The 57,050-nt window shown below is 41.4% G+C and carries 63 protein-coding genes and 2 tRNA genes (2 of these 65 only partly in view); 39 read left to right on the top strand and 26 right to left on the bottom strand.

Annotation, left to right across the window (positions count from 1 at the left end):
- On the top strand, positions 1-438 hold the 3' end of the coding sequence (locus tag C9J12_RS02085) for a glutamate-5-semialdehyde dehydrogenase (RefSeq protein ID WP_107241186.1). 819 nt of this gene lie to the left of the window's left edge; 438 of the gene's 1,257 nt are visible here — the last part of the coding sequence; its start codon lies off the left edge, out of view; it ends in the stop codon at positions 436-438.
- Between the two features lie 905 nt (positions 439-1,343).
- Here C9J12_RS02085 and C9J12_RS02080 read toward each other — a convergent pair.
- The 8 genes from C9J12_RS02080 to C9J12_RS02045 form a co-directional block, all read right to left on the bottom strand.
- On the bottom strand, positions 1,344-1,706 hold the full coding sequence (locus tag C9J12_RS02080; RefSeq protein ID WP_107241185.1) for a hypothetical protein: 363 nt from the start codon (positions 1,704-1,706) through the stop codon (positions 1,344-1,346).
- Positions 1,706-2,041, bottom strand: a complete 336-nt coding sequence (locus C9J12_RS02075; protein ID WP_107241184.1) for a hypothetical protein — start codon at positions 2,039-2,041, stop codon at positions 1,706-1,708. Before C9J12_RS02075 ends, C9J12_RS02080 begins: the two co-directional genes overlap by 1 nt.
- Before the next feature lie 11 nt (positions 2,042-2,052).
- Entirely contained in the window at positions 2,053-2,406 is a 354-nt protein-coding gene (locus tag C9J12_RS02070; protein ID WP_107241183.1) for a hypothetical protein, read from the bottom strand.
- 427 nt (positions 2,407-2,833) lie between these two features.
- The gene (locus C9J12_RS02065) at positions 2,834-3,034 is read right to left on the bottom strand and encodes a DUF2897 family protein (protein ID WP_107241182.1); all 201 of its coding nucleotides are present in this window, start codon (positions 3,032-3,034) and stop codon (positions 2,834-2,836) included.
- Positions 3,035-3,727, bottom strand: a complete 693-nt coding sequence (locus C9J12_RS02060; protein ID WP_107241181.1) for a M15 family metallopeptidase — start codon at positions 3,725-3,727, stop codon at positions 3,035-3,037. It lies immediately after the preceding gene.
- Positions 3,724-4,857, bottom strand: coding sequence for a succinyl-diaminopimelate desuccinylase (dapE, locus tag C9J12_RS02055; RefSeq protein ID WP_107241180.1), 1,134 nt, complete (start codon positions 4,855-4,857; stop codon positions 3,724-3,726). Before dapE ends, C9J12_RS02060 begins: the two co-directional genes overlap by 4 nt.
- Before the next feature lie 14 nt (positions 4,858-4,871).
- Positions 4,872-5,234, bottom strand: a complete 363-nt coding sequence (locus tag C9J12_RS02050; protein WP_107241179.1) for an ArsC family reductase — start codon at positions 5,232-5,234, stop codon at positions 4,872-4,874.
- A gap of 98 nt (positions 5,235-5,332) precedes the next feature.
- A complete protein-coding gene (locus tag C9J12_RS02045; RefSeq protein WP_227876249.1) occupies positions 5,333-5,797 on the bottom strand; it encodes a hypothetical protein in 465 nt (154 codons plus the stop codon).
- Positions 5,798-6,186: 389 nt separating this feature from the next.
- Here C9J12_RS02045 and C9J12_RS02040 point away from each other — a divergent pair, with 389 nt between their 5' ends.
- Positions 6,187-6,468, top strand: a complete 282-nt coding sequence (locus C9J12_RS02040; RefSeq protein ID WP_006230906.1) for a winged helix-turn-helix domain-containing protein — start codon at positions 6,187-6,189, stop codon at positions 6,466-6,468.
- A 57-nt stretch (positions 6,469-6,525) separates the two neighbouring features.
- Here the strand turns inward: C9J12_RS02040 and C9J12_RS02035 are convergent, their stop codons facing one another.
- Genes C9J12_RS02035 through narQ form a run of 3 tightly spaced genes read right to left on the bottom strand, consistent with a single transcriptional unit; the run spans position 6,526 to position 9,191 of the window.
- Positions 6,526-6,858, bottom strand: coding sequence for a DUF4156 domain-containing protein (locus C9J12_RS02035; protein WP_107241177.1), 333 nt, complete (start codon positions 6,856-6,858; stop codon positions 6,526-6,528).
- Positions 6,858-7,484, bottom strand: a complete 627-nt coding sequence (locus tag C9J12_RS02030; RefSeq protein WP_107241176.1) for a response regulator — start codon at positions 7,482-7,484, stop codon at positions 6,858-6,860. Before C9J12_RS02030 ends, C9J12_RS02035 begins: the two co-directional genes overlap by 1 nt.
- A 9-nt stretch (positions 7,485-7,493) precedes the next feature.
- A complete protein-coding gene (gene narQ / locus C9J12_RS02025) occupies positions 7,494-9,191 on the bottom strand; it encodes a nitrate/nitrite two-component system sensor histidine kinase NarQ (RefSeq protein WP_107241175.1) in 1,698 nt (565 codons plus the stop codon).
- A gap of 316 nt (positions 9,192-9,507) precedes the next feature.
- On the opposite strand from narQ, the gene napF reads away from it, so the two are divergent.
- The 6 genes from napF to C9J12_RS01995 all read left to right on the top strand — a co-directional run bounded on the left by napF (position 9,508) and on the right by C9J12_RS01995 (position 14,117).
- A complete protein-coding gene (gene napF, locus C9J12_RS02020; protein ID WP_107241174.1) occupies positions 9,508-9,987 on the top strand; it encodes a ferredoxin-type protein NapF in 480 nt (159 codons plus the stop codon).
- A gap of 14 nt (positions 9,988-10,001) precedes the next feature.
- Positions 10,002-10,274, top strand: a complete 273-nt coding sequence (locus tag C9J12_RS02015) for a chaperone NapD (protein ID WP_011217602.1) — start codon at positions 10,002-10,004, stop codon at positions 10,272-10,274.
- A complete protein-coding gene (napA, locus tag C9J12_RS02010; protein WP_107241173.1) occupies positions 10,271-12,757 on the top strand; it encodes a periplasmic nitrate reductase subunit alpha in 2,487 nt (828 codons plus the stop codon). The genes C9J12_RS02015 and napA overlap by 4 nt, the downstream gene beginning before the upstream one ends.
- A gap of 90 nt (positions 12,758-12,847) precedes the next feature.
- Complete coding sequence (locus C9J12_RS02005) at positions 12,848-13,357, top strand: nitrate reductase cytochrome c-type subunit (protein WP_107241172.1); 510 nt, start codon at positions 12,848-12,850, stop codon at positions 13,355-13,357.
- 30 nt (positions 13,358-13,387) lie between these two features.
- Positions 13,388-13,963, top strand: a complete 576-nt coding sequence (locus C9J12_RS02000; RefSeq protein WP_107241171.1) for a NapC/NirT family cytochrome c — start codon at positions 13,388-13,390, stop codon at positions 13,961-13,963.
- A 19-nt stretch (positions 13,964-13,982) separates the two neighbouring features.
- Positions 13,983-14,117, top strand: coding sequence for a TIGR02808 family protein (locus C9J12_RS01995; RefSeq protein ID WP_107241170.1), 135 nt, complete (start codon positions 13,983-13,985; stop codon positions 14,115-14,117).
- An 81-nt stretch (positions 14,118-14,198) separates the two neighbouring features.
- Here the strand turns inward: C9J12_RS01995 and C9J12_RS01990 are convergent, their stop codons facing one another.
- From C9J12_RS01990 to C9J12_RS01980, 3 genes are all read right to left on the bottom strand, one after another.
- Complete coding sequence (locus tag C9J12_RS01990) at positions 14,199-14,402, bottom strand: hypothetical protein (protein ID WP_107241169.1); 204 nt, start codon at positions 14,400-14,402, stop codon at positions 14,199-14,201.
- A gap of 82 nt (positions 14,403-14,484) precedes the next feature.
- On the bottom strand, positions 14,485-14,934 hold the full coding sequence (locus tag C9J12_RS01985; protein WP_107241168.1) for a DUF1499 domain-containing protein: 450 nt from the start codon (positions 14,932-14,934) through the stop codon (positions 14,485-14,487).
- Between the two features lie 23 nt (positions 14,935-14,957).
- Positions 14,958-15,296 (bottom strand): DUF2956 domain-containing protein, encoded by a 339-nt coding sequence (locus C9J12_RS01980; protein WP_170111696.1) that lies wholly within the window; start codon positions 15,294-15,296, stop codon positions 14,958-14,960.
- A gap of 478 nt (positions 15,297-15,774) precedes the next feature.
- On the opposite strand from C9J12_RS01980, the gene C9J12_RS01975 reads away from it, so the two are divergent.
- From C9J12_RS01975 to C9J12_RS01965, 3 genes are all read left to right on the top strand, one after another.
- Positions 15,775-16,236 (top strand): DUF2919 domain-containing protein, encoded by a 462-nt coding sequence (locus tag C9J12_RS01975; protein ID WP_011217608.1) that lies wholly within the window; start codon positions 15,775-15,777, stop codon positions 16,234-16,236.
- 5 nt (positions 16,237-16,241) lie between these two features.
- Positions 16,242-16,649: a hypothetical protein gene (locus C9J12_RS01970; protein WP_107241166.1), complete on the top strand. Its 408-nt coding sequence runs from the start codon at positions 16,242-16,244 to the stop codon at positions 16,647-16,649.
- Between the two features lie 257 nt (positions 16,650-16,906).
- Positions 16,907-17,803: a Dyp-type peroxidase gene (locus tag C9J12_RS01965; protein ID WP_011217610.1), complete on the top strand. Its 897-nt coding sequence runs from the start codon at positions 16,907-16,909 to the stop codon at positions 17,801-17,803.
- Positions 17,804-17,960: 157 nt separating this feature from the next.
- Here the strand turns inward: C9J12_RS01965 and crr are convergent, their stop codons facing one another.
- The 5 genes from crr to cysZ all read right to left on the bottom strand — a co-directional run bounded on the left by crr (position 17,961) and on the right by cysZ (position 22,833).
- On the bottom strand, positions 17,961-18,470 hold the full coding sequence (gene crr / locus C9J12_RS01960) for a PTS glucose transporter subunit IIA (protein ID WP_107241165.1): 510 nt from the start codon (positions 18,468-18,470) through the stop codon (positions 17,961-17,963).
- A gap of 40 nt (positions 18,471-18,510) precedes the next feature.
- Positions 18,511-20,238, bottom strand: coding sequence for a phosphoenolpyruvate-protein phosphotransferase PtsI (gene ptsI, locus C9J12_RS01955; protein WP_107241164.1), 1,728 nt, complete (start codon positions 20,236-20,238; stop codon positions 18,511-18,513).
- Between the two features lie 53 nt (positions 20,239-20,291).
- Positions 20,292-20,549 carry an HPr family phosphocarrier protein gene (locus C9J12_RS01950; protein WP_107241163.1) on the bottom strand — a complete coding sequence of 86 codons (258 nt, stop codon included), beginning with the start codon at positions 20,547-20,549 and terminating at the stop codon, positions 20,292-20,294.
- A gap of 318 nt (positions 20,550-20,867) precedes the next feature.
- Complete coding sequence (gene cysK, locus C9J12_RS01945; protein WP_107241162.1) at positions 20,868-21,836, bottom strand: cysteine synthase A; 969 nt, start codon at positions 21,834-21,836, stop codon at positions 20,868-20,870.
- Positions 21,837-22,071: 235 nt separating this feature from the next.
- Positions 22,072-22,833 (bottom strand): sulfate transporter CysZ, encoded by a 762-nt coding sequence (cysZ, locus tag C9J12_RS01940; RefSeq protein ID WP_107241161.1) that lies wholly within the window; start codon positions 22,831-22,833, stop codon positions 22,072-22,074.
- A 348-nt stretch (positions 22,834-23,181) separates the two neighbouring features.
- Between cysZ and zipA the strand changes: the two genes are divergently transcribed.
- From zipA to C9J12_RS01925, 3 genes are all read left to right on the top strand, one after another.
- Complete coding sequence (gene zipA, locus C9J12_RS01935) at positions 23,182-24,267, top strand: cell division protein ZipA (RefSeq protein WP_107241160.1); 1,086 nt, start codon at positions 23,182-23,184, stop codon at positions 24,265-24,267.
- Between the two features lie 125 nt (positions 24,268-24,392).
- Entirely contained in the window at positions 24,393-26,408 is a 2,016-nt protein-coding gene (ligA, locus tag C9J12_RS01930; RefSeq protein ID WP_107241159.1) for an NAD-dependent DNA ligase LigA, read from the top strand.
- A 524-nt stretch (positions 26,409-26,932) separates the two neighbouring features.
- Positions 26,933-28,006 carry a porin gene (locus C9J12_RS01925; protein WP_107241158.1) on the top strand — a complete coding sequence of 358 codons (1,074 nt, stop codon included), beginning with the start codon at positions 26,933-26,935 and terminating at the stop codon, positions 28,004-28,006.
- A gap of 416 nt (positions 28,007-28,422) precedes the next feature.
- Here C9J12_RS01925 and C9J12_RS01920 read toward each other — a convergent pair whose 3' ends face one another.
- The gene (locus C9J12_RS01920; protein ID WP_107241157.1) at positions 28,423-29,085 is read right to left on the bottom strand and encodes a YccT family protein; all 663 of its coding nucleotides are present in this window, start codon (positions 29,083-29,085) and stop codon (positions 28,423-28,425) included.
- Between the two features lie 247 nt (positions 29,086-29,332).
- On the opposite strand from C9J12_RS01920, the gene gltX reads away from it, so the two are divergent.
- Positions 29,333-30,757, top strand: coding sequence for a glutamate--tRNA ligase (gene gltX / locus C9J12_RS01915; protein ID WP_107241156.1), 1,425 nt, complete (start codon positions 29,333-29,335; stop codon positions 30,755-30,757).
- A gap of 59 nt (positions 30,758-30,816) precedes the next feature.
- Here the strand turns inward: gltX and C9J12_RS01910 are convergent, their stop codons facing one another.
- Entirely contained in the window at positions 30,817-30,999 is a 183-nt protein-coding gene (locus C9J12_RS01910; protein WP_107241155.1) for a hypothetical protein, read from the bottom strand.
- A 311-nt stretch (positions 31,000-31,310) separates the two neighbouring features.
- Between C9J12_RS01910 and C9J12_RS01905 the strand changes: the two genes are divergently transcribed.
- A tRNA-Ala gene (locus tag C9J12_RS01905) sits at positions 31,311-31,386 on the top strand.
- A gap of 324 nt (positions 31,387-31,710) precedes the next feature.
- Entirely contained in the window at positions 31,711-32,799 is a 1,089-nt protein-coding gene (locus C9J12_RS01900) for a porin (protein WP_107241154.1), read from the top strand.
- Positions 32,800-32,934: 135 nt separating this feature from the next.
- On the opposite strand, the gene C9J12_RS01895 is transcribed toward C9J12_RS01900, so the two are convergent.
- Both C9J12_RS01895 and C9J12_RS01890 read right to left on the bottom strand, forming a co-directional pair.
- Positions 32,935-33,011: transfer RNA gene (locus tag C9J12_RS01895), tRNA-Arg, on the bottom strand.
- Between the two features lie 49 nt (positions 33,012-33,060).
- On the bottom strand, positions 33,061-34,197 hold the full coding sequence (locus tag C9J12_RS01890) for a flagellar assembly protein FlgT (RefSeq protein ID WP_107241153.1): 1,137 nt from the start codon (positions 34,195-34,197) through the stop codon (positions 33,061-33,063).
- 234 nt (positions 34,198-34,431) lie between these two features.
- Here C9J12_RS01890 and C9J12_RS01885 point away from each other — a divergent pair, with 234 nt between their 5' ends.
- Positions 34,432-35,067 (top strand): FlgO family outer membrane protein, encoded by a 636-nt coding sequence (locus C9J12_RS01885; RefSeq protein ID WP_107241152.1) that lies wholly within the window; start codon positions 34,432-34,434, stop codon positions 35,065-35,067.
- An 8-nt stretch (positions 35,068-35,075) separates the two neighbouring features.
- The gene (locus tag C9J12_RS01880) at positions 35,076-35,504 is read left to right on the top strand and encodes an LPP20 family lipoprotein (RefSeq protein WP_107241151.1); all 429 of its coding nucleotides are present in this window, start codon (positions 35,076-35,078) and stop codon (positions 35,502-35,504) included.
- 15 nt (positions 35,505-35,519) lie between these two features.
- Here C9J12_RS01880 and C9J12_RS01875 read toward each other — a convergent pair whose 3' ends face one another.
- The 3 genes from C9J12_RS01875 to flgA all read right to left on the bottom strand — a co-directional run bounded on the left by C9J12_RS01875 (position 35,520) and on the right by flgA (position 37,177).
- Positions 35,520-35,948 (bottom strand): flagella synthesis protein FlgN, encoded by a 429-nt coding sequence (locus tag C9J12_RS01875; RefSeq protein WP_107241150.1) that lies wholly within the window; start codon positions 35,946-35,948, stop codon positions 35,520-35,522.
- A 45-nt stretch (positions 35,949-35,993) separates the two neighbouring features.
- Positions 35,994-36,308 carry a flagellar biosynthesis anti-sigma factor FlgM gene (gene flgM / locus C9J12_RS01870; RefSeq protein ID WP_107241149.1) on the bottom strand — a complete coding sequence of 105 codons (315 nt, stop codon included), beginning with the start codon at positions 36,306-36,308 and terminating at the stop codon, positions 35,994-35,996.
- Positions 36,309-36,469: 161 nt separating this feature from the next.
- Positions 36,470-37,177, bottom strand: coding sequence for a flagellar basal body P-ring formation chaperone FlgA (gene flgA, locus C9J12_RS01865; protein ID WP_107241148.1), 708 nt, complete (start codon positions 37,175-37,177; stop codon positions 36,470-36,472).
- A gap of 129 nt (positions 37,178-37,306) precedes the next feature.
- Here flgA and C9J12_RS01860 point away from each other — a divergent pair, with 129 nt between their 5' ends.
- The 20 genes from C9J12_RS01860 to C9J12_RS01765 form a co-directional block, all read left to right on the top strand.
- Complete coding sequence (locus C9J12_RS01860; RefSeq protein WP_107241147.1) at positions 37,307-38,233, top strand: chemotaxis protein CheV; 927 nt, start codon at positions 37,307-37,309, stop codon at positions 38,231-38,233.
- A 45-nt stretch (positions 38,234-38,278) separates the two neighbouring features.
- Positions 38,279-39,109 carry a protein-glutamate O-methyltransferase gene (locus C9J12_RS01855; RefSeq protein WP_107241146.1) on the top strand — a complete coding sequence of 277 codons (831 nt, stop codon included), beginning with the start codon at positions 38,279-38,281 and terminating at the stop codon, positions 39,107-39,109.
- Positions 39,110-39,247: 138 nt separating this feature from the next.
- Positions 39,248-39,643 carry a flagellar basal body rod protein FlgB gene (gene flgB / locus C9J12_RS01850; protein ID WP_107241145.1) on the top strand — a complete coding sequence of 132 codons (396 nt, stop codon included), beginning with the start codon at positions 39,248-39,250 and terminating at the stop codon, positions 39,641-39,643.
- Between the two features lie 3 nt (positions 39,644-39,646).
- Positions 39,647-40,063 (top strand): flagellar basal body rod protein FlgC, encoded by a 417-nt coding sequence (gene flgC, locus C9J12_RS01845; RefSeq protein ID WP_006230948.1) that lies wholly within the window; start codon positions 39,647-39,649, stop codon positions 40,061-40,063.
- 17 nt (positions 40,064-40,080) lie between these two features.
- Positions 40,081-40,797, top strand: a complete 717-nt coding sequence (flgD, locus tag C9J12_RS01840; protein ID WP_107241144.1) for a flagellar hook assembly protein FlgD — start codon at positions 40,081-40,083, stop codon at positions 40,795-40,797.
- Positions 40,798-40,866: 69 nt separating this feature from the next.
- Positions 40,867-42,174, top strand: a complete 1,308-nt coding sequence (gene flgE, locus C9J12_RS01835; protein WP_107241143.1) for a flagellar hook protein FlgE — start codon at positions 40,867-40,869, stop codon at positions 42,172-42,174.
- A gap of 210 nt (positions 42,175-42,384) precedes the next feature.
- Positions 42,385-43,134, top strand: coding sequence for a flagellar basal-body rod protein FlgF (gene flgF / locus C9J12_RS01830; RefSeq protein ID WP_107241142.1), 750 nt, complete (start codon positions 42,385-42,387; stop codon positions 43,132-43,134).
- A gap of 20 nt (positions 43,135-43,154) precedes the next feature.
- The gene (gene flgG / locus C9J12_RS01825; RefSeq protein ID WP_107241141.1) at positions 43,155-43,943 is read left to right on the top strand and encodes a flagellar basal-body rod protein FlgG; all 789 of its coding nucleotides are present in this window, start codon (positions 43,155-43,157) and stop codon (positions 43,941-43,943) included.
- Positions 43,944-43,960: 17 nt separating this feature from the next.
- Entirely contained in the window at positions 43,961-44,731 is a 771-nt protein-coding gene (gene flgH / locus C9J12_RS01820; protein WP_107241140.1) for a flagellar basal body L-ring protein FlgH, read from the top strand.
- A gap of 97 nt (positions 44,732-44,828) precedes the next feature.
- The gene (locus C9J12_RS01815; RefSeq protein WP_265416134.1) at positions 44,829-45,890 is read left to right on the top strand and encodes a flagellar basal body P-ring protein FlgI; all 1,062 of its coding nucleotides are present in this window, start codon (positions 44,829-44,831) and stop codon (positions 45,888-45,890) included.
- Between the two features lie 85 nt (positions 45,891-45,975).
- Positions 45,976-46,929, top strand: a complete 954-nt coding sequence (gene flgJ, locus C9J12_RS01810) for a flagellar assembly peptidoglycan hydrolase FlgJ (RefSeq protein ID WP_107241138.1) — start codon at positions 45,976-45,978, stop codon at positions 46,927-46,929.
- 178 nt (positions 46,930-47,107) lie between these two features.
- On the top strand, positions 47,108-48,988 hold the full coding sequence (flgK, locus tag C9J12_RS01805; protein ID WP_107241137.1) for a flagellar hook-associated protein FlgK: 1,881 nt from the start codon (positions 47,108-47,110) through the stop codon (positions 48,986-48,988).
- Between the two features lie 12 nt (positions 48,989-49,000).
- Positions 49,001-50,191, top strand: a complete 1,191-nt coding sequence (flgL, locus tag C9J12_RS01800; RefSeq protein WP_107241136.1) for a flagellar hook-associated protein FlgL — start codon at positions 49,001-49,003, stop codon at positions 50,189-50,191.
- 233 nt (positions 50,192-50,424) lie between these two features.
- On the top strand, positions 50,425-51,594 hold the full coding sequence (locus C9J12_RS01795) for a flagellin (protein WP_107241135.1): 1,170 nt from the start codon (positions 50,425-50,427) through the stop codon (positions 51,592-51,594).
- Positions 51,595-51,852: 258 nt separating this feature from the next.
- Positions 51,853-53,019 carry a flagellin gene (locus tag C9J12_RS01790; protein ID WP_107241134.1) on the top strand — a complete coding sequence of 389 codons (1,167 nt, stop codon included), beginning with the start codon at positions 51,853-51,855 and terminating at the stop codon, positions 53,017-53,019.
- Positions 53,020-53,099: 80 nt separating this feature from the next.
- The gene (locus C9J12_RS01785; RefSeq protein ID WP_107241133.1) at positions 53,100-53,534 is read left to right on the top strand and encodes a flagellar protein FlaG; all 435 of its coding nucleotides are present in this window, start codon (positions 53,100-53,102) and stop codon (positions 53,532-53,534) included.
- Between the two features lie 24 nt (positions 53,535-53,558).
- A complete protein-coding gene (gene fliD / locus C9J12_RS01780) occupies positions 53,559-54,932 on the top strand; it encodes a flagellar filament capping protein FliD (protein ID WP_107241132.1) in 1,374 nt (457 codons plus the stop codon).
- A 43-nt stretch (positions 54,933-54,975) separates the two neighbouring features.
- Complete coding sequence (locus tag C9J12_RS01775) at positions 54,976-55,260, top strand: flagellar rod protein FlaI (RefSeq protein ID WP_107241131.1); 285 nt, start codon at positions 54,976-54,978, stop codon at positions 55,258-55,260.
- A gap of 15 nt (positions 55,261-55,275) precedes the next feature.
- Positions 55,276-55,680 (top strand): flagellar export chaperone FliS, encoded by a 405-nt coding sequence (gene fliS, locus C9J12_RS01770; protein ID WP_107241218.1) that lies wholly within the window; start codon positions 55,276-55,278, stop codon positions 55,678-55,680.
- Between the two features lie 341 nt (positions 55,681-56,021).
- Positions 56,022-57,050 carry the 5' portion of a sigma-54 dependent transcriptional regulator gene (locus C9J12_RS01765; RefSeq protein WP_107241130.1) on the top strand. Its footprint extends 429 nt past the window's final position, so the window shows 1,029 of its 1,458 coding nt (coding positions 1-1,029); it begins with the start codon at positions 56,022-56,024; the stop codon falls past the right edge of the window.

Here is a 57,050-nt window from a genome sequence, read left to right as displayed (position 1 = left end):
TTAGCAGAGCGTTTAAATAAAAGTAACGTTGAATTTGTTGCTGATGATGCGGCGTATTCTTTCCTTGAAGGAAAAGCGGCGACATTGCGCCATGTTGCAAACGGTGATTTTGATACTGAATGGCTAAGTTTCACGTTAGGCGTAAAAGTGGTTGCCGATGTTGCAGAAGCGATTGCTCATATGCGTAAACATAACGCGAGCCACTCTGATGCGATTCTTACCAACGATATTCAATCTGCTGAACGTTTCGTCAACGCGGCAGGCTCTGCTGCTGTGTATGTGAATGCATCTACACGCTTTACTGACGGTGCGCAGTTTGGTTTAGGTGCCGAGGTTGCAGTATCTACTCAGAAGCTGCATGCACGTGGCCCTATGGGCTTAGAAGAGCTAACAAGTTATAAGTGGGTAGGTCAGGCTGATTACTTAATACGCCCATAAGCGTATTATTTACTCGGTCAAAAAAGGTTGCCAATGGCCGACTGTCTCTTATACACAAATCCTCAGTTTTTAAACTGGGGATTTTTTTTGAGCTTCATATCAATATCACGATCAAATCCTTTGTGATTAAACCAAGGATGGTCATTGCTGGTGATTTAAGGCTTTGTTTATTAACATAAAAATTTACATTTATAAGATACACGCTAGTTATTGTTTTCTCAATCTGTCTTAGACAAAAAAAAGGTGACATACATCACAAATACCATATGCCAACTGTTTGATAATAACCCCCCCACGAACCAATACGACACGTGGGGATTGAAACCTAGCCCATTCTACAGCCAGCATGATATTTTTATTTGCTGGCTTTTTTCCCCTAAAACTGCCGATGAAAGGCTTTGTTGATATCTACTGATGATGTTAGGTATGAAGAAGCTTCAATGTCCTGATTTACGCTGCTATCAAAGTGGCTGAAGCAGCTCGATCTAACGGTGCTACGCATCAAAAAGAATGAAAAACCAGACGGAAAGATTGCAGCGATAGCCATTGATTCTACGAGACTCAAGCGGTTTGATATGGATGGGACTCACTTTATTCAAAGCGCAGTACTTATCGATAAGAATACCATGGATGATCAGGAGGTTATGTTCAATTAAAGTAAAATCATTTTAAATACTTGGTGTTGTTACCATCTAAAACGCATTCTCACCATATCTCAGAAAGAAATAAAGTGATCTAGAACATTACATAACCATTCTGGATAATCACAGATGAAAAAGCCGCAGTACAATTGTTCTGCGGCTTGACCTAGTCAACATTATTAATAAGCAGGCCCATTAACGATGTGCTTCTTTTATGCTAAACGGTAAGAATATATTGACTCTATAATTAATCGTAAATACTATTTAAACTGTATCATTAAAAACAAGCTTTTTAGCATTAACTTTAAAGGCTTTTTTTATAATTTCCTTAGGAAGGTTGGTGTTACTGATGGCTTTGTTTAAATTAATATCATTGCCAAAAAAAACAACCCCTTCTAATTCTGATAATGATATTTCCTGATTTTTTTTATTAAATATGTAATCAATAAATCTGAAATTAGCACTACCTTCTCTAACTGAAATTAATTTCTGACCATCACAACATACAATTTTTTTATCTCGATCAAATGTTAATTTTTTACTATGCTCAGTTAGGCATGAAAATAGACCTACAAGCGATATCATGTTTATGACACATATAATAAGAGTTGTAATCGTTATCCACATTAATAGTCCCCTTTAGGCACTAGAGCACATACTTTATCAACGTTGCTTTCATTTATAATACTTAACAGTCTATGTTTATCATTCTCACACAGTGTTGTTAGAGATCCTGTATGAGCGGACCATCCTTTGCTAATTGATATATTAACTTGATTTAACACATCCTCATCATTATTATTTCTCTGCAACATTTGAGATATAATATTGAATGACGTATCTAATCTCTCATCCATAAGATACCGATCATTTTCTATTGCTTGATAATAAAAAACAGCACCACTAATCCAGCCAGAAAGTGACAATATAAATAATAAAGTACTTACAATATATCTATTCATTTTTATTCTCGTTAAATTCGCAATCTACATATTGTTGTTATCGCACTATCTGACATTATTTTTTTAAATGCGTCTCTATTGTTGTCACAAATGGTTGTTACAGATCCTGTCTGAGCAGTCCATTCTTTGCTAAACCATACTTCCATCTGCTTAATTATTTCTTCATCAGATTTTTTATCTTGTAATGCTTGTGAGACTATATTAAAAGCATTTTCAGACACTTTTACTTTAATATATTCTCGGTCACTCCTAATTTCAGTTAGCATCAAAAATGAAGCAAATATCCATCCCATCACTGATACAAACGAAAATATAAGTATTTTGTTTTTACTATACATATCAAGTTTACCCATAAAAGCTAACATAAACAATATGATACCAAACTAATAATGTTGTTGTATAGCGCCAATCCTATTAATACCCTACTGCAATAGTGAAGCCTGATTTTGTACCTAAATTTGATGCCATATAAGCATTATGTTCAATTCTCTACAAATCAACGTAATCATGTAACGTCCAGATACAACAAAGTCCCTTCAATATCGGTAGGATATTGATTTGATTTAACTCATCGTTTTGTTCGTCTGGGTTGCCAAAAATTAACCAGCCCAAAAAGAGAATTCGCCCAATTTTGATAAGTAGAAATATACATAATGACCGTCCTTGGTTTAATAACAAAGGATCAAGTCGTGATATAAAGTTAAAAAAATCCCCAGTTTAAAAACGGGGGATTTGTGTATCATTGGCAATCTTTTTTATATGAGACTTTTGCTAGTTGCTAGTTGCTAGTTGCTAGTTGCTAGTCTTGTTACTGCTTTTCTTATTGTCTTCTTCTTGCAGTGCTTGTTCTTTGTCGTGTTTTTCTTTGAGGTATTTAATTTTGTCACGGTCACCAAACTTCATGTTGGCCGTGTATTTCAACGCCATAATGTTGCTAATAACGACACTCAGTATGATAACGGTAATGACCCAAGGGTTGAGTAACCATTCCATTTAGACCTCACAGACATTAGTGATGAACCTTATATACAGACTATCAAGGTTTTTAAGGATCTGCGACTTTCCTGCTACGTCATTTTCACTAAGTGTGTGGTAAAGCAGATCAAGCGTAAGCTGTTGCTGTAAGGTCTGGCTTATTGGGTGATAACTGATGTGCCAAGGCTCTAGGGCAACGCCACCTTTATCTTCAGCATAAGGTAAGTAAAACCCATACTCACCCATATGTGCACTTAGCCATTGATTAAATTCAGCTTGATGTCCGTTGGTTTGGTATTCCCATGGTTCTAGCTGTAGTGAGGTATTTGCAGGTAAACAATTTTTAGCATAGACATCGACATCGGTTCCCCAGTGGTGTCGGCTCGCACCAGGTAACGCAGACCAGCGTAAAATAGCTTCAATCTTTTCTAATTCAGATAACGTGCTCGCATTTAATGGCTGACTGTTGCTATCAAGCAAAGGTCTTAAACCGTTAAATTTATTATTCCATATGAGTAATTGGCGTTCGAAAGGGCGAAAAGCACTAGCAAGTTGTAAATCAAATCCAGCGATCTGTGCAGCCTGCTGCAAGGCAGCAAAAGCTGGCTGCATATCTCTATGCAGAAGGTGTTGTTGATGGCTCACTAAGTGATCAGTATTTTGACCAGTGAGTTGCCCAGCAGTTAGCTGCTGGGCGGATGTTGTTATCATACTAGTGATTTTTCTAAAACCTTTTGATACATATCCGTGAGCTTTTCCAGATCGGCTGCTTTCACACACTCGTTTACTTTATGAATTGTCGCGTTAACAGGACCCAGTTCGACAACCTGTGCGCCTGTTCTCGCAATAAAGCGACCATCAGAGGTTCCACCTGTCGTCAGCAGTGCTGGTTTGGTGTGATTTACTTCTTCAACCGCAGCAACGACAGCTTCAACCAATGTGCCTTCATCCGTTAAAAATGGATGACCGCTGAGCGTCCATTTTAGATCATAGTTTAGACCGTGTGCATCTAGAATAGAGTGAACGCGGCGTTTAATTTCACCGTCGGTTAATTCTGTGCTGAAACGAAAATTAAACTGCACATCAAATTCACCAGGAATCACATTAGATGCCCCAGTCCCTGATGCTAAGTTAGCAATTTGAAAGCTGGTGGCTGGGAAGTAAGTATTGCCGTTATCCCACGTGGTCGCAGCCAGTTCAGCTAATGCGGGTAACGCTTTGTGAACAGGGTTATCTGCAAGGTGTGGGTAAGCAACGTGACCTTGAATACCTTTAACCGTAAGATCGCCAGTGATTGAGCCACGACGACCATTTTTAACCACATCACCCACTGCATGCGTGCTTGAAGGCTCACCCACAATACACATATCGATTTTTTCATTACGTGCTTCAAGGGTATCAATAACACGGGTTGTGCCGTTGATGAATGGCCCTTCTTCATCCGACGTAATCAACAGGGCAATTGAACCTGCATGATCGGGGTGCTCGGCAAGAAAGCGCTCAATAGAAACAATGATGCAAGCCAATGATCCTTTCATGTCTGCTGCACCACGACCGTGTAAATAGCCATCAATGATCGTTGGTTCAAACGGTGGAGTGTGCCACTGTTCTAATGGACCAGCAGGAACTACATCTGTGTGACCTGCAAAGACAAACAGTGGTGCTTGTGTACCACGGCGTGCCCATAGATTAGTTGTATCATCGAACACCATCGTTTCAATGACAAAACCGAGTTTTTCTAGACGTGCAATCATCACGTCTTGGCAACCAGCATCTTCTGGTGTTACGGAATTGCGGCTCATAAGGTCTTTCGCTAATGCGATTACCGGGCTGTCTGACATCCTTGTTTCCTTTATTACTTAGAGAGTGGTTGCTGGAAAATTTCTAAATATTGTGCAGGTTTGAAACCGAGGTGATAGCTATCGTTATGAACAAGTAATGGGCGCTTGATCATTGCTGGTGATTCCAACATTAAGCTAATCGCGGTTTCTTGGTTTAGGTTAGCTTTTTGCTCGTCAGTTAACTGGCGGAAAGTCGTTCCACGTTTATTGACCATTGCCTCCCAGCCTAATTGAGATTCAAATTTTTCTAACATCGCTTGATCTAGACCATCAACGCGGTAGTCATGGAAGGTGTAATCAATACTTTCTGCTTCTAGCCATTTTTTCATTTTTTTAATGGTGTCGCAGTTTTTAATGCCGTAGGCGATTGTGCTCATAATGATGCTGACTTTATTTTGTTATTTGTTAGCTTTCCTTTATAGCGAGAATAGCGAACCTTCGCAATGGGTGATGGCGGTCACTTTTTAAAACAGGCTTATTTTGATTCGTTTAAGCATTCATCATTCGCATCTTGGCGAAACTCTTGATAAAAGCGCTCCACTTTTTTTGCTTCACCCTCTGCAAGTTTAAAAGGCGTAAAGTTATCCCCATTGATGACAGAATCCAGAGTGACTGGCTGAGCGATGATGGCATCATGTTCTATTGTGACGAGACAACGCGTTTCATCGAAATAGGTAAAAAGGCTGACAGCATTATTTTCGTTTTGCCATGCATAGACAGACAAAACGCCGTTTGTCAGTGCTAATTCATCTTCAATTAAGCGTTGTGGCGCTTGAAAAATAATTAATAACGATGCGGCATTAAGTTCTAGCGGTGTTCCATTGGTAAAGGCTTGATGAATGCTTTGTCTTTCTTTTTCTGTTAATACATCAAGTAATACGGGTTTCTGTTTGATCGCATCTTGTGTGGCTTTAAGTAACTTTTGTGCACCGCTCATCATATGACCTTATCTGTAGGCATAAAAAGCACAGATACTACTACTGATACTGTTTAGCTGCTACTTATCAACTTGGAAGGTTCATGGGGTTAGCTGCCAGTGCGGGGCTTGATTATATGATTAATGATGACGTGACCATTAAAACCGATATCGCCCTTGGGTATTTATGATGGTTATAAGTTTTAAACATCATTGAACATCGTTAAACAGGGACGATATTAAAAGAGTGGTATGTCTGGCGTGGCGATTTTTTACTTTTAATTATGTGTTAGTGAGATCTAAGTCCCACTTTTGACTTTGTATAGGGTGAAAACTAAATAGCTAATTGATCAAACTCAACATGCCAGTTGTGGATCTCGGAATAATGAAGCCTCTGTATTATGGAGGTCTCAATGGAACTGAATCCAGTTTTTGCTCGCCGTCTTTATTTGGCATTACTTGTTGAGCATACCGAACGCCCAAATGTACCAAGGTTGATTGAACAAACAGGTTGGCCACGCCGTACGATTCAAGATGTATTGAAAGCTTTGCCGGGTATTGGTATCGAACTTACGTTTATTCAAGATGGTAAACGACACAATGATGGCTATTATAAGCTAAGTGATTGGGGGCCTTTCGATCTGCAATGGGTTGAAAACCGAGAAAAGGATCTCATTACCTCTGTTGCTTGCTAAAAGAAAACCGCAGTTACTGCGGTTTTTCTTTAAAACGTATTGATAAAAATTTGAGCGTTACGCTTTAGGGCATAAGTAAGAATTTGCAGTCATCGTGACGGATGTGCCAAAGGTTTGTGGGGCGTATAAATGGATAGTATTTGCACCCAGTTGCCCAGCTTTATTTCTGAGGTTATTCAACACGGCTTCTGTCAAATCACCATCGTTCAATAACCAGTAGTTGTACCACGTACCTTGAGAGGCCACTATGGTGCCTTTGGGTTCACATTCACTCATATGCTGAGTGTCATTCCATGTCACCTGAACTGGCTTACCATCGTGGTGTAAGGCGGTTGTTTCGCAACCCACTAATAAAAAAGAAAGTAAGCCAATAAAGTATATTTCCTTCATTACTGCCCTTGTGCTTCTAAATACAAAACAGTGGCTGCTGTACGTGATTTTACTTGCAGTTTTTTCAGTAAACTTTTCATATGTACTTTAACTGTCGCTTCTGAAATAAACAGCGCATCTGCAATTTGTTTATTACGGTAGCCTTTAGCAACTTCTTGTAATATTTGAGTTTCTCTATCAGTAAGCAAGTTTAATAGGCAATCTTGCTCTGTATTACTTTCTAAGTGTTCTCGAACAATATCGCTGTAAGCTTTACCACCGCATAACGCTTTCTTCAGCAGGCTAATTAATTCATCGGGTTCAGTATCTTTCAATAAGTACCCATCAGCACCTGCAGCGACTAGCGCTTTCACATCAGAGCGACTATCTGAAACCGTTAGTACTACGATGCTGGCAAGAATACCTTCAGCACGCATTACATTTAGTGTATCAAGACCAGACATGCCTTTCATATTCAAATCAAGCAAAATAAGATCGGGATTTTTTTCATGTGCCATAGCAACAGCATCTGTTCCGTTGCTTGCTTCGCCAATCATTTCAAAATCTGGTTCAAAGCTTAATAATTGACCAATACCACGTCGCATAAGTGGATGATCGTCCACTATCATTATTTTCCAACACGTCATACTTTGTCCTCAAATTTCAAGCGAAAAGGTTAAGTTAACTTCACAACCATCGCCTAGCATTGTTGTAATCTTAATATTGCCATGTAAGCGCGAAGCCCTTTCAGCCATTATGGCTAAGCCGTAATGGTTCAGTTTTTCATTTTTAGGGTCGAAGCCTAATCCATCATCGGAAATTTTGATATCAACCTGTTCATCTTTTTGACTACAAGTGACAATTATCTCGTCAGCTTGAGCATGTTTTATCGCATTCAACACCGCTTCTCGAATGACTTGAAGAACATGTATTTGATGATGTGCATCTAGGCTCAACGATGACAAATGGTTATCAATAACCAGCATGGCATCGGTTTGATTATCGAGAGGTTCTAGCATTTCGACTAACGCTTCACCAAAATCCGCCTCTTTAATGGTTAAGCGGAACGTGCTCAATAATTCACGTAATTGAGTATAAGCACCGGATAAGCCGCTATCTATATCTGTCACAATGTTATTGGTATTATCACAGCCATTATCTTTTTCTTTTAACTGACGTTTCAATAGCGTCATTTGAATCTTAAGGTATGACAATGATTGAGCTAATGAATCATGTAACTCTCGTGCAATTGTTGCACGCTCTTCTAACAGTAGTAATTGCTCACTTTGCTTTTGCGCGCGGTTATAATAAATTCCTCGAGCCAAAATGTTTGAAATATTGTCTATAAGGGTTTGATCTGGGCAGGGTAGTGTATATTGCCAGCATAATTGCCCTAAATTTTTCCCATCAATGTTGAGATCTTGATAATGCCAACGTTGGTCTATTTCTGTTCCGACCACGATCTCAGTATTGCCAACCTTGGTTTCATCTATAATGAGTTTAGCAGCCGTAAGCCCTTCTATCGCAACCAATGTCTCAAGCATGGTTGAAAAATTTTGCGAGGTCAACCGGCTAACTGATAACTCTTGTGAGCAGTTATAGAGTACCTGTAATGATTCGTTAGCATGGCGTAATCGACGGGTTTTTTCATCGACTTTCTTTTCTAAACCACGGTATAACTTGCCTAATTCAGACGACATTTTACTGAAATTGTCGGCTAAAATACCAATTTCGTTATCACTTTTAATATCAATCTTTATATCAAAATGACCGCTTTGCACTTTTCCACTGGCGGCAACTAATTGGTTTAACGGCGACACAATTTTACGTTGCGTAAAGTGAATGGTAAATAGCGCCACTATTAAGATAAGACTTAAGCCGATCCCTCCTGCGACAGATAACACCTGTAGCTTGATCACCGAGAACTCTTGCAACTCAAAAACAAAACGATCGATGAGATGAACAAACTCAGCCACTTCTTGCAGGTATTGATCTTGTTCAGGGGTATGCATTAAAGGGTGTAAATTTTCCCAACGACCGATCAATCCGTAGTAATGCTTTTTGATATTAGTCGGAACGGTCCAATGCTCTAGTGCTGCCATAGAGGGAGAAAAGAGGGATTGTTCAAATTGGTCTAGATGGTGAGTTAATTCGGGAGAGTTCGTATTGATATCATAAGCTAATCGGTAGCTCTGCATACGCAATGAACCTGAAACATTAATGGCTTCTGCATCGTTTAAACTCGAGGCTAATGTCAAAAGCGCAAAGCTGGTCGTCGCGACGGATAATAGCAGTATAACCAGCATCGCACGGGCAATCGTGGATGTAACTGGTTTGAGTGGCCGGTTTTGCACAGTCTTTCCTTTTGAGTGAAAGGCAATGTAATCATTAAGAATAATTGGGTAATACTTTAGTATTACACCATACTTAGTGTTGTATCTCTAAAATGAATAGTGTGAGGGTTGGCGTTTTATTTTATTGATCCAAAACAATTAACCCTACAAATTAGCCCTAAGTGGGTATTTAAGCATTTGTTACTGTATCTACACTTACTGTGTAAAATAATGACGGATTATGAATGGTATTTTAAAGTGTTTACCGTCGATATACACATTTACAGTCCGTAGTATATATTTTTTATTCATATTACTTTACTTAAGGTATCAGCAAATGTTCGATCGTTCCCGCCGAAATCTACTTTCTCGGCGTCGTACTCCAGAATTGCCGCGAATGCCATGGGTTATAGATGAAGATACATTTGTAGACAGTTGTACCCGCTGCAACAAGTGTATAAATGCGTGTGAAACACAGATTATTGTAAAGGGCGATGGTGGGTTTCCCATTATCGACTTTAATCGTGGTGAATGTACGTTTTGTACACAATGTGCTGAAGCATGCCCTGAAAGGTTGTTCCGCCCTACAACGGAGCTGCCTTGGGATTTAAAAGCGCAGATTACTCCCAACTGTTTTGCTCATAACAAAATAGAGTGCAGGAGCTGCGGTGATATGTGTGAAGTGCAGGCGATTCGTTTCAAACTACAAGCTGGTGGTGTGGCATTACCAGAATTGGATTCGGACGTTTGTAACGGTTGTGGCGCTTGCTTATCAGTTTGCCCTGCATCTGCCATTAGTATGGCCACGAAAAATTAGAAGAGAAATAGCTTATGGCACAAGAAGAAGTACACATATCAAGCCTAGTTGTTCATGTAAAACCTGAATATTTAGAAGAAGTAAAAGCTCAGATACTTGAAATGCCAAATACTGAAATACCTGGCGAAAGCCCTGAGGGAAAGATTATTGTAGTATTGGAAACGGCAAATCAAGGGTATGTAACTGATACTATAGATAAAATAAATAATTTAGAACATGTTTTAATAACTTTTTTAGTGTATCACCAAATTGAACACTTTGATTCGCAATCTGAGGATGATTCATGAAAATGACAAGACGTGCGTTTGTGAAAGCAAACGCGGCAGCATCGGCAGCAGCTGTTGCGGGCATTACCCTGCCAGCGTCAGCTGCTAACTTAATTGTTAGCTCTGATGAAACAAAAATCAAGTGGGACAAGGCGCCTTGTCGTTTTTGTGGTACCGGTTGTTCAGTACTGGTTGGTACACAGAATGGTCGTGTAGTGGCAACGCAGGGTGATCCTGAAGCTCCGGTAAATAAAGGCCTTAACTGTATTAAAGGTTATTTCCTTTCTAAGATCATGTACGGCAAAGATCGCCTACAAACGCCAATGTTGCGTATGAAAGATGGCGAATATCATAAAGAAGGTGATTTCGCCCCTGTTTCTTGGGACCAAGCATTTGATGTGATGGCCGAGAAATTCAAAACAGCATTGAAAGAAAAGGGCCCAACAAGTGTTGGTATGTTCGGCTCTGGTCAGTGGACTGTTATGGAAGGCTACGCAGCATCAAAAATGATGAAAGCAGGTTTCCGTTCAAACAATATCGATCCTAACGCGCGTCACTGCATGGCTTCGGCTGTAGGTGGATTTATGCGTACTTTTGGTATTGATGAGCCTATGGGTTGTTATGATGACTTCGAGCACGCAGATTCATTCGTGCTGTGGGGATCTAACATGGCAGAAATGCACCCAGTATTGTGGACACGTATTACTGACCGTCGTTTAAGTCACCCTCATGTTAAAGTAAACGTGTTATCAACGTATTATCACCGTTCGTTTGAACTGGCTGATAACGGTATGATTTTCGAACCTCAGACCGATCTAGCGATTGCTAACTTTATCGCAAACTACATCATCCAAAACGATGCAGTAAACTGGGATTTCGTTACAAAGCATACCCACTTTAAACGTGCTGAAACAGACATCGGTTATGGTCTACGTGATGATAACCCTCTTCAGATGAAAGCAAAACACCCTAACTCAGGTGCGCTTCACCCAATGGATTTCGAACAATACAAAGCATCTGTTGCTGAGTACACTGTTGAGAAAGCATCGCAGATGTCGGGTGTATCTGAAGAAAAACTAATAGAGATGGCGAAGCAATACGCAGATCCAAAAGTGAAAGTAATGTCACTTTGGACAATGGGTATGAACCAACATACTCGTGGCGTTTGGATGAACAGCCTGGTTTATAACATTCACTTGTTAACTGGCAAGATTTCTCAGCCTGGTAATAGCCCGTTCTCATTAACTGGTCAGCCATCAGCTTGTGGTACAGCACGTGAAGTGGGTACATTCTCACACCGTCTGCCTGCCGATATGGTTGTCGCAAACCCTAAGCACCGTGCTATTGCAGAGAAAATCTGGAAACTGCCTGACGGTACGATTCCACCAAAACCTGGTTACCACGCAGTACTGCAAGATCGCATGTTGAAAGACGGCAAGCTAAACGCTTACTGGGTAATGTGTAATAACAACATGCAGGCTGGTCCTAACATTAACGAAGAACGTTTACCGGGTTACCGTAACCCAGAGAACTTCATCGTATGTTCAGACCCGTACCCAACAGTGACTGCACAAGCATCTGATTTGATTTTACCTACAGCAATGTGGGTAGAAAAAGAAGGTGCTTACGGTAACGCAGAGCGTCGTACTCAAGCATGGTATCAGCAAGTCGAATCACAAGGTGATTCAAAGTCTGATTTATGGCAGTTAATGGAATTCTCTAAGCGCTTCAAGATTGAAGAAGTATGGGGTGAAGACTTATTAGCACAGATGCCTGAGTACCGTGGTAAAACCATGTACGAAGTATTATTCCGTAATGGTCAGGTTGATAAGTTCCCGCTTTCAGAAGCACAAGAACTTAACGATGATGCGAAAGCACAAGGCTTCTACTTACAGAAAGGTTTGTTTGAAGAGTACGCAGAATTTGGTCGTGGCCATGGTCACGATTTAGCACCGTACGATGTTTACCACCAAGTACGTGGTTTACGTTGGCCGGTTGTTGATGGTAAAGAAACACTTTGGCGCTTCGTTGAAGGTTCTGACCCATATGTACCGGAAGGCGAAGGTTTCCGTTTCTACGGTAAGCCAGATGGTAAAGCAAACATCATTTTTGCACCGTTTGAACCAGCACCAGAAGAACCTGATCAAGAATATGATATGTGGCTATGTACAGGTCGTGTACTTGAACATTGGCACACAGGTACAATGACGCGTCGTGTTCCTGAGTTGTATAAAGCAGTGCCTGATGCACTTTGCTTTATCCACCCAGATGATGCGCAAAAACGCGGTTTGCGCCGTGGTGATGAAGTGCTATTGGAATCTCGCCGTGGTGAAGTTCGTTGTCGAGTAGAAACGCGAGGTCGTAACCGTCCACCCGTTGGATTGGTCTTTGTACCGTTCTTCGATGCTCGTGTTTTGGTTAATAAACTGATTTTGGATGCTACTGACCCACTGTCGAAACAGACAGACTACAAGAAGTGCCCAATTAAAATCACCAAAGTTTAAATAATCGGATGATATTAGTAGTTGATTGCCTGTAACCAATATAGGTAATCACCTGCTTGACTCGAATTTAGCCATTAGGCGGAGAAAGCAATGAAACGATTAGTTTTAGCAGTTATGACTGTTGGCATGTTGTTAGCTGGAGCGGTGCAAAGTGCTGAAGAAACTAGCGCACCAACAACAGACAGCCACAAAGTTTTAGACCAAATAACGATGAACCCAGGCGGTATTGGTGGCGTTGAATCATTACGTGGTGCAAGTGAGCTAGAAACAACGCGTCCGGCAGATGCATTTAAACGTTACCCTCGTGACCAAGGTACGATTGATAGCGATTACGTTTATCAGCCACCTTTGATTCCGCACACTATTCGTAATTACGAAGTGTCATTAAACGCCAATAAATGTTTAGCTTGCCACAGCTGGAAAAATGCGAAAGAAATGGGCGCAACCAAAATCAGTGTAACGCACTATGAAACACGTGAAGGCCAAGTGCTTTCAGATGTATCACCACGCCGTTACTTCTGTCAGCAATGTCACGTACCTCAGGCCGATGCTAAACCATTAGTAGGTAATGATTTCCAACGTGTTGATGCGCTGCGCTAGTTATAGCCGCAATCATAAGAGAGGCTATATATGAACATTATAAAAGCGTTCTGGAGAAGGTTGAGATCACCAAGTAAAGTGGCCGTTGGCGTTGTTTTACTTATGGGGTTCATGGGCGGCTTATTATTCTGGGGTGCATTTAACACCGGGATGGAAGCAACCAATACAGAGGAATTCTGTTCTGGTTGTCACGCACCTATCGTTAAAGAGATCCGTGAAACCGTTCACTTCTCTAACCGTTCTGGTGTACGAGCTATTTGTTCAGATTGTCACGTACCTCATAATTGGACAGATAAAATTGTACGTAAAGTTCAAGCATCAAAAGAATTGTTTGCGCATTATGTAACGAAGACGATTGATACAGAAGAGAAGTTCAAAGAGCGTCGAAGTCATTTAGCAGAACGAGAATGGCATCGAATGAAAGAGAATAATTCTCAAGAATGTCGTAATTGCCATAACTTCGATTACATGGATTTCTCTGAGCAAGGTCCACGTAGTGTGAAGCAGCACTCAACGGCATTAGCATCGGGTGAGAAAACCTGTGTGGATTGTCATAAAGGTATTGCCCACAAACTGCCTGACATGCAAGGTATAGAAGGCTGGTAATAACAAAGGTAAGTAGAGTATGAGTACATTAGAATCAGTGATTTGGCATGTATTAGGTTATGCCGCAATGCCCGTTATTATCTTTTCTGGCTTTGCTGTTGTAGCTGTCGTTTCAATTTGGCTTTTATCGTTAGGTAAAGACAAAAACGTATAACAGAGCAATCGTTGTTCAATAACGGATAGATTCAAATATTAAGTACATAACTCAAAGCCACGTCGATAAGACGTGGCTTTTTTAATGCGTATTGTTCACATGAGAGGTGCGTTGAAATAAGCCGATTAACATCATTACTGTCCAGGCTATATAGAGTGGTAACCATTCAATAAAGAAAGAGACGCCTGTAAGTGTCTTGTCATCTAGCCACACTTCACCAAGGTGGAGTAATACCATACTGATTAAACCAATAAAGCTGATGACTAAAAAAGAAGGTCTATTCATCTGATTGCTCCTTATTCGTTAATGAATAAGTTAATCTAAATGATAATTATTATCAAGTGTGTTTTTGGATAAACCTTACTTTTTATTCTGATGCAAGGTAATGACTTTCCGATAACAAAGCGCGGAATGCTTCTGCACGGTCACGGTTTACACCAAAATCGGAATAGCCTGTTCGTGATTCAGATCGAACAATGATTTCATTGCCTTGAAGGCGCAATTCAAAATCATCCACAAAACCAAAGAAAGCGCTACGGCATTCAATATGAAGGTAATTAGGCGCTTTTTTAGCAAGACTCGCACCAGATAAAGAAAGAGCGAGCTGCTCTATATCAGCCCAATGGGAGAGACCGGTTTCATTGAGTGTGAATTTAGCCAGCTGGAAGCTATCACGTTTGTCACGTGTTGATACACAGTTGGGTTTGTCACCACACATTTGTAGTGACCGGTCGGTAACAGCGGCATTTACACCGTCAGCATTTGAACAGCCAGTCATGATAATAATTATTGTGAGTAGTAATAAACGAGGGGTCATGCTCAATCCTTTGTTTATGCTAATTATGATACCGCAATATACGCAGCAAAACCTACCCATGATGCAATAAGTAATCCCCAAGGTAACCAATGCTGCTTGTGTTCAACAATCTTCTCTGGAAGCGTTTCAGACGGTTCTACTGGTTGTTGTTTTTCTTTAAGGTCTTTTTTTCTAAGCTTGTCACGCTCACGTGATTTTACTTTTTGCTGCTTTTTATATAACTCAATCCCTTTTTGGATCCCTTGTGCCACTACACGAGTTTGCTCTTTAGTTTGACCGGGTTTTTGAGTTGCTTTAGCTATTTGCATTGCTTCAGCTTGTGTTTCTGCTGATGGAGCGTTACTTGTTTTTTGAATATTCATTCTCATTCCACCTAAAGGTCAATCGTTTGGTACCTTGATTGTTTAAACGACATTATACCTCGTCTGTATCTTGTGCGTGAGTGTATCTGAACGATCAGAATGAATAGATATGTAGTAATTTTTCAACAAGCAATAAATACAGCTATAACTGTAAATATGTTTGATTTGTTATTTAACCAATTGATTTAAAATGCTTTTGTGCTGTTTGTTTCTAACTCGGAAAATACGTATTACATTCTGTTTGTTACCTGAATAAAAGATGATGTTAGAGTTTTTCTTACAAAAACGTGATCAAAACGGCAAGATTAAAAATTGAACAGTGCGGTGCGCCACAGAATTTATCACTGCTAAGTTCTTAAATCCGTAATTTAGATTATTGTGAGCGGGTAATTAATACGTTGTGCATTTCACACTTTGGTTGAATTTAAGGCTATTCGGCACCATTGCTCATAAGAGAGAGAATGTGTGAGGAATTGTTTTGCTTTATCCAATAGATGCTTATGACAAGCACGGTACATTGAAGCCATCGAAAATGTTATGGCTGGCACTGACGTTTAGTGCCAAAGCATGGTTTGTTTTTGTGATGGCTGGTGCCAGTCGCGAGCAAGGTGCACAAATATTGACAATATTCTATCCATATAGAGATAGTTTATATATCGGAATGGCAATGGGTTTACCCGCAATATTATTGATGTGGTTATCGGGTCAGCGATATAAAAATAAAAAAATAATGAATATATTATGGCAGCATGGCAAAAAATTATTACTAGCTGCCTATTTAACTGATTGTTTATTGCAACTGTATCACCTGTCGCTCACACATGGTGCATTCAGCTGGACGAGGGCAATTATCATGTTATTAACGCTATGGTTTAGCGTATACCTGATAAGAAGCACAAGAGTTCAGAATACATTTGCAGATAAGCCTGTAGAGAGGTAAACCAAATGAATGAGTGGAGTAAAGGTTTAGTACTATTTAGTGCACTTTTAAGCCCGCTAGCAATGGCTGATTGGCTGTTGGATGTTAACTTTGAGTTGACTAGCGAAAATACAAAACAAAGCGTCAATACATCACTGTCTTTACTTCCAGGTGAAGAGACCATTATTTTTGGTACGTCTTCAGGTGAAGGGAATAGCAGTCGTGAATTGGTCGGCAGTGCAGAGTTACTAGAATATTCAGCTGAAGAAGTAAAAATCGCATTTACTGTCAAAGAACGTTTAGATGATGGTGCGTGGCGCACGATTATTTCGCCAGTTCTATCGACGGGTCTTAATGGACCAACATCGTTTGTGAGTACGAATGATGCTTCGAAAGAACACGTAAAGTTACAAGTTGAAGTGACCTCCGTGTAACGTAATTCACGGCTCACTATCTATATAACGCTCCATAAGTGGGGCGTTTTTTATACCTATTATTTGCCTATATACCCAAGTTACTCGCTGAGATCACTCTGAATCCTGCATCTTGAGGCAGCTTGGGTATACACTCACTTAGATAAGCCGCTGTTCATCCTTCTGGTTAAAATTAGTCGACTACCTTGAGGTGACTTAGGTATATAATCGATAGTCGATTAATTAGATTCGTCATACTTTGTATTTAGGAGAACTTAATGGCTACCTCACAACCTGCAATCTTGCCAGACGCTGGCCCTTTTTCCCTTTATGTTGTTATGAAGGTTGTAGGAAATAAAGATACGGTTATTGAACAATGTAAATCATTGCATCAAACCCTAGCGGTATTAAATGAACAACAACCAGGTGCCGATCTTCGTGCGAGTATTGCTTTTGGCCAATCGTTTTGGTCGTCGCTAGAAAAAGGTTGCCCTGCTGATTTTTTTGATTTTCGTGAATTAGGCAAGGGGGATATTACTGCACCAGCAACGGGTGGTGATGTTCTTTTACATGTTAATTCTAGCCGTCATGATTTGAATTTTTATCTGCTTCGTCGTTTTATTGAACCTATGGCAAAAGAGATAGAAGTACTGGATGAAACGTATGGTTTTAAATATCTAGATTCACGTGATATGACGGAATTTGTTGATGGTACTGAGAATCCAAAAACAATTGAAGCGCGCAGTGATGTTGCCTTAATTAAAGAAGGTGACTTTGCAGGTGGTAGCTTTGTTATGGTTCAACGTTTCATCCATAACCTTCCTGCATGGAATCGCTTAAGTATTCAAGCGCAAGAAAAAGTTATTGGTCGTACTAAACCTGATTCGATCGAACTTGATGATGTACCAGCAGCGTCACATGTTGGTCGAGTTGATATTAAAGAAGAAGGTAAAGGGTTAAAAATTGTTCGTCATAGCCTGCCATATGGCTCTGTAACGGGTGAGCATGGTTTACTTTTCATTGCCTATTGCTCTGGTCAACATAACTTCAATGTGATGTTAGAGAGCATGTACGGTGAATCTGACGGTAAGTCAGATCAAATGTTGCGGTTTACAAAAGCTGTAACAGGAGCCTACTTCTTTGCACCATCAGTCGAGATGTTAGATAGCTTATAAAGCGGATAAAAAAGATAACGATGTGTTATTTCTCATGAATTTCCAATAAGAGAAGTACACGAATCGGTATAGGCGAGAGGTGAATACTTCTCGCTTTTTTTATTGCACAAACAAAAAACGCCACCCGAAGGCAGCGTTTTTTAAGCGTCAAACAATCTTACTTTTTGATGCGTAGTACTGGAGATTCACCCACAGTTACAGCGCCAGAAAGCTTGTTTAGCTCTTTGATCTCGTCCATGTTAGAGATAACAACTGGAGTCAGAGTTGACTTAGCTTTCTCTTCAAGAAGTGCAAGATCGAATTCGATTACAGTGTCGCCAACTTTAACAGTTTGGCCTTCTTCTGCGATACGAGTGAAGCCTTCACCTTTAAGCTCAACAGTGTCGATACCAAAGTGAACGAAAAGCTCAATACCATCGTCAGACTCGATAGAGAAAGCGTGGTTAGTTTCAAAAATTTTGCCAATTGTACCGTTTACAGGTGCAACCATTTTGTTGCCAGAAGGCTTGATAGCAATACCGTCACCAACAATTTTTTCTGCAAAAACAACATCTGGTACATCTTCGATGTTTACGATTTCGCCAGAAATTGGTGCGATGATTTCAATAGCACCAGCTTCGCTGCTGTCGTCAGAAACCAGCTTCTTTAATTTGTCAAACAAACCCATGTCATTGCTCCTAAGCGTTATTATTCTATCTGAAGCTATATTAGCAGATAGTTTTCTCTGCGATGAATTTTTCTACGTGTGCTTCGATTTCAGCTGCTGTTGGCATAGCAAGTGCTTGCTCGGCCATAGCTTTAACATCAGCAAAGTTAGCGTTACGGATAACTTTCTTAATACGTGGAATTGAAATTCCGCTCATGCTGAACTCGTCCAGACCCATACCTAATAGTAATAGGGTAGCACGTTCGTCACCAGCTAACTCGCCACACATACCAGTCCACTTACCTTCTTTGTGAGAAGCATCGATTACTTGCTTGATCACTAATAGTACTGCTGGAGATAGCGGGTTATATAGATGAGAAATAAGCTCATTTCCGCGGTCAACTGCAAGAGTATACTGGGTTAAGTCGTTTGTACCAATGCTAAAGAATGATACTTCTTTAGCAAGGTGGTGTGCGATAGCTGCTGCAGCAGGTGTCTCAACCATTACGCCGATTTCGATTTGCTCGTCAAAAGCTAAACCTTCAGTGCGTAATTCAGCTTTGTATTCTTCAATCGCCGCTTTCAGTTCACGAATCTCTTCAATAGAGATAATCATCGGGAACATGATACGAATCTTGCCATGCGCCGAAGCACGTAGAATACCACGTAGTTGATCACGAAGAATTTCACGACGATCTAGGCTGATGCGAATTGCACGCCAGCCTAAGAACGGGTTCATTTCTTTAGGAAGATCTAAGTAAGGAAGATCTTTGTCGCCACCGATATCCATTGTACGGATAATGACGGTTTCGCCGTGCATAGCTTCTGCAACGTCTTTGTAAGCTTTGTACTGCTCTTCTTCTGTAGGCAGTGAGTCACGGTCCATAAACAGGAATTCTGTACGGTACAGACCAACACCTTCACCGCCGTTACGGTTAATACCGTCACAATCTTTAACTGTACCAATGTTACCGCATACTTCTACTTGCTTACCATCAAGGGTAATAGCAGGAAGATCTTTCAGCTTAGCAAGTTCTTCAACTTCAGCTTGGTGCTGATCACGGATAGCTTTGAATTTAGCTAATTCGCCTTCAGTTGGGTTAATCACGACTTGGTTATTGATTGCATCAAGAACCAGCATGTCACCGTTTTGAACACGAGTTGTAATATCATTTGTACCTACGATAGCAGGTAACTCTAGAGAACGAGCCATGATAGAGGTGTGTGATGTACGGCCACCAATATCAGTAATAAAGCCAAGTACGTAATCTAGGTTGATTTGTGCTGTTTCAGAAGGCGTAAGGTCGTTAGCAACCAAAATTACTTCTTCGTTGATAGCACTAAGATTAACGATACTAATGCCAAGTGCATTTTTAACAAAACGGTTGCAGATATCGCGGATATCAGTAGCACGTTCTTTCAAGTATTCGTCATCTAATGACTCTAGCGTCATTGCTTGTTCTTCAATAATTGAATGAATAGCAAGAGCTGCAGTCGCTTTATTGTCTTTAATGAAAGCTATGATTTCCTCTTCAAGCTCTTCATCTTCAAGCAACATGATGTGACCTTCAAAGATCGCTTCCTTCTCTTCACCGAAGGTGATACGTGCTTTTTCTTTGATTACTTCTAGTTGCTCGGCAGATTTCTTTCGAGCATCGAAAAAACACTGAATTTCGTTGTCGATCTGATCTGCTGAGATTGGAGTTTTGCTAAGAACAATCTCTTCTTCTTGCAATAGTAGTGCTTTACCAAAAGCAATACCCGGAGATGCCAGGATACCTGAAATCATAGCCTTACCTTACATTAACTAAAAACTAGGGGAAGTAATAAACAAACTACGTATTAGTGTAGTGTATCCATTAGAGCAACTAGGTGATCTACAGCTGCTTGAGCCTGAGCACCTTCAGCAGAGATAGTTACTAGTGTTCCTTTAACAAGACCTAGAGTTTGTAGTTTAAAAAGACTTTTTGCGTTAGCGCTTTTACCGTTAGAAGTAACAGTAATGTCTGCCTCAAATGCTTTTGCTTCTTTTACGAACTGAGCTGCTGGACGAGTGTGTAGGCCGTTTTCTGCAGTGATCTCAACTTGTTTCTGATACATTTTTTCACCCCGATTATTGATATAATAATTATTTAATAACGTTGTAACTGGAAGTAAGATTTAACGTGAACTGCATTAGCTTGCTAATCTAGGAGTATAAACTACTCAACAGTTCGTTGTCTTAGCTTAATCCAAGTCAATTTTTCATGAAATATATTGGCTAAATTGCATCAAGATGGATCTAAAGACCCTTTTATTTCGATGCTTAAAATAAAGCATTTCGGATTTATAATAAAGCTGAGAACAAAAAGCAACAAAAAAGCCTCTTAAAGAGGCTTTTTCGAACGTCAACTTGGTATAGATCACATTAAAATGTGATCACTGTTGGTTTTCTTTTTCTGTGAAGATGCCTGCAAAAAGTGCTGTTGATAGGTACCTTTCACCTGAGCTAGGTAACACTACGACAATATTTTTTCCTGCAAACTCAGGCCGTGCAGCTATTTTATTTGCAGCAACAACAGCAGCACCAGAGGAAATACCAGCAAGAATACCTTCTTCTTCCATTAAGCGGCGTGTCATCGCGATAGCATCTTCTGAACTGACTAATTCGACTTCATCAATCAATGTTAAGTCTAGGTTTCCTGGGATGAAGCCTGCGCCAATACCTTGAATTTTGTGTGGTGCTGGTTTTACGTCATCGCCATTCAGTGTTTGAGTGATAACTGGTGATTCAGTAGGTTCTACAGCAACCGTTGTAATAGCTTTGCCTTTCTGATGCTTAATGAATCGGCTTACACCCGTTAGTGTGCCACCTGTACCGACGCCTGAAACAAAGACATCGATTTCGCCATCAGTTGCGTCCCAAATTTCAGGTCCTGTGGTTTTCTCGTGGATTTCAGGGTTGGCTGGGTTATTAAACTGTTGTAGAAGCAGATATTTACTCGGGTCTGATGCAACAATTTCTTCCGCTTTTTCTATTGCGCCTTTCATACCTTTCGGTGCTTCGGTTAATACCAAGTTGGCACCAAGAGCTTTAAGCAGTTTACGGCGCTCTAAGCTCATGCTTTCAGGCATCGTTAACGTTAATTTATATCCGCGTGCTGCTGCAACGAAGGCTAAAGCAATACCAGTATTACCACTGGTTGGCTCTACAAGTTCAATGCCTTCCTTTAGTGTGCCTTTCTTTTCAGCATCCCAAATCATGTTTGAACCGATACGGCATTTTACGCTGAAGCTAGGGTTACGAGCTTCAATTTTTGCCAGTACATTACCATTACTAACACGGTTAAGACGTACTAGGGGAGTGTTACCAATCGTTAGTGAATTATCTTCGTAAATCTTGCTCATACTTTTCGTTCCTTCGCTACGCGTTATAACCTAAGACCAATTAAGCATATACACGAATAGCATTTTGGAAAGTAATTAATGGTTATATCTTATTGTTATAAAGAGAAGAAAAAGTGTTTGGAAATGAGAATAACGCTGAACTAGGTAAGCGATGAAGTAGAGTTATGCTGAAGAGTCGGTATTTTAAAGCTAGGAGAAAGGCGAGGAGGGGGCCTCCTCGTCAGAATGATAATACTTAGCTTAATTTATATTGGTCACGGTAATGATCGACCCACATTGCGGTAGCACCACAGACGGCAATGGGCATAACAAATAAATTTAAAATTGGTGTCATGGTGAAAAGCATCACTAAGCTACCAAAGCTTAATGATTTACCACGTTTCACTTTTAATGCATCGCGCATTGTTGGAAAGGGTACTTTGTGATTATCGAATGGATAATCGGCATATTGAATCGTCATCATCCAGGCGCTGAATAAAAACCATAATACAGGGCCTACCGTTTGGCCAATTGCTGGGATCCAAAGTAATATCAATAGCCCAAGTGCTTTAGGCAAGTAATATTTCAGCTTGATCCATTCTCGGTTCATGATACGGGGAAGATCTTTAATAATATCTTTTAATCCGGTATCTGGTGCTGGTTCTCCGGTTAACTTGGCTTCTAGATGTTCAGCTAATAAACCATTAAAAGGGGCGGCTATCCAGTTAGCTATTGTGCTGAATAGGTATGAAAAGATGACTAAGGTGGCAATCGCTAACAATGGCCACAGTAGATATGACAGCCAATCTAACCAAGACGGTAGCGCTGCTATCCAGCCATTAATCCAATCACCTAGCTGGCTCAAAACAAATCCAAATGCACTACCGAATAATAGTATATTGATAAATAGTGGTAAAATAACAAAGCGACGGGTTCCCGGTTGTATTGCTAACGACATTCCACGGAAAAAATATCCTGCTCCACCTGCTGGAGACGGAGTTATTTGTGGTTGTGGCATTCATTTCTCCTTACTAAATACATCATTCAAAACACCACATTATTGTTGTTTTGATCGTATGGTTATGTGACATGTTAACGGGCAGTACGGCATGGAATCAAATATCAAACACGTTGTCAGAAAAAGAAGAGAAGGTAAACGCTGCATTTTTAGCTTATATTTCACTCGATTTTGTGCTCAGCCGCACTATCTTGCATGAATCGCGACATTCGTGTTCTCATTATTAATTGAGTTTTGGTACATTAGTGAGTATTCAGCTATAAATCAGCAATGTTGATTTTGTAAGCTCTGGTAGATCTTACTATCATTAACCCCGTCAGGGATAACGAGTTAATTTAGAGTATTCATATGCAGGAATTGCGTTTGGTCCTTATTATTGTTGGTGCACTAGCTATTTCTGCGCTTCTTTTGCACGGATTGTGGACCAGTAGAAAAGAAAAACCCGCTAAATTTGGTGAAAAGCCACTTGGTAAGTTAGATGATTCTAACCGTGATACCGAAGGTTTTGATCATACTGGTGTGGGGTCTGTTCGTATTATAAATAATGCACCTGAAAAGGACGTGGCAGCACATACTTCACAAAGAAAAGAACCAGAACTTCATTTTGGTGAAAAGATTCAGGCCGATCCTTTAATGGATAGCCCTGCATCAGTTCAAGTGATAGATGATATGGCTGATTTACCTAAAATGTCAGCCACATCTGAAAAAATTGAACCGAAGTTTAGCAGCGATAGTGTTGTACCAGTTCCTGTTGCAACGGCTGTCGAAGAAGAGCCCGTTCGTATCGCTGTTGAGCAACCTATTCAAGCTGAACAATCTATTCACGTTGAGCAACCTATTCAGTCAGAGCCAGCTTCGGTGGTGTCTGATTACACGGAAGTGCTCAATACACCTATTTCTGATATTCCAGAAGTATCAGAACAAGAGGTGAAACCTGAAGAGAATAAAGTTCTAGAGCCTGAACCTGTTATCGCGAATGTTGTGCCAGAGCCAGAGCCAGAGCCAGAGCCAGAGCCATTAGCACCAAGTTACATAGCACTAAGCGTACATGCTCGTAATGGTGGGATGTTACAAGGAGCGAAACTATTTCAATGCCTTGAACAACATAATCTTATTTTTGGTGAAAACGCCGTATATCACCGACATGCCGATTTAGCTGGAACAGAGCCTGTATTGTTCTCTGCAACAAACATGGTTCAACCCGGTAATTTCCCTGAAGATGGTGGATATAATTTTGAGACCCCTGGTGTGTCTTTCTATTTGATGCTGCCATGCTACGGTAGTGCAGCGAGTAACTTCAATTTGATGTTACAAACCGTGCAGCGTATTGCAGATGATTTGAATGCAGATGTACTCGATCATGAGCGTGCTATGGTAACACCTAATCGTATTGCCCAATATCGAGATAAAGCGAAGCTGTATTCTCAAGCGTAATGCTTAATAGACAAATAATGTAATGAGGCTCCTTCTGAGGGGCCTTATTTTTTTGTGTTTGCTGATTCAGAAACGGTAAACCCGAAAGATCAATTTTAACAAAGACAGTTTTGGTAGGTAGTGAAATGAGTACCGATATTCAGCAGCAACTTGATACCTTGCGTGAACAACTTGCCTATCATGGGCATCGTTATTATGTCGAAGATAACCCTGAGATACCTGATGCTGAATATGATCGTATGATGCAGCAGTTATTGGCATTAGAAGCTGAACACCCAGAATTAATGAGTGTAGATTCGCCTAGCCAACGCGTGGGCGGTACGCCATTAGACAGCTTTACGCAGGTAAAACATGAACTGCCAATGTTATCGTTAGACAATGCATTTAATGATGAAGAGTTAAATGCATTTGAAAAGCGCCTGTTAGATCGTCTTATTACTGTAGGTCATGTGTCTTACTGTTGTGAGCCTAAATTAGATGGGTTAGCTGTCAGCTTAATGTATGAAAATGGTGTACTGGTTCAAGCTGCTACCCGTGGTGATGGTGCTACAGGGGAAAATATCACGACCAATGTACGTACCATTCGTTCGATCCCACTGAAGCTTCAAGGCGAAGGGTGGCCTGAACGGTTAGAAGTACGTGGTGAAGTCTTTATGCCAAAGAAAGGCTTTGATGAGCTGAATGCACGCGCATTGAAAAAGGGTGATAAGGCATTTGCGAACCCACGTAATGCTGCCGCGGGTAGCTTACGTCAGCTTGATTCTAAAATTGCTGCAACGCGTCCTCTGAGTTTTTATGCATACTCTGTTGGTGTTGTCGAAGGGATGGATCTAGCCGAAAGCCAATATGAGCGTTTAGTTCAGCTGAAAAGCTGGGGTATTCCAATGTGCCCTGAAATCCGCCAGTTAAAAACAATTAACGATGTTATCGCTTATTACCAAGATATTGGTGAGCGCCGTCAATCGCTCGCTTATGAAATAGATGGCGTGGTTATTAAGGTCGACGATGTTGAAACCCAAGAACAATTGGGGTTTGTCGCTCGTGCCCCTCGTTGGGCAATTGCGTATAAGTTCCCTGCACAAGAAGAAATGACCTTACTTAACAATGTCGAGTTTCAAGTGGGTCGTACGGGGGCGATTACACCTGTCGCGAAACTTGAGCCGATTTTTGTTGGTGGGGTTACGGTCAGTAACGCGTCACTGCATAATGCCGATGAAGTAGCCCGTTTAGGCGTTATGATTGGCGATACTGTGATTATCCGCCGGGCAGGTGATGTGATCCCTCAGGTTGTTTCCGTAGTTGAGTCACGTCGCCCAGAGAACGCGAAGCCAATAATCTTCCCAGTGATTTGCCCTGTTTGTGAATCTAACGTTGAGCGTGTCGAAGGCGAAGCTGTTGCGCGTTGTACAGGAGGATTATTCTGCCAAGCACAACGGAAAGAAGCATTGAAGCACTTTGTTTCACGTAAAGCGTTAGATGTTGACGGTTGTGGTGAAAAAGTTATCGAGCAATTGGTTGACCGCGAAATGGTCACAACACCTGCAGGGTTATTCAAGTTATCGGCTGGCGTTGTGACTGTACTCGATCGTATGGGGCCTAAATCGGCTCAGAAGCTAGTTGACTCACTCGCCAACTCAAAGGAAACCACTTTGCCACGCTTTATCTATTCATTGGGTATTCGTGAAGTTGGTGAAGCAACTGCGGCTAATTTGGCTAATCACTTCGAGACACTGGAAGCAATCACAGCAGCTTCGAAAGAACAGTTACTGGTTGTGCCAGATGTGGGCGAGGTTGTTGCGAATAACTTACTGAATTTCTTCCGTGAAGCACACAATACGGATGTAGTGGAAGATTTAATTGCAGTCGGTATTCATTGGCCGGCAATTGATAAACCAGAAGATGGGGCTGAGTTACCGCTTGATGGCAAAGTTGTTGTGTTAACCGGATCGCTATCACAGTTAACCCGTTCTGATGCTAAAGCGGCACTTCAAACCCTTGGTGCGAAAGTGACAGGCAGTGTATCAAAGAAGACTGATTTATTGGTTGCTGGTGAAGCGGCGGGCTCTAAATTAACCAAAGCACAAGAACTTGATATTGAAATTTGGGATGAGCAAGCACTTGTTGATCTTATTAATCGTTAATTAAGTTTGTACAAAGCCTGCCTATCTTTGAAAAATAGGCAGGTATTCTTTTATATTTCCCTCTTAATATCGTTAAATCCCCCCTCTTTTCATTACTCTTACCTCAAAATAGTTCAATTTTCTTTTTTAAAGCACCTAAAAAATTTATATAAAAATAAAAATGCAATGAATTATTTTCTCGTGTCACATCACATTTATTTTTTTTGTTTTTCGTTAACTTGTTGTTTTTATGTGCGTTTATCTTTGCTTGTAAAATTATCACCAGAGAGTTTGAACTTGATCACTGTTGTGTCATAAATTTGCACTGCGTCATATTTTTCACACAATTAATTAAGTTGTTATTGATGTTTTTCGCTGCGAAAGTAGTCTTGTACCTGAAGTAACACAGCGGTTCATAAAGAACTGAAAATTATGATTTAGCTTGATTTAGATTATTGAGCTGACATATAGGAGAGTTACTTGATGTCTTCGGCGGCCAACCTTTAAGACTCAAGTAAACAGCTAGTATTTTTAGGAGTTATTCCATGAAAAACATGTTTAAGCGTTCAATTTTAGGTGCAGCAATAGCAACAGCAGCGATGGCTTCAGTATCTGCCAATGCATATACCATCGGTGAGTCGAATGATTCTAAAGTTGAGGTTTACGGTATCGTTTCTATCTCTGCGGTAGATTACGGTAAGAAGGATGAGGGTTTTGTATTAGAAAACGAGAGCCGTGTTGGATTTCGTGCTGCACAAGCGATGACCGACAATGTAGAAGCTTTTGTTCAGATTGAATCTGGCTGGGTTTTAGATGAAGGTGCGGATTTAGGTCATCGTGATACATTCGTCGGGATGCGCGGCGATAGCTGGGGTGCGGTACGTTTCGGTCGTATGCTAACACCAATGTATGAGCTGGTGGATTGGCCATACAGTGCATCTAATATGGGTACCACATTTGACCGTGGATGGCGTAGCGGTGAGCGTTTCTTATTTGACCGTAAGAGCCAGCAAGTACGTTTTGATTCAATTAACTACGCTGATATGGTTAACTTTAGCTTGTCAGTAGGTAATGGTAGCTCAAAGACCGATGATTCTACATTCTACGGGGCTAAAGTCTCTGTTACCCCTGTTAATATGTTAACTCTGCATGCGGCATTTGAATCGGCAACTGATACCATCTTTGCCACTGGTTCAGATGCGGCAGTAGAAGAAGATGGAACTACTGTGGCAGCTAAAGCAGATTCTGTTGGTGATACAGACTCATTCTTTGCAGGTTTCGAGTTACGCCCAATGGATAGCTTGATGATTGCCGGTGCGTATAAAACTGGTGAGTATGATGCGGATACTAAGGGTAGTTTTTCTTACGACAAGCGTGAGATTGATGCGTACTCTATTCAAGCTAACTACTACATGGGTAATGCAAACTTCCGTTTAGGTTATGCTAATCAAACGGGTGATACCGATGGTCAAACAGATAAAGAACTTGATTTTGAAACGGTGACTGGTGAGTTCGGTTATAGCTTTAACTCTGTATACACCTTCCTACGTATTGCTGAACATAGTAGTGATGGCGAAGGTGATACCATGGTACGTGTCGGTACTGAATGGTATTTCTAAGTCTGTAGTCTGTTAGAACTGTTTAGCTAAAAGGGCTCCGGTATTATGCCGGAGCCCTTTTTGTTTCAGAGCCTTTTGTCTGCAGTGATAGGCAAAGCTCTGTTAGCTCAGGCATAATGATTGTGCTTACGAGGTTTTAAAATACGTTTAGAGAAAGTTAATAATAAAAAGGAGTGGTTCTATATTGAATCATGTTTCTATGCGGCACAAATTAATGCAGTGGTGTTATAACTGTTCCAGTTAATTAACTTTCATATCGCAGAAAGTTGAATATTGCGGCGGAATATATCGGCGTGGTGAGTTAATGAATTGGCGTTGTAGCATTATGGTTTGATGGTGAATTTAGGAATAAAAACAGGTTCAGACAGAGTTTGAACCTGTTGAGGTGAGTCAAGGGTGTGTATTCGATGTTGGGATTAGTTGATATTTTGCACTGCCCAACTTAAAAAGGCTTGCTTGCTCTTACTGTCCATCTGATTGAAGGATTGTTTTAATGCGGTCATATCTGATACAGGGGCTGCAAAATTTGCTGTGACGGGCTCTGCGTGTTGCGAACTTGCAGCTGTAGAATGAGTGGTTGTTATCGTTGACGGATTTTTAGATTGATTATAATTACTTAATAACGAGCTGTAATTTTTTTTGAATGACAGTTCATTGATCGGTAGCAGTTCATTTGTAAACTGTAGCGGTGAACCCGATTTGTCTTTCAAATTAATGGCTAAGCTCTTATCGAATTTATTTGCTGCTGACATGCTATTAAGTGGCGGGACTTCCATTACCAGACTGGAATCTGCACTATCAAAGCTAAGAACAATCGCCGATGACTGGTATCTTTTCCCCTGAGTTGACCCTTTATTAAAGATCTTACTGACTTCATAAACGATTTGATTATTACCATTGGGTAAATTGATACTCTCCGGTGATGATTTGGAAATAAATTGAAGCAGCCCGCTTTTTCCTTCAGCTCCGTTAACCGATAAAAGAGTTACTTGATCTGGTAGATGAAGAGTTACATCGGCGAAAGCTGGCAGAGCAAGCAGACTCAATAAACCGGTTGCAGCAATAGTTTTTAATTTCATAGATATAGTACCTAATTTTCCTCGCAACTTGAGGGAGGATTCTGATTTGAAGTGTTATTTTACTAGGCATAATAAGTCGGAAGAAGCAGTTTACTGTAGATAAAGGGTAAAATGTTTCGAAATCAGAGAAACGTCACATTGATAACATCATTGTGGATTGTGGCGTGAATGGTAAAATAGCCGATATCGGTGAATCTGATATTCAGGCTTCATCCATTCGAGAACAATTTATTTGTAAGGCTATATAATGACAGTTAAAACTCGCTTCGCTCCAAGCCCAACAGGCTTTCTCCATGTCGGTGGTGCTCGTACTGCACTTTATTCTTGGTTATTTGCTAAGCACATGGGCGGTGAATTTGTACTTCGTATCGAAGATACTGATCTTGAGCGCTCTACACAAGAAGCGATCGATGCCATTCTTGAAGGCATGGAATGGTTAGGAATGGATTGGGATGAAGGTCCTTACTACCAGACGAAGCGTTTTGATCGTTATAACCAGTTGGTCGATCAACTATTAACAGAAGATAAAGCGTATAAGTGCTATTGCCCGAAAGCGTTATTAGACGAACTTCGTGAAGAGCAAATGGCGGCTGGTGTTAAGCCTCGTTACGATGCTAACCATCCAAAAATTGTAGCGGCAAATGCAGCAGCAACAGAAGATAGCGCATTCTGTATTCGATTCCGTAACCCGAAAGAAGGTACGGTTGTATTTGAAGATAAAGTACGTGGTAGCATCGAAATTGCTAATAGCGAGCTCGATGATCTGATTATTCGTCGTACCGATGGCAGCCCAACATATAACTTCTGTGTTGTGATTGATGATTGGGATATGGGCATTACTCAGGTTGTACGTGGTGAAGATCATATCAACAATACCCCTCGTCAGATCAATATCTATGAAGCACTCGGCGCGCCAGTACCTGAATTCGCACACTGTGCAATGATTCTTGGTGATGATGGCGCTAAATTGTCTAAGCGCCATGGTGCGGTTAGTGTTATGCAGTACCGTGATGAAGGTTATTTACCTCAGGCATTACTTAATTATCTGATCCGTCTAGGTTGGTCTCATGGTGATCAAGAGATCTTCTCTATGGAAGAGATGATTAACTTATTTAGCCTTGAATCAATCAGTAAATCAGCGTCTGCATTCAACACAGATAAGCTACTTTGGTTGAATAACCACTACATCAAGACTGCTGAACCTGAGTATGTTGCAAAATACCTGCAATGGCACCTTGATCAAAAAGAAATTGATACAGCAAACGGTCCTAAAATTATCGATGTCATTGGATTAGTTGGTGAACGTTGTAATACGCTAATCGAACTAGCTGATCAATCGCGTTACTTCTACCAAGACTTTAGTGAGTTTGAAGCTGGCGCTGCGAAGAAGCACTTACGCCCTGTTGCAAAAGATGCATTAGCTTTAGTGTTATCTAAAGTAGAAGCGCTTGAAGAATGGAATACTGAAAACCTGCATGTTGTAATTGCAGACACATGTACCGAGCTTGAAGTCGGTATGGGTAAAGTAGGTATGCCTTTACGTGTTGCTGTGACTGGCCAAGGTCAATCGCCATCTGTTGACGCGGTGATGATGATGGTGGGTAAAGAGCGAGTGATTACTCGTATTAACATGGCTTTGGCTTTCATTGCCGAGCGTGAAGCTAACGCATAAATGAACAAGCGGAATGATTTCATTCCGCTTGTTATTGCTGGATAGCAGAAGTAATTAAGTTACTTCTGCTTCTTATTTCTTAACTCATAGGCTTGTACACAAACCCAGAAATTTTGTGCGCCTGCGCAGTATTTGTAAGTCTCTTTATCTACTACGGTTGGAGTACCAGCAAGAGTAAATGCCATTGAGTTAAAACTGATTGATAGTAATGCTGCTGTAACAAAAATCATTAACCTTTTCATACGCCATCTCCCATGTACCGTTGAAGTTTTAATTCATTATTATTTGTAGGTAACATAATTGAACCTACAAAATTCCGTATTTATCGCATAAAAGCGAACGTTTATAGCTCATACATTTGAGATCATAGGACAGGAACATATTTTTCAAATCTTAATAAGCAGCGGCTTCCTTATGCTCATATACGGACCTTATAAAATTTCAAAAGCGGCACATATTTGATCAAGTTAACAGACTTATGGAAAATGTGAACATGAATACATTGATTCTATTGACATGAAATGATTAAGTTTTTATGATTGGTAAACAATTTGGGGCTATAGCTCAGCTGGGAGAGCGCTTCGCTGGCAGCGAAGAGGTCTGCGGTTCGATCCCGCATAGCTCCACCAAATTAATTATCTGTTTTTCTTATAATTGAGAAATAGGTGAGCATGAAACAAGAAACCTCGTTTGAAGATAAAGACTTCGGCGGGGTTTTTTTGTATCTGCATTTTGTGATAACCAATATTACCGCAAAATATAACGCTACAACCAGATTCATATGTGAGCAAGGTGTTACTCAGTGGTGTGCATCCATTGTCTAATTGTTATCTCGGTGTGTTCTTGTGAAAAAACATAAAAAAATATCAATTTCCAGCGGACGTCTAGAGCTCCACGTGTCTTTGTGGCAACATTCGAAATACATACACAATATCAAAGAATATTTAACAACAATGAAAAAAGCATTATTACCAGTATTCATCTCTGCTGCTCTTCTATCTGGACAAGCTTTTGCACAGGTTATTTATCAGGATGACACTAATAAACTGGAACTAGGTGGCGTAGCTGTTCTTGATGTAGCTGAGCCTATGTGGGCTGATGAAGCTGACTTAAGTTTGGGTCGTAGTATCTTCAATATTACCGCTGAACGAAAAATGGCTAATGACTGGAGCATTGATTTCAAACTTGAGTGGGATCAGTTTGTTAATTCACCAAATTCGGGTAGTAGCAATTTCCGAAATCGTCTTAGCTATATAACTATTAATAATGAAGATTTAGGTAATCTGCGTTTTGGTAAGCAGTGGTCTGCTTATCATGATGTTGCTCGCTATATGGATAATATGGTGATTATCGATCCTGATGCGACACCTATCTATTCAGAAGGTGCTGACGGTGGCTTTGCGGCAACGGGTCGTGGTGACGAATTGATTGCTTACCGTTACAGCCAGAATGGCTTGAATGTTTCGGCTCATTACGGTCTATCAACGGATGGTTATGATGCAGAGTTAGCTCAACCTGAGAAAGTGAGTCGCGATTATAACTATGCTGCTGCTGTTAGTTACGATTTCGATTTTGGTCTTAGCCTTGGTACGACTTACCTTGAGAACAAAGTAAAAGTGGAATCTGGTTCAAGTAACATTGGTTTAAACGACGGTGATAGCCAGAAGGCATTAACGTTTGCGGGTAATTATGAAGTTGATGGTATTAAAGTTGCCGCTGCTTATACTCAAGGTACAAAAATTCATAAAGCTGGCTTATTTGGTCCTGACGGAAAGTGGGCTGATGCCAACGCGTTTGATATTTACACCAGCTACTTGATGGATGTAGGTATTAAGCCATTTGCTTATTACTCAAGCATTGATTTTGATGATAATAGTGTAGGTGCGACAGGTAAGCGAGATATTATTGCTGGTGGTGTTTCTTATGCGTTTGCTGCGGGCGTTATTGCTTCGGTAGAGCTTCATAGTTATGAATTGAGTGAGTTTGGTGGAGCTAAATCTACAGAAAACGGCGGCGGATTTAACTTAATTTACGCATTCTAATGATTAATACCATTTTGGATAAGTAAATGATCAGATGCTTGTATAGGTTAGTATAAGTTGAAAGCATTCTTTTAACTCATCGTAAGATAAATGAAAAAGGCTTAGCAACGTAAATTGCTAAGCCTTTAAAATTTGTGGTGCCCCCTACAAGAGTCGAACTTGTGGCCTTCCCCTTAGGAGGGGGACGCTCTATCCAGCTGAGCTAAGGGGGCACTTGGCCACCATTATACTCATATTCTTCAACTTTTTAAGTAATTAGTGTTAACGGTCGATTTGCTTGGTCAGTAAATCACCAGGTTGAATGCTATTCGCAAGATTTGCTTGGTCCACAGACAGCTCTGTTGATTTTTCGTAGATACGTTCAACCGTTAATGTGATGTCAGTTTGTACCATACGATTTCGAGCAATGCCCATTGGGTCAATGAACCCAGCACTATGCCATAGTTGGAGCTGGTCACCACGGTTAACACCATGAATACGGCCAGCATTGATCTGCACAGTATTATTATGAACATTAATAACTTCAGGTAGGCTGGTTCGACAAGACAGTGCCGTTTCAAGATCTAGCATCATATTACGAGTTATACGTTGTACTGCTTGACCATAAGTTGATTGCCAAAAGCGAGCGCTTTTCGTGTCTACCTGACTTGTTTTGGCAAAAGGCCATTCTGCAATCTCTCGGTAGTTATTTTGGAATAAAATATCCCCCGTTTTACCATCCATAACCTGCAACGTCGCTGCAAACTGCCGATTGACTTGATCATCTTTAATAAATTTTTGGTCGAGTGTTGAGGTAAGATCGGTAATTTGTCCATTCACTATATATTGTGCGTCGTTGTCTTCCGCTAGCATCATCATCACTGTTGGTTGCCCTGGACGTATGGGCACTTGGGTGACGCCCGATACGACAAAGCTTTGCGATTTCCTTTGGATCTGGCGTTGTAATAAGGATGTAAAATCATCACCAATCTGATAAATACTTCCCATAGATGCATGCTGTGGTGATATCAGGTCAAACTCACCTAGCAGTATTCCTTTCTTATATTGATTCTTGTGGCAACTATTTGCCGATGGATACACATCAATACGTGCCGTAACATACATATTGCCGCTTTTTTTCTGCTGCTTTAATACCATTACATGACGAATTGAATTTCCACTGAATTGGTATTCTTCTTTTTCAGTCGCTAAATAAGGTCTTATGTGATTAAAGCTGGCAATGTCAGCACCTGAATACAGCATGGCTTGATAGGTAGCATCTTCTAAAGCATTGATACGCGCGGTACTGTCGCTTTCTAGGATAGGGGCTTTCCCTGTAACTTCTAACCAAGCGGCATTCGCTTGAAAGGCCATTAGTAAACACAAGCTACTTAAGCACTTAATAGTATTTTTTTTCATGTCTCACTCAACTTGGGTATGAAATTTGCTTGTTAGCGATTAACTGAAGATAAAACTTACCGTTTTTTATATCAAGTTAATGCTCAACTCTTTTATATACTTTCTGTGCTAGGACGATATGCAAAGAGTGTTCCGAAAAGCATTTTTCATAAGATTTAGGAAATAATAGATAAAGTTTTTCTTTAATCGAACGATAACAGGCTACAAGTTTCTTTTCATCCGGAGCTGGCTAGAATGAATAAATGGATCGTCATACTACTATCAGTATTGACCACATCGTGTGCACAAACTCCGATTTATAACGGAAAAGAACTTTATACGGGCAGTCCTTTGCTTTTGTCGGAAACACCACGCCATACCTTGGATTACTTTATCGAAGGGCTAACAGAGCAACTTATTGTATCTAATCAGTATTTGACGGCAAAGACCCCGTTGGCGGTTACTTCTTTTGTTGATTTACAAGAGATGAATGAAACGAACTGGCTGGGTAACACTGTCAGTGAAAGTTTCATGTATCAGATGCAGCAACGCGGCTTTACAGTGGTCGATTATAAATCGACAGGGGCCATTAAAGTGACGCCTAACGGAGACTTCTCCCTTAGCCGAAACTGGAAAGAACTCGCAGGGCAGCAACCGGTCGATTATGTGCTTACTGGCACTATGTTGCGCCAAGGGGCTGGTTTATTAGTGAATGCACGTATTATAGGCATGCGTTCACGGGTTGTTATTGCTTCTGCTCAAGGTTTCTTACCTGCCGATCGGATTGGCCGTGATTTGGACTCTTTAAACAAAATGCGCATTCAGAATGGCGTTATCATCCGCTCTGAAGCAACAAGCATTGATCGAAATACGATAATATTAAAACCTTAGGAGTTGTTATGCATCGCTGGATTATTTTGAGCTTATTGCTGTTAGTCGGCTGTCAGCCATTAACAGAAATGCGCAAAAATAAAGACATGATCACTGCTGTTGGTTATGCCACGATCAGTGAACAACGAGGTCGTACTAACGAAGAAAAACGCATACGTGCAATGCGTGCATCTAAGATTGATGCTTACCGTGAATTAACCGAACAAGTGTACGGTATGCGTATTAGCGCCAGAGCGGAAATGGATGATCAGCAATTGGGTGTAGAAAGCACTGATGGGGCTGTTGATGGCATTATTCGAGGTGCGAAGGTAATTAGCAGTTACCCAGTGGGCGATAGCTATGTAACTGAAATGGAACTTGATTTAAGTGTTATGGATCGAATGAAAAAACATGGTGAGGTTTATCATGTCCCTACGAATCAAGAGACAATGTTTTAATTATTCGCTCTCCAATTACGCCTTAATATTCGTGCCTAGTGTGCGAATATTTTGCGCGACACCCTCACTATTATACGTCATCTGGCTTTTACCACGACTCTGCTGAAATAAATTGTTTAGCTTATGAAAGCTAAGTTGAGCGCGTTGTAATGCTTCACCATTGACTTCATTGGCTGCTTTACAGCGTGCAACTATCGTTTTTATTTCCGTTACTTTCTGTATACATTCGGTATTGTCAGTCAGTAATTGGCGTTGGGCATGACTTGCTATAAGGTGATCTTGTTGCTGAATTTTATTGAGTAAGCTGAGTTTATCTTTGGCTATACGATCAATTTCGACGGATTGACGATTAACAATTGCCCCTTTTTCTTGCTCTAATAGGCGAGAAAGGGATATCAATGTAGCGTGTTGAAGCTCCAGAAGTTGCTCAATAGTATCAGGCATAGTGTCACATCATTCTTAATGTCAAAATAAGGCTAAGGGGCAACATTATAGCCCGCGTAGCTCATCTTCAAATTTCATCATATTAGATGCGAGTTTATCGGCATCAACGACATAAGCGCCACTTGAAATGGCTTCTTTAATTGCCGAGACTTTTGCACTATCAAAGCTAGGTTCAGTGGCTAGTTGTTGGTGGATTTGACCAACAGCTTTACCTTGTGAACTTAACGAAACAGCATCTTGTCGCCCCGGGCTTGGTGCCGCAGTAGGTTGACTGCCTGACGATGATGTCGTTACTTTACTCTGATTATTCCGAGCTGTTGTCATCGGTTGACTGTTGCGCAGATGATCAATACTTGTCATAAATTAAGCCTTTGAACAATAAACTGAATACGCTAACACTATCGGCTGCATATAGAGTAACTTTAGCACTTTTTACACATTCTATTCAGTTTATACCGTCGTAGATATTACTTAGTGTAAAAAGTGATTTCTAGTGATAGAAATACGCAGGTTTCAAGCGATTAATAGTTAACGGTTACTTCGCCTACAGCGCTAACTGTACCATCTACAATCCGTTTAGACTTAGTATTTTGTACTCGGATTTGTTCACCCAGAGCGCCATCAGATAAGGCTGTTCCATTGGTGATAATATTTAATCCGCCGTTACCTGCTTTTATCATTACGGCATCATTACGGCATACTAAGCAGATGTCGTTGCCTTGCACGGCTTCGCCCATATTGACGGTACGTTTTACTTTAGAGCCAATAATTTCTGCAGGCTGTTCAAAAACAATGCCACGCTGGAAACGACTTTCTACGAGCTTTACACTAAGATGGGATGCATTCAAAACAAGCCCACGGGCTAGAGGTGTTGCGGCCACAACACGAGGTAGTAGCAATTGAACGCGAACAGGCACATAAACTTGCCAATTTTCAGGTGAACAACGGATAAGTACCGTTACGTTCCCAGTTAATGATTGCTTACCTGGTATAGTACTGTTTAAAGGTTCTGAGCACTCTGAAAGTCTTAACCTAGAATCTAACGAGGCGGCTGTAAGCTTAAGCTCACCTCGCTCTGGCACGTTGATCAATTGTTCGACATGCCTTTCAGCTGTATGCTGTACTGTATCGAGTGTAATTTGCTTCGAAGCCCAAATATTAGTGCTAAAGAAAATCGATATAAAGCCGATAAAGGCTACTAAGAGTTTTAAATGTGTTCTTTGGGTCACGATTCTGGCTCTTTGGTGATAGTTACGAAGGCTACGCTTGTTAGTCTTAAGAACATAATATGTGATTACAGGCGAGATTACTCGTATTCACTTTCCAAATAGAAAAATATATAACATGGAGTCACCTTTATGACGGGGATACTTGATTCAGTCAATCAGCGCACCCAACTTGTTGGTCAAAACCGATTAGAGCTTTTGACATTTAGGCTGAATAGACGCCAACGTTACGGGATTAACGTTTTTAAGGTGAAAGAGGTACTTCAGTGTCCAAAGCTGACGACCATGCCAAACTTGCATCCGTTGGTTAAAGGGATTGCACATATTCGCGGTCAGACTATTTCTGTTATTGATATGAGCCTAGCAACGGGTGGGCGACCTATTGATGATTTAGATAATTGTTTTGTGATCATTTCTGAGTTTAACCGCTCAATTCAAGGTTTCTTGGTTTCTTCTGTTGAACGAATCATCAATATGAATTGGGAATCAATTTTGCCACCGCCACAGGGGGCTGGGCGAGCGAACTATTTGACAGCGGTCACCGAGATTGACGGTGAACTTGTTGAAATTTTGGACGTTGAAAAAATCCTTGATGAAATTTCACCCGTTAATACGGATATTACAGGTTCAGTACTTGAAGAATTAATTGATGCATTACCTGAAAATCGCCGTGTATTAGTAGCTGATGATTCAAGTGTGGCTCGTAAGCAGGTTCAACGTGCTATTGAAGCCATTGGCTGTGAATGTGTTTTAGTTAAAGATGGTAAAGAAGCCATTAATAAACTAAAAGAAATGGCTAAAGAAGGCAGTATTTACGATCAATTGGCATTGGTTATTTCAGATATTGAAATGCCAGAAATGGATGGTTATACGCTGACTGCCGAAATCCGTAATAATCCTAATTTAAAAGATTTACATGTTATTCTGCACACTTCACTGAGTGGCGTTTTTAATCAGGCAATGGTTGAACGCGTAGGTGCAAATGCATTTATACCTAAATTTAACCCCGATGAGTTGGGTACTGCTGTTAAGGCTGCAATGCCTTCTAAGCAACAATAACAATAACAATAACAAACAAGAAGCAATAATTATAAAGAGTAGTAGATGACAGCTATAACAATAAAAGACCAAGAATATCGAGATTTCTGCCGTTTTCTAGAAGCTCAATGCGGGATAGTACTTGGCGATAGTAAACAGTACTTAGTGCGTAGTCGCTTAAGTCCATTAGTCAGCAGATTTTCGCTTTCATCTCTATCTGAATTACTCCAAGTTGTGATTAGTGGTCGTAATCGTGAGTTACGTGTTGCTGCCGTTGATGCGATGACAACCAATGAGACATTGTGGTTTCGTGATACTTATCCGTACACAGTACTTGCTGATAAGATCCTACCGGAAATGGCGACCAGTAAACGACCACTTAAAATTTGGTCTTCTGCAAGCTCATCAGGTCAAGAACCTTATTCTATAGCGATGACGATATTGGAGCTGCAAAATCGTCGACCAGGTATGTTGGCATCGGGTGTTCAGATTACAGCAACAGATATATCACAAACGATGTTAGATACGTGTCGTGCTGGCGCGTATGACAATTTAGCGTTAAGCCGTGGTTTATCGCCTGAGCGTCGCCGTTTCTTTTTTGAGAGCAATGGCGATGGCCGAATGAAGGTGAATGACAAAGTAAAGCGAATGGTAAATTTCCGTCCGCAGAACTTAAAAGACAGTTATGCATTACTCGGAAAGTTTGACATCATTTTTTGTCGTAATGTATTGATTTACTTTGCGCCAGATATGAAAGCAAAAGTCTTGAATCAAATGGCGGCAAGCTTGAACCCTGGCGGCTATTTATTGTTAGGCGCGTCAGAATCCTTGACTGGGCTAACCGATAAGTTTGAAATGGTTCGATGCAACCCTGGTATCATCTACAAATTGAAGTGATGACAGATTCAAATCATTAATAAATAAAAAGCGGCTTTGGCCGCTTTTTGTTTATCTGTCTATTCGCCTGTTTATTTGCCATTTTAAAACTTGGCATCCTATTTGCTTTGTATATATCAAGTTACTGTGGAGGCAACTATGTCTATTTCTTTTGATAAAGCGTTGGGTATACATCAATACTCGGTTGGTGTGCGTGGTAAACGTGCTGAAACCCTTGCTAGCAACATTGCTAACGCTAATACGCCTGGTTACAAGGCCAAAGATATGGATTTTGGTCGCGCATTAAAAGCGGCAACATCAGGGGCAAACATTGGTCTGAGCCAAACTAATGGGCGGCATATTTCTGCCTCTGCAAATGTTATGGGTGAACAAATGTACCGTGTTCCCACTCAACCAGACACTGGTGATGGTAATACGGTTGATGCGCAACTAGAGCAGAACTTGTTCATGCAGAATTCACTGGAATATCAAGCATCGTTAGATTTCTTGGGTGCTAAGTTTAAGAATTTAAGCAAAGCCTTGAGAGGGGATTAATAAATGAGTTTATTTAATGTATTTAATGTAACCGGATCTGCGATGAGCGCAGAATCAGTCCGTTTGAATACCACCTCAAGTAACCTTGCTAACGCCAATAGCGTCAGTAGTTCTGCAGAAGAAACCTATAAAGCGCGTCATCCAATTTTTGCCGCGGCATTAAACAGTGCAAGCTATCAGCGTGCTGAAAGTGTGCCTGTTCAGGTTAAAGGTATTGTTGAAAGCCAGAAGCCATTACGTGCGGAATACAACCCGCAGCATCCATTAGCGAATGATGAAGGCTATATTTATAAGCCGAATGTTAACGTTATGGAAGAAATGGCAAACATGATTTCAGCGTCGCGTTCTTATCAAAGTAACGTGCAAGTAGCTGATGCCAGTAAGCAGATGCTAATGAGCACATTGCAGATGGGTAAATAAGGTAAGGAGTCACTGTTATGGCTGGTATTACAGGCGCAGGTCAAAGCAACTTGTCTTACCTTGATCAACTCAAGGGAATGCAAGAGAAAAAGCTACAAGAAACGCAATCCAAAGTAACGGGTCAAAATGAATTAAAACAAGATGACTTTTTATCGTTACTGACAAAACAGCTTGCCCAGCAAGATCCGTTTAAACCGGTTGGCAACGATCAGATGATTGCCCAAATGGCATCGTTTGCAACGGTAGATGGCATCAACCAAATGAATGAACAATTTGGTAGCTTGAATTCAGCCATGACATCAAGCCAAGCACTGCAAGCTTCATCGCTTGTGGGGCGTGATGTATTAATTCCTGGTGCGACTGGTGTGAAAAAAGCAGAAGGTGGCATCACCGGGATGGTCAAGCTACCACAAGCTCTTGATAACATGATGGTACGCATTGAAAACGAGCAAGGGCAGCTAATCAAAACCTTCGACCTTGGCGCAAAACCTCCTGGCGAACACCGCCTAGAATGGGATGGTACTGATGAAGAAGGCAAACCATTGCCTGAAGGCCGCTACCAAGTGAAAGCGTCAGGTATGGTGGGCGGTGAAAACCGTGATTTTGAAGTATCTACTTATGCCAATGTTAACAGTGTATTACTGGGTAATGGTGACGGTAACGTTATGTTGAACCTAGCGGGTCACAATTCACCATTCAAGCTGGCAGAAGTGCTTGAAGTTGGTAAGGCATAAGCTGTTAACAGCACATAGAATAAACAAATTAATGCGAAATTAATGCACAAGTATTAGGAGAGTCATAATATGGGATTCAATATTTCGCTTAGTGGTATCGGCGCGTCTCAAAAAGACCTAAACACCACAAGTAACAACATTGCGAACGCCAATACCTACGGATTTAAAGAATCTCGTGCTGAATTTGGTGATGTATATTCAAGTTCGATCTTTTCTAATGCTAAAACCACAACGGGTGGTGGTGTACAAACGTCGGTTGTTGCCCAACAATTTCATGAAGGGTCGAGTATTTATACCAATAACCCGATGGATCTGCGTATTTCAGGCAGCGGCTTCTTTGCTATTACTGACGATAAGCTGCAACCACAGAATAATACCCTGAGTCGTAACGGTGCGTTCCATCTAAATAAAGACAATCAAATCGTTAACTCAGAAGGCCAGTATTTATTGGGTTATGGTGTTGATCAAGAAACTGATCAAGTAACGTCTTATGAACCACAAGCGATGAAAATACCTGATCAGTTCGGTCAACCTCGCGCATCAACCAATATTGATATTGGGGTGAATCTACCAGCTTCTGCTGACGCAAAAGATGCGACATTGTTCGATTTTAATGACAGTAATAGCTACGATAAATCAACGTCTGTCAGTATGTACGATTCATTGGGGCAGCCATACAAGTTATCGACGTATTACGTAAAAGATAACTCAGCGCCGAACCGTTGGTCTGTTTATTATACAGGCACAGATGCAACAGGTGAAAAACCGATTAATATCACTAACGGTGGTACAACGGCTACGAATGGGCACCAAGGTAGTACGCTTGATTTCAATAATGATGGCTCTGTTGCTCAAATCAATAATGGGCAGCCAATTGTATCTGAAGCATTAGGAGAAGGTGGAGCTGGTCTTGATCTAAATGGTGCAGATGATACCCAAACATTAACCATGAATTTTGATTCGCCAACGCAGTATGCTGCACCGTTTGAAATTCGTAAGTTCAGTGAAAATGGCGCGACAACCGGTTATTTGTCAAAGGTTGATATTGATGCCAAAGGGTCAATCGTTGGTACGTACAGTAATGGCGAAAACGTCACACTAGGCCGTGTTGGTATGGTACGTGTTGCGAATGAGCAAGGGTTAGTCTCGAAAGGTGGCACCCAATGGGCAACGGGTCAAGATTCTGGTGCTGCTATTTGGGGTGAAGCAAGCCAAGGCGCATTTGGTTCAGTGAAAAGCGGTACGCTTGAGCAGTCAAACATCGATATGACACAAGAGCTGGTTGATCTAATTACTGCGCAACGTAACTTCCAAGCTAACTCACGAGCGTTAGAAGTCGATAACCAGCTACAACAAACTATTCTACAGATTCGATAAGATTCTTTCTTTAGCCAATCTGTATCAGCTTTATTGCCGCTTGCCTTTTAAGCGGCAATATTTGTCTTAACCTGCCAAAAAAACGTCTTTTCATTCCCACACTATTCTCAAATGTCTTTTGTTTATAATCTAACGTATTGATTTATAGTTAATTTATTGCATTGGCACACTTATTGCTTTAAGTCATTCAGATGAGATGGGAGAGCAATAATGGATCGTGCGCTTTATTTAGCTATGAGTGGTGCAAAGCAAGATATGTATGGTATGCAAACACATGCCAACAACCTCGCCAACGTAAGAACGACCGGTTTCCGAGCTGACTTGGAACAAGCGCGCAGTATGCAAGCGTATGGTGAAGGTTTACCGTCTCGTGTTTTTGCCATGACAGAGCGCCCCGGACAAGATTTCTCTCAAGGTTCAGTGATGACGACAGGTCGTGATCTTGATGTTGCAGTAGAAGGTGATGGTTGGCTTGCTGTGCTTGACGCCTCTGGTCAAGAAGCTTATACCCGTGCGGGTCATCTCAAAATTGATGAAACTGGTATGCTGCAAAACAGCAACGGTAATTTAATGTTAGGTGAAAATGGCGGTCCAATTTTCATCCCTCTCCCGATTAGTAAAATTCAAGTTGGTAACGACGGTACTATCTCTGTATTACCACAAGGTGCACCGCCAGATGCGATGGAAATTGTTGATCGATTAAAGCTAGTTCGCCCTGATAACCGTGATTTATTCAAAGATGTTAACGGTTTATTTAAGTCGAAAACACCAGGAGAAACGTACGATGCTGATGCTGGCGTAACCTTGCTAAAAGGGGCGTTAGAAGGCAGTAACGTCAATGCTGTTGGTGAAATGACAAGTATGATTGATTTGCAGCGCCATTTTGAAATGCAAGTGAAAATAATGAAAACAGCAGAAGAAATGGATCAAGCATCTTCCTCACTAGTGCGTTTAGGCTAATCCAATAAAAGGTAATTAACATGCATCCAGCTTTATGGGTAAGTAAAACCGGTCTTGACGCTCAACAGACAAATATATCAACCATTTCAAACAACCTGGCTAACGCCTCAACCATTGGTTTTAAGAAAAGTCGTGCTGTATTTGAAGATCTTTTTTATCAAAATATTAACCAACCAGGTGGTCAATCTTCTCAAGATACGGAATTACCGTCGGGTTTAATGCTGGGTGCTGGTTCTAAAGTTGTCGCAACCCAAAAAGTGTTTACGCAGGGTAATACGCAAACCACCAATAACTCGATGGATATGATGATCGAGGGTGAAGGCTTCTTCCAGATTTTACTGCCCGATGGCAATATTGGCTATACCCGTAATGGTCAATTTACCATTAACGGTGATGGTCAAATGGTAACGACGGGTTCTGGCTATGTGGTGCAACCAGAGATCGCTATCCCAGAAGATGCTGTCGGTATTACCGTGGGCAATGATGGCGAAGTATCTGCGCGTATTCGTGGGCAGCAAGAAAATCAAGTACTGGGTCAGTTAACAACGGTTGGTTTTATTAATCCAGGCGGTTTAGAGCCTATTGGTCAGAACTTATTCTTACCAACGGGCGCGAGTGGCGATGCCCAAGAAGGTGTGCCGGGTCTTGATGGTCTAGGGGCTGTTCGTCAATCGATGCTAGAAACATCGAACGTTAACGTAACAGAAGAATTGGTCAACATGATAGAAGCTCAGCGCGTATATGAAATGAACTCTAAAGTAATTTCAACCGTTGATCAGATGTTGAGCTACGTAAACCAACAGCTATAACGGGAAGTAAGTTAACAATGAAAAAGGTACTTGCTGGTATTGTCATTCTTTTATTGAGCGGCTGTGCAATGGATCCAGACTTGGTTCCATCCGATATAGAGAAAGCCACCACAACAGTCGATGCGGTTGAAGGTTCGACAGAGCAAGATTCAGGCTTAATTGATATGTTGCGTCGCCGGGAAGATCCACAAGCTGGCGATCCTGCATGGAACTCTATTCGTCCTCAAGCAAAACCAGAGCATTATGCAACAGCAACGGGGTCACTATTTAGCTCGATACAAGCACAAGATTTATATGATGACACTAAACCTCGTGGTATCGGTGACATTGTGACTGTGATGCTGGAAGAGAAGACACAAGCTAAAAAAAGTGCGAGTTCAGATTTGGATAAGTCGACCGATTTATCGATGGATCCATTAGTACTTGGTGGTAAGCCGCTTACCATTGGTGATCGTGATTTATCGTATGAAGTCGCAAATGCCAATAAATTTTCTGGAACCACCTCTGCGGATCAAAGCAACAGTATTAAAGGCTCGATTTCAGTTGAAGTCATTGATGTGCTTGCTAACGGTAACCTGATGGTACGGGGTGAAAAATGGTTAACCTTGAATACGGGGGATGAATATATTCGTGTTAGTGGCACGATTCGTCCTGATGATATTAGCCAAGAAAATACCATTGAATCGACACGTATTACCAATGCCCGCATTCAATATTCAGGCACGGGCGATCGCCAAGATGTGCAAGAACAAGGCTGGCTAGCCAATTTCTTTAATGTCAGTTTGTAAATGACATATATACAGTGAAAATAATAAATCCCCCGTTTTTGATTAATGAGTAACCCGGAGCAGTAGAGTGAAATTACGTACCTGTTGTATCAGCCTTATGCTACTGCTAGCGTTGCCACTGCAAGCAGCCCGAATTAAAGATGTCTCAGAAGTCGCTGGGGTACGTAGTAACCAATTAGTGGGTTATGGCCTAGTTGTTGGTTTGCCTGGTACGGGTGAAACAACGCCATTTACTGACCAAAGCTTTAATGCCATGTTGCAAAACTTTGGTATCCAATTACCTGCAGGTACTAAACCCAAAACAAAAAATGTTGCTGCGGTTGCGGTTAATGCCACATTGCCCGCGTTTACAAAGCAAGGTCAAAAAATTGATATCACTGTTTCGTCTATTGGTTCTGCGAAAAGTTTGCGTGGTGGTACGTTATTGCAAACTTTTTTAAAGGGTTTAGACGGTAAAGTTTATGCGATAGCACAAGGCAGTTTAGTGGTGGGCGGCTTCAGTGTAACTGGGGCGGATGGCTCAAAGCTCGTCGGTAACATTCCAACCGTAGGGCGCATTAGTAATGGTGCTATGGTTGAACAAGAAGTCCCGAACCCTTTTGGGCGAGGTGATTTTCTTACCTTTAACTTATTTGATTCAGACTTTTCGACAGCACAGCGTATGGCTGATTCTGTGAATGAATTTCTTGGCCCTGAAATGGCAGCTGCGATCGATGCAACCTCTGTACGAGTACGCGCGCCCAGAGATGTGAGTCAACGTGTTGCTTTCCTTGCTACCGTAGAGAATATCGAATTTGACCCTGCTGTCGGGGCGGCAAAAATCATCGTTAATTCTCGTACTGGCACCATTGTGATTGGTCAGAATGTGAAATTAAAACCAGCGGCGATTACGCACGGTGGTATGACGGTTTCAATCAAAGAGAATTACCAAGTGAGCCAGCCTGCACCTTTTTCAGGGGGGGAAACGGTTGTTGTACCTAACTCTGAAATTGACGTTACAGAGAAAGACTCACGCATGTTCAAATTTGAACCGGGTATTACACTTGATGAATTAGTACGTGCAGTAAACCAGGTTGGGGCTGCACCATCAGATTTAATGGCGATCTTACAAGCGTTAAAACAAGCGGGTGCGATTGAAGGGCAGCTAATTATTATTTAACTTTCTCTCAGGATACTTTAAGCACCCTGATATCAAGCTAATGTAACTCGTCGTTACACTGAATTTACGGTAAAGAGCTCATACAATGAAAAGCATCGATCCTGGTTTTGTACATGATATATCTAGCCTTGAACGCCTTAGAGCGGGCATTGGCGACGATGAAAGCGGATCGTTGCGTGCTGCTGCTCAGCAGTTTGAGGCTATTTTTACTCAGATGCTCTTTAAATCGATGCGTCAGGCGAATGAAGCGTTTGAATCTGATTTAACCAGCAATAGTAATTCAAAATTCTTTGAACAAATGCATGACGAGCAACTGGCCAGCGAGTTAAGTTCGACAGGGTCGTTAGGGCTTGCTGATCTTATTGTTCAGCAACTCGGTAGTGAAGAAGATAAAGATTCTGAAAATGCGATTCGCACAGTCATGAACGATACAACATTACGCTTGCCTGTTAACCCGAACAGCCACCAGCCTGATCAACAGGTTATTAACCAAGCGACAGATGATGCATTAAAAGCCATGCAAGCAAGTACATTGAATACAGCCAAGCCGCCAATGGCGCGTTCGGTTGAAACCTTCGATACGCCAAAAGATTTTGTTACTCGCATGCGTCCGTATGCTGAAAAGGCAGCCAATGCGATTGGCACCGATCCTTCCGTGTTAATTGCGCAAGCGGCATTAGAGACCGGCTGGGGTAAAAAAGTGATAAAAAATGCAGTTGGTTCAAGTAATAACCTTTTTAATATTAAAGCCGATCCCCGTTGGTCTGGTAATAAAGTCGCAACCAATACACTCGAATTTCATAATGGTATTGCAGTGCAAGAAAAAGCCGCGTTCCGTTCTTATGATAACTACCAAGACAGCTTTAATGATTATGTGCGCTTTTTAAATGATAACCCGCGTTATTCTAAAGCACTTGAAAACCCGAAAGAGCCATCACAATTTATTCGTAATATTCATAATGCCGGTTACGCGACGGATCCAAAATACACTGAAAAAGTATTGAGTGTGATGGATACCGTAAAGTCGTTGATGAAGTAATACGAATAGCCACTTCTTTAAACTCTTATCAGGCAAGCCTTTGCCTCTTCTTTCCCTCCTTTTGCTTAATCTATTAAAAAACAAATAAAATCAGTAAGTTACTTTAATTTTAAAGTTGGAACAAATATTGCATTTAACTTTGTTAATTATATGAATTTTATGACTAACTGGAGGCGTAATGGCATTTGATTTGCTCAATATGGGCTCTCAAGGTTTATTGACTGCACAACGACAGCTCAATACGACCAGCCATAACATTAATAATGTTAATACCGAAGGGTATAGCCGTCAGTCTGTGGTGCAGCAAACCAATGATCCTATTTGGTCGGGCGGTAGCCAACATGGTACGGGTGTGCATGCGGCAGAAGTTCGCCGTGGCTACGATCAGTTTGCCACTAATGAATTAAATATAACCACTACGAATTTAAGTTATGCAACTGAACGAGAAGGGCAATTAGGGCGACTAGATAATATGCTAGCCAACAGTTCTAAGAAAATCCCTGAAGATATGAATCAGTGGTATGACGCAGTAAAAGCGATGGCCGATAGCCCGAATGATCTGGGTTCACGTAAAGTTGTGATAGAAAAAGCCAAGCTGGTGGCATCGGGATTAAATGACAGTTACGGCACATTAGCGAAGCAAAAAAATGAAACGAATGAAGTGCTGTCAGGCGCATTAAATCGGGTGAATGACATTGGTCGTGAACTGGTAGAAGTGCACAAAGCACTCATTAAAACGCCAGCTTCAGGGGCTGATAATGACCTGATGGATCGCCATCAAAACTTGATTAATGAGTTATCCCAATACACCAAAGTGACGGTAGCCCCAAAAAATAATGAAACCTTCAACGTCATGATTGGCAGTGGGCATACCTTGGTATCGGGTACTGAATCTAGCGAATTACGGATGATCAATGGTAAGCCCGATCCACAGCAAACCCAGTTAGCGATTGTTGAGGGCAAAGCTTTAAAACCGATTCGTAACGACGATATTGGCGGCAAGCTGGCAGCTTTATTTCAATATCGTGATGAAACCCTGTCACAAGCGATGGATGAAATGGGGCGTATTGCTATCGGTTTCTCTGATTCGGTTAATGAATTGCAATCGCAAGGGTTAGATTTAAACGGTGATGTAGGTGGCAACCTATTTCATGATGTGAATGACCCTGCATCTGCCGCCGCACGTGCTCGTGTTCCAGCTGGATCGACTGCTGATTTAAAAGTGTATATTGAAGATATTAACCAGCTAAAAGTGGGCGAATATGGGCTCACGTTTGATGGTAGCCAACACACGTTAACTTCACCTGATGGATCACGTCTGAGCGTTGTACCCAGCGGAAACCCAGCAGCATTTTCTGTTGATGGATTACGTATTCAGATGGATTCACCGATAGGCATTGGTGAGCGTATTGCTATTCGCCCAACCCGCGATGGTGCGGGTAACATTAAAGCATTATTGGATGATCCGGCAAAAATTGCCGCTCAAAATTTTTTAAGCTCTGCGACTAAAGTGAACGGCAATGCAGATTTAGCAATTAACGCAGCGGGCGGCCCAAATGAGTTTCAGGTTGCCGTGTCGCCTGATGCAAGCCAGTTTGCCGTACTCGATATGAAAGGCAATATTTTGCAGGCTCCACAAGTATACCCACCTAGTGGTGAGGTAAATGTGGGGGGGACACGTTTTACCTTATCGTCAGGTGCGGTGGGGGGAGATGTTTTTGCTGTCAACCTTAATGCATCTGATGGCGACAATGGCAACCTTATTAAAATGCAAGATCTTCAAGATCAGAAAATCATGAACGACGGACGTTCTAGTGTGATTGATGTGTATGAAGGGCTGAATACTGAAATGGGTGTACAAAAAGCATCGGCTTCCCGATTAAAAGAAGTGGGTTTAGTTGAAAAAGATGCCGCCCAAGGCCGAGTGGCTGAAATTGCTGGCGTAAACATGGATGAGGAAGCTGCCAATATGATGAAATTTCAACAAGCGTATATGGCGTCGTCTCGCATCATGTCTGTTGCGACTGAAACCTTCGATACTTTGTTAAATATACGATAGGAACGAACAGCCATGATTAGTCGTATTGCCAATTTCCATCATTATAACTCTGTATCTAATGATATGAATCGCCAGCAAATAAAAGTGCAAGAAAACCAGCAGCAATTAGCTTCTGGTAAGCGCTTATTAACGGCGGGGGATGATCCTGTTGCGTCTATCTATATCCAGAATTTTGATCAGCAAAACACCCAGATCGACCAATCAGTAAAAAGCATTACCATGGCAAGAAATCGCCTAAATAATGAAGAAGCGGCAATCACTGAAGTCGAGAATCTACTTGATGATGCTAAACGTAGATCCATGATGATGGTGAACGGTTCATTATCTGGCGATGATCGTGTGGCGCATAAGCAAGATATGCAGGGGGCATTTGATTCATTTATGAATGTGGTTAACACGCGTGATGAATCTGGCAACTATGTCTTCGCGGGTACGCAATATAGTCAACAGCCTTTTTTCCGTGATAACAATGGCGAGGTAGCTTATGTCGGTGATAGTTATCAACGAATGGCAAAAATTTCTCCGTCGGTTGATGTGCCAATCAATGATGCAGGTGACAAACTTTTTCTTGAAGTTGCGAACCCCTTTGGCGACTACCAGCCTGATTACGCGCTAGAAAGTGGTTCGTTATTACTGCTTTCGCAAGCCCAAAATGGCAATGATGCCGATCAATCAAAATACCGTGTCGATTTTTCAACATCGTCGGGTAGTACGTCATATGAACTATATCAAGATGGGGCGTTAGTTAGCACTGCACCTTTTGATCCTCATAAAGGTATTCAATGGAATACCTTACAGATTGATCTTAAAGGGGAAATAAAAAATGGCGATAGTATCTCGTTAAACAGACAAGAGAATGTCAGTGTCTTTGATGCTTTTAAGCGAGGTATCGAGCTATCAGACAGCGATGTCTCTGACGCGTCAGCAACAGCGGAGCTGCATCAGGTTGCGGAAGAATTAGCACAAGGGTTTAAGCATATTAACCGAGCAAGATCTGAAGTGGGTACTCGGCTGCAAACGTTAGATCGCCAAGAAGATATGCACCAAGATTTTAAAATTGTAATGAATGAAGCACGCGGCACATTAGAAGATCTTGATTACGCTACAGCAGTGATTGAGTTGAACCAAAATATGACGGCGCTGCAAGCATCACAGCAAGCGTTTGCGAAAACAAAAGACCTGAATTTATTTAATTATATTTAAAGGGAAGGGGTATAAACCCATCTTAATGACGTTAGATTTAACTAAATATATTTGAATTACGTACGTTTAACACCGTAATACTAATTGTTGGCATACAGTTTGCTTTAAGTGGACTAGTGGCAAAAAATTACCCATTAAATAACTTAATATGGCTGGTCCCACTTCACTGTCTGAAAGATTGACGTTGCGGGTAGTCTGTTTCACCTAAGAATGAAAAGTCAAAGGAGAGCAAAATGGCTGTAACTGTAAACACCAACGTGTCTGCCATGACTGCGCAGCGTTACCTGAACAAAGCATCTAACGATCTTAGTCAATCAATGGAACGTCTATCGACAGGTAGTAAGATCAACAGCGCAAAAGATGATGCAGCTGGCCTACAAATTTCAAATCGTTTGGTTGCTCAGACTCGTGGTTTGAACGTCGCCATACGTAATGCCAATGATGGTATTTCGATTGCCCAAACGGCAGAAGGCGCATTACAAGAATCAACCAGTATTTTGCAGCGTATGCGAGATCTGTCATTGCAGTCAGCGAACGGTGCCAACTCAAATGAGGATCGTGAGGCAATTCAGGGAGAAGTCACTGCGTTGCAGGACGAGCTGAACCGTATTGCCGAAACAACAGCATTTGGTGGTCGTAAGTTACTGAACGGTACGTTTGGTGAAGCGGCATTTCAGATCGGTGCCGACTCCGGTGAAGCGATCATCATGGGCCTGACCAGTGTTCGTGCTGATAATAAAGATATGGGCGGCGAAATACTTGGTGGTAAAGGTCAAGCGACTGCAGACTGGAAAACGGGTGTTAATAACAAAATTGCTTTTTATGTTGGTGATACTACTAAGCCGGAAAACCTTGTCACTATCGATTTAGCTGAAGGTGATGATATAGAGGAAGTTGCAACCCGCATTAATGGTCAAACAGAGAAAGTTGCTGCATCTGTTACTGAAAATGGCGAATTACAACTTTTTGCTCAAGATCAAGAAATTAAAATAACTGCAGATACCATCTTGACTAAGGGGTTGGCGGATAAAAATGACCCAGCGAGTGCTGCTACAGATATTCTTGCTTCCGGTGCCGTTAGTACCGATACGACGGTACAGGATATCGATGTTGGTACGGTTGGTGGTGCACAAAAATCCGTGGGTATTATTGATGCCGCCTTGAAGTATATTGACTCTCAGCGTGCAGACTTAGGTGCAAAACAGAACCGTTTAGGTCATACCATCAATAATCTGGCCAATACTGCTGAAAATGTATCGACCTCGAACAGCCGCATCCGTGATACGGACTTCGCCAAAGAATCGACTGAAATGACAAAAAACCAGATTCTACAGCAAGCAAGCACGTCAATCTTGGCTCAAGCTAAACAGATTCCACAGGCTGCACTGACATTACTGCAATAAATACGAGAGCAATAGGTTGCAGAGTTATATTTTAAAAAACGGTAAGAGGCAACCTCTTGCCGTTTTTTATTGCCTGATAATCCCCTTACTATCCATCATTAAACCTTTCTGAGTCACACTTTTGTCTCTTTTTAAAAAAAAATTAAAAAAAGCTTAAAGGTTTTCTATTCCATGCCGTTACAACTCTTGAATAAAGATTATAGAGGTCTTGCCGGCTGGGCTGGTTAAGCCATTAAAAATAATTAAGGAGATACAATTATGGCAGTTACAGTAAATACTAACGTTTCTGCGATGACCGCTCAGCGTTACCTTGGCCAGGCAACCGAAGCTACAGGTAAATCAATGGAGCGCTTGTCTACGGGTAGCAAGATCAACAGTGCAAAAGATGATGCTGCTGGTCTGCAAATCTCGAACCGTTTGATGACTCAGAGCCGTGGCTTAGACGTTGCCGTACGTAACGCCAACGATGGTATCTCTATGGCGCAGACTGCTGAAGGTTCGATGCAAGAAACCACCAGTATTCTGCAGCGTATGCGTGACTTGTCTCTGCAAGCATCGAACGGCGCAAACTCACAAGAAGATCGCGATTCAATTCAGGGCGAAATGACTGCCATGAGCGATGAATTGAACCGAATCGCAGAAACCACGTCTTTTGGTGGTACCAAACTGTTGAATGGTACTTTCAATACACGTTCGTTCCAAGTTGGTGCCGATTCTGGTGAAGCGGTACAGATGACGATTAATAATACTCGTGCTGACTCTGAAGGCATGGGTGCTGATGCCTTTACCGTAACTGCGGGTATGAGCAGTATAGAAACACTGGCAGCTGATACGGATATTAAATTCACCATAAAAGTTGATGGTGCAGATGTAGAGCATACAGTTGCCTTAAAAGGCGGTGATGACATTGAAGAGATTGCTACTCGTATCAATGGTCAGACTGATCAAGTTAATGCATCGGTAACCGAAAAGGGTCAGCTTCAACTTGTCTCTGATGATGGCGCTGTGGCAGTGACAGCCGGCAGCCTGGTAACCGCAGGCTTGAAGAATGCTACAACAGGTGTACCTGAGGCTGGAGCAGTCAACTTAGCTGTTGGTACGGCTAGTACAGAAAAAGTGGCAGGCATCGATGTCAGCACTGTTGGCGGCGCACAAAAAGCCGTTGCGACCCTTGATTCTGCAATGAAGTATGTGGATTCAGAGCGTTCTCAGTTAGGTGCTTCTCAGAACCGTCTGAACCACACCATTAATAACTTAAATAACGCTAACGAAAATGTTTCTGCCTCTAACAGCCGTATTCGTGATACTGATTTCGCGAAAGAAACAACGAATATGACCAAGAACCAGATTCTTTCTCAGGCTTCTACGTCAATTCTTGCGCAAGCAAAACAAGCACCACAAGCTGCACTAAGCTTACTAGGTTAATTCCACTAAAAGCGGCAAGGGTATTCCCTTGCCGCTTTTTTCTATATGCAGTTTACAGAAAATGAAGAAGGTGAATGATTATGGATATGAAACCTGTATCAAACTCATCTCAGCCCTCACCGTTATCAATAAGCGGCACAAATGTTGCTAGTATTTCAGATGATTCTCAGGGCTTGCCGTCAGTCTCCAAACCTATAAATCAAGCGAATATTGATCACAGCAGTGATAAAGGCAAAACGGATATTCGTCGCGTAGAGCATTCTGCCGTGCTGGAAAAGCACAGTGAGATGCAACGTGAACAGCTTGAGAAAATGGTTGAAAAAATAGAAGAATTTGTCGGCACATTGAATAAAGGTCTCGCATTTCGTATCGATGAAGAATCAGGTCGTGATGTTGTTACTATTTATGACAAACGTAGTGGCGATGTGGTTCGACAGATCCCTGATGAAGATATGTTAGAGTTCTCTCGGCAGATAGCAGCGCATTCCGGGGGGTTGGTCACGACGAAAGTGTAATTCTGGTATCAGTTGAGGTAGTTAATGAACATAGGCGCAGCGGCCACCGCATCAGGTTTTGATATTAACGGCATGGTTAATAAGATCGTTGAATCTGAGCGAGTTCCAAAAGAAGCGCGTATTAATCAGCAGCGAGATCAGGTTGATGTCAGCCTCAGTGCGTATGGGCGGCTGAAAGGTTCGCTAGACACCATGAAAAATCTTGTGTCAGAGTTTCGTCGTGATGATACATTATCAGCGCGACTGGCGAACTCTAATGACAGTGATGTTTTAACCGCCACAGCCTCACCCGAAGCCATTCCTGGTAAATATACGGTTAACGTTCAGCAACTCGCCCAATCCCATAAAATTGTTTCAAGCTCTTTTGATGAAAAAGAGAAATTAGGTTCCGGTAAACTTGCAATTGGGTTGGCAGGTTTGCAATTTACCGTTGATATCCCTGAAGATGAAAGCAAAATTCTTGATGTTGTTCGCCTGATCAACCGACACCCTTCTAACCCCGGGGTGATGGCTTCAATTATTAAAGACGATGTGGGCGCGCGTTTAGTATTAGCATCCGATAAAACGGGTGAGCAGAACAGTATCAAGGTTAAAGTTGATGCGCCTTCCTCCAGCACGTTGCAAAAGTTTGGTTTTAACAAAAATCAAGACGTTAACTCCATGACTGAGATGCAACAAGCGAAAGATGCAAAAGTGCTGATAGATGGGTTAGCGGTGGTCACCAGCAGTGCGAATGTGATTGAAGATGCCATTAAAGGGGTCGATCTGAACTTGGTTCAGTTAACTGATGGACTGGAGACGCCCCATGCCATTGTTGATGTCACTTATGATCGTAATCAGGTAGGCGGGGCTATTGAGCAGTTTGTAAATGCTTACAATCAGTTTTTTGATGTCAGCCAGGAACTCGCTAAGTTTGACACGCAAACCCAAGAAAAAGGTCCGTTGGTCGGCGACAGCATTGTTCGGTCTGTGACTAACCAACTAAGGACAGCTTTTTCGACCCCTATTGATGGCGCGCCAGCGTCGGTTAAAACCCTGAGTGAATTAGGGATCACCACGACTATTGGCGGGCGGCTAGAGGTTGACTATGACATGCTGGACAAACAGCTTGATCAGAATTTCACTGATGTCGGGGAATTTTTTGGTGGTCGAAATGGTTTTGCTCGTAGAGTTGAAGATTTGATCCACTCACATACTGGGATCACTGGCAGTATCAAAGGTCGGGAAAACAGTTTAAATGATCAGGTTATGCGTTTAAATTCTGATCAAACAAAGTTAGATCGTCGAATGGATAGTGTACAACAGCGCACGCATGATCAATTTATGGCTATGGATTCTGCAATGGGAAAAATGCAAGGTCAGTTTAGCTCTATGATGAGCATGATGCCCCAGATGTAATACTAATTGGCATAATTAATAAGTGTGATTGAAGAGAGTCTTTATGCAACGTTTAAGCCAGTTAGACAATAAACTGGAGGCAATTTTAGCTGTTGAAGGTGACGTTGCTTCTGATAAGTTGCAACAGTTATTACAGCAACGTGAATCTCTTTTACAAAAGCTGATGGCTGAGCCTGAACGCCTAAAAAAAGATGAGTGGCAGGTAGCAGTTGAGCGAACGTCGAGTTTGCTTGAGCGGATCCGTCAGCACAGAGATATGTCAGCAAGTCAACTACAACGACTACAGCACGGGCAGCGCTCGATGCAGGTTTATAATAAATTTCGGTAAGGTAATAAAATGGCAATGAGAGGATCGCTACAGGCTTACAAACGAGTCTCTGTTGATAGTCAGCTAACATCTGCATCACCACACCGTGTGATTCAGATGTTAATGGCAGGCGCAATCGAACGCCTTATTCAGGGAAAAGTGTCAATGGAGCAAGGTAACATTGCTGTTAAAGGTGAACGTTTAGGGAAAGCGCTAGATATCATTATTTGTTTACGCAGTAGTTTATCAATGGAAGATGGCGGTGATATTGCAACGAATCTTGATGCATTATACGAATTTATGATTCAGCAAACTTATAAAGCAAACCAAGAAAACAAACCTGAGCTAATTGATGACGTCATTGATATGTTGCGTGAGATTAAATCAGCTTGGGAGCAAATTCCGGCCGAATTCCACAACATTACTCAGTTTGAAATGTAGTTAAACAATTGTTTCGATTATCTCTGGTGTTTAGCGAGAGATAATCGTTTTCATGAAAAATAAAGATTTTGGTTATTATATGAAAAAGGAAAACAGATAAATTCTTTATAATCTAATAAGGTATATTCATTTTTTACGTTAATAACATGTTTGTTTAGATTGTTTTTTCTGCTTTTTTGTCTCGATTTTCATTTTACCTTGTACTGGTATCACAGCTTTTGTCTGTCTCTGGTTGCCTTATGCTGTGCATTTATTACAATAGCAGCATAGCTCTGGTTGCTGTTCCTCTCGAATACGCCACAAAATAGAACATTACCTTAAAGGCAGGCAATATCAATCTTATGCAAGGTTTAGCAAAGACCCTCGTTATTGATGACGATCTGCAGCATCGTCATGACTTAAGTGTCATTCTTAATTTTGTTGGTGAACAGCACGAAGCCGTTTCAACAAATGAAGTTGATAGCTCTCTTTGGGAGAAGGCTTGGGGCGCCTGTCTGTTGGGGAAAATAAGCTCCGGTAAGTCACTGAATAAAATTCTCGACTATTTACGCATTCATCATCATATTCCAGTGATTGCACTATCAAACCATGATCATGAATTAGCGGGTTTATCTAATTATGTGGGGGAGTTATCACTGCCACTTAATTACAACCAGTTAACTGATGCGCTTCGTCATTGTCAGGAATTCCTTGGCAAACAGACATTGCACGTTCCACAGTTAGGAAGAAAAAATACATTATTCCGAAGTATGGTGGGTCGCAGTGATAGCATTAGTCAGGTTCGAAGATTAATTGAGCAAGTAGCATCAACTGATGCGAGTGTGTTGATTCTTGGTGAGTCGGGCACTGGTAAAGAGGTTGTCGCACGTAATATTCATTACCACTCTTCACGTGGTAAAGGGCCTTTTGTGCCAGTTAACTGCGGTGCAATTCCTCCTGATTTATTAGAAAGTGAGCTTTTTGGCCACGAGAAGGGCGCATTTACGGGCGCTATTTCATCCCGTAAAGGGCGTTTTGAATTAGCTGATGGTGGCACATTATTTCTTGATGAGATCGGCGATATGCCGATGTCAATGCAAGTTAAATTATTACGCGTTTTACAAGAACGTAGTTTTGAGCGTGTTGGTGGGAATAATACAATCAAAGTCAATGTGCGTATTGTTGCGGCAACGCATCGTAACCTTGATGAAATGATAGCTGCTAATACATTCCGCGAAGATCTTTACTATCGCCTGAATGTGTTCCCAATCGAAATGCCAGCATTGCGTGAACGTGTTGAAGACATTCCATTATTGCTTCAAGAATTATTAGCAAGAATGGAAGCTGAAGGCGCGAAACTTATTCATTTCACTCCTCGTGCGATTACATCG

This window comes from Photobacterium frigidiphilum (genome assembly GCF_003025615.1).
In the GTDB taxonomy this organism is placed as follows: Bacteria; Pseudomonadota; Gammaproteobacteria; order Enterobacterales; family Vibrionaceae; genus Photobacterium; species Photobacterium frigidiphilum.
The sequence above is the reverse complement of the archived record's forward strand: the minus strand, read 5'-3'. Positions and strand labels throughout refer to the sequence as shown.

Bases quoted from the DNA above. Each gene is read 5' to 3' on its own strand.
- C9J12_RS02050 (WP_107241179.1), bottom strand. From the start codon at position 5,234: ATGAGCACAATCGCCTACGGCATTAAAAACTGCGACACCATTAAAAAA.
- ptsI (WP_107241164.1), bottom strand. From the start codon at position 20,238: ATGATTTCAGGTATCCTGGCATCTCCGGGTATTGCTTTTGGTAAAGCA.
- ligA (WP_107241159.1), top strand. From the start codon at position 24,393: ATGAGTACCGATATTCAGCAGCAACTTGATACCTTGCGTGAACAACTT.
- C9J12_RS02060 (WP_107241181.1), bottom strand. From the start codon at position 3,727: ATGATAACAACATCCGCCCAGCAGCTAACTGCTGGGCAACTCACTGGT.
- gltX (WP_107241156.1), top strand. From the start codon at position 29,333: ATGACAGTTAAAACTCGCTTCGCTCCAAGCCCAACAGGCTTTCTCCAT.
- C9J12_RS01855 (WP_107241146.1), top strand. From the start codon at position 38,279: ATGACAGCTATAACAATAAAAGACCAAGAATATCGAGATTTCTGCCGT.
- C9J12_RS02070 (WP_107241183.1), bottom strand. From the start codon at position 2,406: ATGTTAGCTTTTATGGGTAAACTTGATATGTATAGTAAAAACAAAATA.
- C9J12_RS02075 (WP_107241184.1), bottom strand. From the start codon at position 2,041: ATGAATAGATATATTGTAAGTACTTTATTATTTATATTGTCACTTTCT.
- C9J12_RS01990 (WP_107241169.1), bottom strand. From the start codon at position 14,402: ATGAATAGACCTTCTTTTTTAGTCATCAGCTTTATTGGTTTAATCAGT.
- flgB (WP_107241145.1), top strand. From the start codon at position 39,248: ATGTCTATTTCTTTTGATAAAGCGTTGGGTATACATCAATACTCGGTT.
- C9J12_RS02030 (WP_107241176.1), bottom strand. From the start codon at position 7,484: ATGACGTGTTGGAAAATAATGATAGTGGACGATCATCCACTTATGCGA.
- flgD (WP_107241144.1), top strand. From the start codon at position 40,081: ATGGCTGGTATTACAGGCGCAGGTCAAAGCAACTTGTCTTACCTTGAT.
- C9J12_RS01890 (WP_107241153.1), bottom strand. From the start codon at position 34,197: ATGAAAAAAAATACTATTAAGTGCTTAAGTAGCTTGTGTTTACTAATG.
- flgE (WP_107241143.1), top strand. From the start codon at position 40,867: ATGGGATTCAATATTTCGCTTAGTGGTATCGGCGCGTCTCAAAAAGAC.
- C9J12_RS01885 (WP_107241152.1), top strand. From the start codon at position 34,432: ATGAATAAATGGATCGTCATACTACTATCAGTATTGACCACATCGTGT.
- C9J12_RS01985 (WP_107241168.1), bottom strand. From the start codon at position 14,934: ATGACCCCTCGTTTATTACTACTCACAATAATTATTATCATGACTGGC.
- fliS (WP_107241218.1), top strand. From the start codon at position 55,276: ATGAGAGGATCGCTACAGGCTTACAAACGAGTCTCTGTTGATAGTCAG.
- flgF (WP_107241142.1), top strand. From the start codon at position 42,385: ATGGATCGTGCGCTTTATTTAGCTATGAGTGGTGCAAAGCAAGATATG.
- napA (WP_107241173.1), top strand. From the start codon at position 10,271: ATGAAAATGACAAGACGTGCGTTTGTGAAAGCAAACGCGGCAGCATCG.
- C9J12_RS01790 (WP_107241134.1), top strand. From the start codon at position 51,853: ATGGCAGTTACAGTAAATACTAACGTTTCTGCGATGACCGCTCAGCGT.
- fliD (WP_107241132.1), top strand. From the start codon at position 53,559: ATGAACATAGGCGCAGCGGCCACCGCATCAGGTTTTGATATTAACGGC.
- flgH (WP_107241140.1), top strand. From the start codon at position 43,961: ATGAAAAAGGTACTTGCTGGTATTGTCATTCTTTTATTGAGCGGCTGT.
- C9J12_RS01815 (WP_265416134.1), top strand. From the start codon at position 44,829: ATGCTACTGCTAGCGTTGCCACTGCAAGCAGCCCGAATTAAAGATGTC.
- crr (WP_107241165.1), bottom strand. From the start codon at position 18,470: ATGGGTTTGTTTGACAAATTAAAGAAGCTGGTTTCTGACGACAGCAGC.
- flgL (WP_107241136.1), top strand. From the start codon at position 49,001: ATGATTAGTCGTATTGCCAATTTCCATCATTATAACTCTGTATCTAAT.
- flgM (WP_107241149.1), bottom strand. From the start codon at position 36,308: ATGACAAGTATTGATCATCTGCGCAACAGTCAACCGATGACAACAGCT.
- C9J12_RS01995 (WP_107241170.1), top strand. From the start codon at position 13,983: ATGAGTACATTAGAATCAGTGATTTGGCATGTATTAGGTTATGCCGCA.
- C9J12_RS02015 (WP_011217602.1), top strand. From the start codon at position 10,002: ATGGCACAAGAAGAAGTACACATATCAAGCCTAGTTGTTCATGTAAAA.
- flgJ (WP_107241138.1), top strand. From the start codon at position 45,976: ATGAAAAGCATCGATCCTGGTTTTGTACATGATATATCTAGCCTTGAA.
- C9J12_RS02000 (WP_107241171.1), top strand. From the start codon at position 13,388: ATGAACATTATAAAAGCGTTCTGGAGAAGGTTGAGATCACCAAGTAAA.
- C9J12_RS01910 (WP_107241155.1), bottom strand. From the start codon at position 30,999: ATGAAAAGGTTAATGATTTTTGTTACAGCAGCATTACTATCAATCAGT.
- dapE (WP_107241180.1), bottom strand. From the start codon at position 4,857: ATGTCAGACAGCCCGGTAATCGCATTAGCGAAAGACCTTATGAGCCGC.
- C9J12_RS01980 (WP_170111696.1), bottom strand. From the start codon at position 15,296: ATGAATATTCAAAAAACAAGTAACGCTCCATCAGCAGAAACACAAGCT.
- C9J12_RS02080 (WP_107241185.1), bottom strand. From the start codon at position 1,706: ATGTGGATAACGATTACAACTCTTATTATATGTGTCATAAACATGATA.
- C9J12_RS02045 (WP_227876249.1), bottom strand. From the start codon at position 5,797: ATGATGAGCGGTGCACAAAAGTTACTTAAAGCCACACAAGATGCGATC.
- C9J12_RS01970 (WP_107241166.1), top strand. From the start codon at position 16,242: ATGAATGAGTGGAGTAAAGGTTTAGTACTATTTAGTGCACTTTTAAGC.
- flgC (WP_006230948.1), top strand. From the start codon at position 39,647: ATGAGTTTATTTAATGTATTTAATGTAACCGGATCTGCGATGAGCGCA.
- C9J12_RS02040 (WP_006230906.1), top strand. From the start codon at position 6,187: ATGGAACTGAATCCAGTTTTTGCTCGCCGTCTTTATTTGGCATTACTT.
- C9J12_RS01880 (WP_107241151.1), top strand. From the start codon at position 35,076: ATGCATCGCTGGATTATTTTGAGCTTATTGCTGTTAGTCGGCTGTCAG.
- C9J12_RS01795 (WP_107241135.1), top strand. From the start codon at position 50,425: ATGGCTGTAACTGTAAACACCAACGTGTCTGCCATGACTGCGCAGCGT.
- C9J12_RS01950 (WP_107241163.1), bottom strand. From the start codon at position 20,549: ATGTATCAGAAACAAGTTGAGATCACTGCAGAAAACGGCCTACACACT.
- napF (WP_107241174.1), top strand. From the start codon at position 9,508: ATGTTCGATCGTTCCCGCCGAAATCTACTTTCTCGGCGTCGTACTCCA.
- C9J12_RS01965 (WP_011217610.1), top strand. From the start codon at position 16,907: ATGGCTACCTCACAACCTGCAATCTTGCCAGACGCTGGCCCTTTTTCC.
- C9J12_RS01900 (WP_107241154.1), top strand. From the start codon at position 31,711: ATGAAAAAAGCATTATTACCAGTATTCATCTCTGCTGCTCTTCTATCT.
- C9J12_RS01785 (WP_107241133.1), top strand. From the start codon at position 53,100: ATGGATATGAAACCTGTATCAAACTCATCTCAGCCCTCACCGTTATCA.
- cysZ (WP_107241161.1), bottom strand. From the start codon at position 22,833: ATGCCACAACCACAAATAACTCCGTCTCCAGCAGGTGGAGCAGGATAT.
- C9J12_RS02035 (WP_107241177.1), bottom strand. From the start codon at position 6,858: ATGAAGGAAATATACTTTATTGGCTTACTTTCTTTTTTATTAGTGGGT.
- zipA (WP_107241160.1), top strand. From the start codon at position 23,182: ATGCAGGAATTGCGTTTGGTCCTTATTATTGTTGGTGCACTAGCTATT.
- flgK (WP_107241137.1), top strand. From the start codon at position 47,108: ATGGCATTTGATTTGCTCAATATGGGCTCTCAAGGTTTATTGACTGCA.
- C9J12_RS01860 (WP_107241147.1), top strand. From the start codon at position 37,307: ATGACGGGGATACTTGATTCAGTCAATCAGCGCACCCAACTTGTTGGT.
- flgG (WP_107241141.1), top strand. From the start codon at position 43,155: ATGCATCCAGCTTTATGGGTAAGTAAAACCGGTCTTGACGCTCAACAG.
- C9J12_RS01925 (WP_107241158.1), top strand. From the start codon at position 26,933: ATGAAAAACATGTTTAAGCGTTCAATTTTAGGTGCAGCAATAGCAACA.
- C9J12_RS02065 (WP_107241182.1), bottom strand. From the start codon at position 3,034: ATGGAATGGTTACTCAACCCTTGGGTCATTACCGTTATCATACTGAGT.
- C9J12_RS02005 (WP_107241172.1), top strand. From the start codon at position 12,848: ATGAAACGATTAGTTTTAGCAGTTATGACTGTTGGCATGTTGTTAGCT.
- cysK (WP_107241162.1), bottom strand. From the start codon at position 21,836: ATGAGCAAGATTTACGAAGATAATTCACTAACGATTGGTAACACTCCC.
- C9J12_RS01775 (WP_107241131.1), top strand. From the start codon at position 54,976: ATGCAACGTTTAAGCCAGTTAGACAATAAACTGGAGGCAATTTTAGCT.
- C9J12_RS01875 (WP_107241150.1), bottom strand. From the start codon at position 35,948: ATGCCTGATACTATTGAGCAACTTCTGGAGCTTCAACACGCTACATTG.
- C9J12_RS01920 (WP_107241157.1), bottom strand. From the start codon at position 29,085: ATGAAATTAAAAACTATTGCTGCAACCGGTTTATTGAGTCTGCTTGCT.